The 52,827-nt window shown below is 70.1% G+C and carries 69 protein-coding genes (2 of these 69 running past the window's edge); 11 read left to right on the top strand and 58 right to left on the bottom strand.

The window, feature by feature from the left end; genetic code table 11:
* Positions 1–240, top strand: partial view of an MOSC domain-containing protein gene (locus AB0P41_RS26755; RefSeq protein ID WP_365934575.1) — the 3' portion only. Its footprint begins 441 nt before the window's first position; only the last 240 of its 681 coding nucleotides appear in the window; its start codon lies beyond the left edge, outside the window; it ends in the stop codon at positions 238–240.
* Here the strand turns inward: AB0P41_RS26755 and AB0P41_RS26760 are convergent.
* Entirely contained in the window at positions 235–2,724 is a 2,490-nt protein-coding gene (locus tag AB0P41_RS26760) for an FtsX-like permease family protein (RefSeq protein WP_365934678.1), read from the bottom strand. The two genes, AB0P41_RS26755 and AB0P41_RS26760, sit on opposite strands and share 6 nt — an antisense overlap.
* On the bottom strand, positions 2,724–3,581 hold the full coding sequence (locus AB0P41_RS26765) for an ABC transporter ATP-binding protein (protein ID WP_365934577.1): 858 nt from the start codon (positions 3,579–3,581) through the stop codon (positions 2,724–2,726). The genes AB0P41_RS26760 and AB0P41_RS26765 overlap by 1 nt, the downstream gene beginning before the upstream one ends.
* Positions 3,582–3,775: 194 nt before the next feature.
* Between AB0P41_RS26765 and AB0P41_RS26770 the strand changes: the two genes are divergently transcribed.
* Positions 3,776–4,549 (top strand): SDR family oxidoreductase, encoded by a 774-nt coding sequence (locus AB0P41_RS26770; protein ID WP_356714227.1) that lies wholly within the window; start codon positions 3,776–3,778, stop codon positions 4,547–4,549.
* Positions 4,550–4,625: 76 nt separating this feature from the next.
* Here AB0P41_RS26770 and groL read toward each other — a convergent pair whose 3' ends face one another.
* The 3 genes from groL to AB0P41_RS26785 form a co-directional block, all read right to left on the bottom strand.
* A complete protein-coding gene (gene groL / locus AB0P41_RS26775) occupies positions 4,626–6,251 on the bottom strand; it encodes a chaperonin GroEL (RefSeq protein WP_356714226.1) in 1,626 nt (541 codons plus the stop codon).
* A gap of 98 nt (positions 6,252–6,349) precedes the next feature.
* Complete coding sequence (groES, locus tag AB0P41_RS26780; protein ID WP_003966899.1) at positions 6,350–6,658, bottom strand: co-chaperone GroES; 309 nt, start codon at positions 6,656–6,658, stop codon at positions 6,350–6,352.
* Positions 6,659–6,957: 299 nt separating this feature from the next.
* Positions 6,958–7,917 (bottom strand): polysaccharide deacetylase family protein, encoded by a 960-nt coding sequence (locus tag AB0P41_RS26785; protein ID WP_365934579.1) that lies wholly within the window; start codon positions 7,915–7,917, stop codon positions 6,958–6,960.
* 90 nt (positions 7,918–8,007) lie between these two features.
* On the opposite strand from AB0P41_RS26785, the gene AB0P41_RS26790 reads away from it, so the two are divergent.
* Positions 8,008–9,231, top strand: coding sequence for a methyltransferase domain-containing protein (locus AB0P41_RS26790; protein ID WP_365934581.1), 1,224 nt, complete (start codon positions 8,008–8,010; stop codon positions 9,229–9,231).
* On the opposite strand, the gene AB0P41_RS26795 is transcribed toward AB0P41_RS26790, so the two are convergent.
* From AB0P41_RS26795 to tsaB, 7 genes are all read right to left on the bottom strand, one after another.
* A complete protein-coding gene (locus AB0P41_RS26795) occupies positions 9,218–9,853 on the bottom strand; it encodes a hypothetical protein (RefSeq protein WP_356714223.1) in 636 nt (211 codons plus the stop codon). The genes AB0P41_RS26790 and AB0P41_RS26795 overlap by 14 nt on opposite strands.
* A gap of 77 nt (positions 9,854–9,930) precedes the next feature.
* Complete coding sequence (locus tag AB0P41_RS26800) at positions 9,931–10,203, bottom strand: DUF1876 domain-containing protein (RefSeq protein WP_356714222.1); 273 nt, start codon at positions 10,201–10,203, stop codon at positions 9,931–9,933.
* Positions 10,204–10,281: 78 nt separating this feature from the next.
* The gene (locus tag AB0P41_RS26805) at positions 10,282–10,743 is read right to left on the bottom strand and encodes a VOC family protein (RefSeq protein ID WP_365934584.1); all 462 of its coding nucleotides are present in this window, start codon (positions 10,741–10,743) and stop codon (positions 10,282–10,284) included.
* 96 nt (positions 10,744–10,839) lie between these two features.
* Positions 10,840–11,109: a hypothetical protein gene (locus AB0P41_RS26810; RefSeq protein ID WP_356714220.1), complete on the bottom strand. Its 270-nt coding sequence runs from the start codon at positions 11,107–11,109 to the stop codon at positions 10,840–10,842.
* On the bottom strand, positions 11,106–12,218 hold the full coding sequence (gene tsaD / locus AB0P41_RS26815; RefSeq protein WP_356714219.1) for a tRNA (adenosine(37)-N6)-threonylcarbamoyltransferase complex transferase subunit TsaD: 1,113 nt from the start codon (positions 12,216–12,218) through the stop codon (positions 11,106–11,108). The genes AB0P41_RS26810 and tsaD overlap by 4 nt, the downstream gene beginning before the upstream one ends.
* Before the next feature lie 166 nt (positions 12,219–12,384).
* Positions 12,385–12,873, bottom strand: a complete 489-nt coding sequence (gene rimI, locus AB0P41_RS26820) for a ribosomal protein S18-alanine N-acetyltransferase (RefSeq protein WP_104788335.1) — start codon at positions 12,871–12,873, stop codon at positions 12,385–12,387.
* Complete coding sequence (gene tsaB, locus AB0P41_RS26825) at positions 12,870–13,517, bottom strand: tRNA (adenosine(37)-N6)-threonylcarbamoyltransferase complex dimerization subunit type 1 TsaB (RefSeq protein ID WP_365934587.1); 648 nt, start codon at positions 13,515–13,517, stop codon at positions 12,870–12,872. Before tsaB ends, rimI begins: the two co-directional genes overlap by 4 nt.
* Positions 13,518–13,686: 169 nt before the next feature.
* Between tsaB and AB0P41_RS26830 the strand changes: the two genes are divergently transcribed.
* Positions 13,687–14,244 (top strand): hypothetical protein, encoded by a 558-nt coding sequence (locus tag AB0P41_RS26830; protein ID WP_356714216.1) that lies wholly within the window; start codon positions 13,687–13,689, stop codon positions 14,242–14,244.
* 20 nt (positions 14,245–14,264) lie between these two features.
* Here the strand turns inward: AB0P41_RS26830 and AB0P41_RS26835 are convergent, their stop codons facing one another.
* The 11 genes from AB0P41_RS26835 to AB0P41_RS26885 form a co-directional block, all read right to left on the bottom strand.
* Positions 14,265–14,459, bottom strand: coding sequence for a hypothetical protein (locus AB0P41_RS26835; RefSeq protein ID WP_365934589.1), 195 nt, complete (start codon positions 14,457–14,459; stop codon positions 14,265–14,267).
* Between the two features lie 162 nt (positions 14,460–14,621).
* Entirely contained in the window at positions 14,622–15,164 is a 543-nt protein-coding gene (tsaE, locus tag AB0P41_RS26840) for a tRNA (adenosine(37)-N6)-threonylcarbamoyltransferase complex ATPase subunit type 1 TsaE (RefSeq protein ID WP_356714214.1), read from the bottom strand.
* A 19-nt stretch (positions 15,165–15,183) separates the two neighbouring features.
* Positions 15,184–16,410: an alpha/beta hydrolase gene (locus AB0P41_RS26845; protein ID WP_356714213.1), complete on the bottom strand. Its 1,227-nt coding sequence runs from the start codon at positions 16,408–16,410 to the stop codon at positions 15,184–15,186.
* A 58-nt stretch (positions 16,411–16,468) separates the two neighbouring features.
* Positions 16,469–17,623, bottom strand: coding sequence for an alanine racemase (gene alr, locus AB0P41_RS26850; protein WP_365934591.1), 1,155 nt, complete (start codon positions 17,621–17,623; stop codon positions 16,469–16,471).
* Positions 17,624–17,684: 61 nt separating this feature from the next.
* A complete protein-coding gene (locus AB0P41_RS26855) occupies positions 17,685–18,068 on the bottom strand; it encodes a DUF488 family protein (RefSeq protein WP_356714211.1) in 384 nt (127 codons plus the stop codon).
* Between the two features lie 37 nt (positions 18,069–18,105).
* Positions 18,106–19,551, bottom strand: coding sequence for an NAD(P)H-hydrate dehydratase (locus tag AB0P41_RS26860; protein ID WP_365934593.1), 1,446 nt, complete (start codon positions 19,549–19,551; stop codon positions 18,106–18,108).
* Between the two features lie 4 nt (positions 19,552–19,555).
* Complete coding sequence (locus AB0P41_RS26865) at positions 19,556–19,924, bottom strand: holo-ACP synthase (RefSeq protein WP_356714209.1); 369 nt, start codon at positions 19,922–19,924, stop codon at positions 19,556–19,558.
* A gap of 14 nt (positions 19,925–19,938) precedes the next feature.
* Positions 19,939–21,786 carry a glutamine--fructose-6-phosphate transaminase (isomerizing) gene (gene glmS / locus AB0P41_RS26870; protein ID WP_365934596.1) on the bottom strand — a complete coding sequence of 616 codons (1,848 nt, stop codon included), beginning with the start codon at positions 21,784–21,786 and terminating at the stop codon, positions 19,939–19,941.
* Between the two features lie 99 nt (positions 21,787–21,885).
* A complete protein-coding gene (locus AB0P41_RS26875) occupies positions 21,886–22,449 on the bottom strand; it encodes a Uma2 family endonuclease (protein WP_356714207.1) in 564 nt (187 codons plus the stop codon).
* A gap of 44 nt (positions 22,450–22,493) precedes the next feature.
* Complete coding sequence (locus tag AB0P41_RS26880; RefSeq protein WP_365934598.1) at positions 22,494–22,892, bottom strand: VapC toxin family PIN domain ribonuclease; 399 nt, start codon at positions 22,890–22,892, stop codon at positions 22,494–22,496.
* The gene (locus AB0P41_RS26885) at positions 22,889–23,110 is read right to left on the bottom strand and encodes a type II toxin-antitoxin system VapB family antitoxin (protein ID WP_365934600.1); all 222 of its coding nucleotides are present in this window, start codon (positions 23,108–23,110) and stop codon (positions 22,889–22,891) included. The genes AB0P41_RS26880 and AB0P41_RS26885 overlap by 4 nt, the downstream gene beginning before the upstream one ends.
* A 131-nt stretch (positions 23,111–23,241) precedes the next feature.
* Here AB0P41_RS26885 and coaA point away from each other — a divergent pair, with 131 nt between their 5' ends.
* From coaA to AB0P41_RS26900, 3 genes are all read left to right on the top strand, one after another.
* A complete protein-coding gene (gene coaA, locus AB0P41_RS26890) occupies positions 23,242–24,234 on the top strand; it encodes a type I pantothenate kinase (protein ID WP_356714204.1) in 993 nt (330 codons plus the stop codon).
* Positions 24,235–24,252: 18 nt separating this feature from the next.
* A complete protein-coding gene (locus tag AB0P41_RS26895; RefSeq protein ID WP_365934602.1) occupies positions 24,253–25,221 on the top strand; it encodes a DUF389 domain-containing protein in 969 nt (322 codons plus the stop codon).
* A gap of 96 nt (positions 25,222–25,317) precedes the next feature.
* Positions 25,318–26,883: a PH domain-containing protein gene (locus AB0P41_RS26900; protein ID WP_365934604.1), complete on the top strand. Its 1,566-nt coding sequence runs from the start codon at positions 25,318–25,320 to the stop codon at positions 26,881–26,883.
* Positions 26,884–26,890: 7 nt separating this feature from the next.
* On the opposite strand, the gene glmM is transcribed toward AB0P41_RS26900, so the two are convergent.
* From glmM to AB0P41_RS26920, 4 genes are all read right to left on the bottom strand, one after another.
* Positions 26,891–28,249, bottom strand: coding sequence for a phosphoglucosamine mutase (gene glmM / locus AB0P41_RS26905; protein ID WP_356714200.1), 1,359 nt, complete (start codon positions 28,247–28,249; stop codon positions 26,891–26,893).
* Between the two features lie 220 nt (positions 28,250–28,469).
* Entirely contained in the window at positions 28,470–28,997 is a 528-nt protein-coding gene (rpsI, locus tag AB0P41_RS26910; protein ID WP_356714199.1) for a 30S ribosomal protein S9, read from the bottom strand.
* Positions 28,998–29,043: 46 nt separating this feature from the next.
* Entirely contained in the window at positions 29,044–29,487 is a 444-nt protein-coding gene (gene rplM, locus AB0P41_RS26915; protein WP_073744271.1) for a 50S ribosomal protein L13, read from the bottom strand.
* Positions 29,488–29,713: 226 nt separating this feature from the next.
* Positions 29,714–31,333 carry an ATP-binding cassette domain-containing protein gene (locus AB0P41_RS26920; RefSeq protein ID WP_356714198.1) on the bottom strand — a complete coding sequence of 540 codons (1,620 nt, stop codon included), beginning with the start codon at positions 31,331–31,333 and terminating at the stop codon, positions 29,714–29,716.
* A gap of 67 nt (positions 31,334–31,400) precedes the next feature.
* On the opposite strand from AB0P41_RS26920, the gene AB0P41_RS26925 reads away from it, so the two are divergent.
* From AB0P41_RS26925 to AB0P41_RS26935, 3 genes are all read left to right on the top strand, one after another.
* A complete protein-coding gene (locus AB0P41_RS26925; protein WP_356714197.1) occupies positions 31,401–32,252 on the top strand; it encodes a hypothetical protein in 852 nt (283 codons plus the stop codon).
* 70 nt (positions 32,253–32,322) lie between these two features.
* Positions 32,323–33,453 (top strand): hypothetical protein, encoded by a 1,131-nt coding sequence (locus AB0P41_RS26930; protein ID WP_365934607.1) that lies wholly within the window; start codon positions 32,323–32,325, stop codon positions 33,451–33,453.
* Positions 33,435–34,208, top strand: a complete 774-nt coding sequence (locus AB0P41_RS26935; RefSeq protein WP_365934609.1) for a hypothetical protein — start codon at positions 33,435–33,437, stop codon at positions 34,206–34,208. The genes AB0P41_RS26930 and AB0P41_RS26935 overlap by 19 nt, the downstream gene beginning before the upstream one ends.
* On the opposite strand, the gene truA is transcribed toward AB0P41_RS26935, so the two are convergent.
* The 31 genes from truA to rpsJ all read right to left on the bottom strand — a co-directional run bounded on the left by truA (position 34,177) and on the right by rpsJ (position 51,408).
* Positions 34,177–35,031 (bottom strand): tRNA pseudouridine(38-40) synthase TruA, encoded by an 855-nt coding sequence (gene truA, locus AB0P41_RS26940; protein ID WP_356714195.1) that lies wholly within the window; start codon positions 35,029–35,031, stop codon positions 34,177–34,179. The two genes, AB0P41_RS26935 and truA, sit on opposite strands and share 32 nt — an antisense overlap.
* Before the next feature lie 78 nt (positions 35,032–35,109).
* Positions 35,110–35,613, bottom strand: coding sequence for a 50S ribosomal protein L17 (gene rplQ, locus AB0P41_RS26945; RefSeq protein WP_031096406.1), 504 nt, complete (start codon positions 35,611–35,613; stop codon positions 35,110–35,112).
* A gap of 136 nt (positions 35,614–35,749) precedes the next feature.
* On the bottom strand, positions 35,750–36,772 hold the full coding sequence (locus tag AB0P41_RS26950; RefSeq protein ID WP_003966937.1) for a DNA-directed RNA polymerase subunit alpha: 1,023 nt from the start codon (positions 36,770–36,772) through the stop codon (positions 35,750–35,752).
* Between the two features lie 137 nt (positions 36,773–36,909).
* Positions 36,910–37,314 (bottom strand): 30S ribosomal protein S11, encoded by a 405-nt coding sequence (gene rpsK / locus AB0P41_RS26955; RefSeq protein WP_003956432.1) that lies wholly within the window; start codon positions 37,312–37,314, stop codon positions 36,910–36,912.
* A gap of 105 nt (positions 37,315–37,419) precedes the next feature.
* Positions 37,420–37,800: a 30S ribosomal protein S13 gene (rpsM, locus tag AB0P41_RS26960; protein WP_014154579.1), complete on the bottom strand. Its 381-nt coding sequence runs from the start codon at positions 37,798–37,800 to the stop codon at positions 37,420–37,422.
* A 191-nt stretch (positions 37,801–37,991) separates the two neighbouring features.
* Positions 37,992–38,105 (bottom strand): 50S ribosomal protein L36, encoded by a 114-nt coding sequence (gene rpmJ / locus AB0P41_RS26965; RefSeq protein WP_003956441.1) that lies wholly within the window; start codon positions 38,103–38,105, stop codon positions 37,992–37,994.
* Positions 38,106–38,165: 60 nt separating this feature from the next.
* Positions 38,166–38,387, bottom strand: a complete 222-nt coding sequence (gene infA, locus AB0P41_RS26970; RefSeq protein WP_003956442.1) for a translation initiation factor IF-1 — start codon at positions 38,385–38,387, stop codon at positions 38,166–38,168.
* A 189-nt stretch (positions 38,388–38,576) separates the two neighbouring features.
* Complete coding sequence (gene map, locus AB0P41_RS26975; RefSeq protein ID WP_356714193.1) at positions 38,577–39,413, bottom strand: type I methionyl aminopeptidase; 837 nt, start codon at positions 39,411–39,413, stop codon at positions 38,577–38,579.
* A 124-nt stretch (positions 39,414–39,537) separates the two neighbouring features.
* Positions 39,538–40,197, bottom strand: a complete 660-nt coding sequence (locus AB0P41_RS26980; RefSeq protein ID WP_356714192.1) for an adenylate kinase — start codon at positions 40,195–40,197, stop codon at positions 39,538–39,540.
* On the bottom strand, positions 40,197–41,516 hold the full coding sequence (gene secY, locus AB0P41_RS26985; RefSeq protein ID WP_356714191.1) for a preprotein translocase subunit SecY: 1,320 nt from the start codon (positions 41,514–41,516) through the stop codon (positions 40,197–40,199). The genes AB0P41_RS26980 and secY overlap by 1 nt, the downstream gene beginning before the upstream one ends.
* Before the next feature lie 224 nt (positions 41,517–41,740).
* A complete protein-coding gene (gene rplO, locus AB0P41_RS26990) occupies positions 41,741–42,196 on the bottom strand; it encodes a 50S ribosomal protein L15 (protein ID WP_014047794.1) in 456 nt (151 codons plus the stop codon).
* A gap of 1 nt (position 42,197) precedes the next feature.
* Positions 42,198–42,380 (bottom strand): 50S ribosomal protein L30, encoded by a 183-nt coding sequence (rpmD, locus tag AB0P41_RS26995; RefSeq protein ID WP_267012760.1) that lies wholly within the window; start codon positions 42,378–42,380, stop codon positions 42,198–42,200.
* The gene (rpsE, locus tag AB0P41_RS27000; protein ID WP_356714190.1) at positions 42,380–42,979 is read right to left on the bottom strand and encodes a 30S ribosomal protein S5; all 600 of its coding nucleotides are present in this window, start codon (positions 42,977–42,979) and stop codon (positions 42,380–42,382) included. The genes rpmD and rpsE overlap by 1 nt, the downstream gene beginning before the upstream one ends.
* A 47-nt stretch (positions 42,980–43,026) precedes the next feature.
* Positions 43,027–43,410, bottom strand: coding sequence for a 50S ribosomal protein L18 (gene rplR, locus AB0P41_RS27005; RefSeq protein ID WP_033297607.1), 384 nt, complete (start codon positions 43,408–43,410; stop codon positions 43,027–43,029).
* Between the two features lie 2 nt (positions 43,411–43,412).
* A complete protein-coding gene (gene rplF / locus AB0P41_RS27010; RefSeq protein ID WP_103514100.1) occupies positions 43,413–43,952 on the bottom strand; it encodes a 50S ribosomal protein L6 in 540 nt (179 codons plus the stop codon).
* A gap of 21 nt (positions 43,953–43,973) precedes the next feature.
* The gene (gene rpsH / locus AB0P41_RS27015; protein WP_356714189.1) at positions 43,974–44,372 is read right to left on the bottom strand and encodes a 30S ribosomal protein S8; all 399 of its coding nucleotides are present in this window, start codon (positions 44,370–44,372) and stop codon (positions 43,974–43,976) included.
* 221 nt (positions 44,373–44,593) lie between these two features.
* Positions 44,594–44,779, bottom strand: coding sequence for a type Z 30S ribosomal protein S14 (locus tag AB0P41_RS27020; protein ID WP_003948630.1), 186 nt, complete (start codon positions 44,777–44,779; stop codon positions 44,594–44,596).
* 2 nt (positions 44,780–44,781) lie between these two features.
* Positions 44,782–45,339, bottom strand: coding sequence for a 50S ribosomal protein L5 (gene rplE, locus AB0P41_RS27025; protein WP_014047789.1), 558 nt, complete (start codon positions 45,337–45,339; stop codon positions 44,782–44,784).
* The gene (gene rplX / locus AB0P41_RS27030) at positions 45,339–45,662 is read right to left on the bottom strand and encodes a 50S ribosomal protein L24 (RefSeq protein WP_014047788.1); all 324 of its coding nucleotides are present in this window, start codon (positions 45,660–45,662) and stop codon (positions 45,339–45,341) included. Before rplX ends, rplE begins: the two co-directional genes overlap by 1 nt.
* 2 nt (positions 45,663–45,664) lie before the next feature.
* Entirely contained in the window at positions 45,665–46,033 is a 369-nt protein-coding gene (gene rplN, locus AB0P41_RS27035) for a 50S ribosomal protein L14 (RefSeq protein WP_003974257.1), read from the bottom strand.
* Positions 46,034–46,133: 100 nt separating this feature from the next.
* Positions 46,134–46,418, bottom strand: coding sequence for a 30S ribosomal protein S17 (gene rpsQ / locus AB0P41_RS27040; RefSeq protein ID WP_356714188.1), 285 nt, complete (start codon positions 46,416–46,418; stop codon positions 46,134–46,136).
* Positions 46,418–46,642, bottom strand: a complete 225-nt coding sequence (gene rpmC / locus AB0P41_RS27045; protein ID WP_014047786.1) for a 50S ribosomal protein L29 — start codon at positions 46,640–46,642, stop codon at positions 46,418–46,420. The genes rpsQ and rpmC overlap by 1 nt, the downstream gene beginning before the upstream one ends.
* Complete coding sequence (gene rplP, locus AB0P41_RS27050; RefSeq protein ID WP_014154587.1) at positions 46,642–47,061, bottom strand: 50S ribosomal protein L16; 420 nt, start codon at positions 47,059–47,061, stop codon at positions 46,642–46,644. The genes rpmC and rplP overlap by 1 nt, the downstream gene beginning before the upstream one ends.
* Before the next feature lie 5 nt (positions 47,062–47,066).
* Entirely contained in the window at positions 47,067–47,903 is an 837-nt protein-coding gene (gene rpsC, locus AB0P41_RS27055; RefSeq protein WP_014047784.1) for a 30S ribosomal protein S3, read from the bottom strand.
* The gene (gene rplV, locus AB0P41_RS27060; RefSeq protein WP_073733141.1) at positions 47,903–48,250 is read right to left on the bottom strand and encodes a 50S ribosomal protein L22; all 348 of its coding nucleotides are present in this window, start codon (positions 48,248–48,250) and stop codon (positions 47,903–47,905) included. Before rplV ends, rpsC begins: the two co-directional genes overlap by 1 nt.
* 42 nt (positions 48,251–48,292) lie before the next feature.
* Positions 48,293–48,574: a 30S ribosomal protein S19 gene (rpsS, locus tag AB0P41_RS27065; RefSeq protein WP_023539342.1), complete on the bottom strand. Its 282-nt coding sequence runs from the start codon at positions 48,572–48,574 to the stop codon at positions 48,293–48,295.
* A 12-nt stretch (positions 48,575–48,586) separates the two neighbouring features.
* Positions 48,587–49,423 (bottom strand): 50S ribosomal protein L2, encoded by an 837-nt coding sequence (rplB, locus tag AB0P41_RS27070; RefSeq protein WP_099173848.1) that lies wholly within the window; start codon positions 49,421–49,423, stop codon positions 48,587–48,589.
* 39 nt (positions 49,424–49,462) lie between these two features.
* Positions 49,463–49,786 carry a 50S ribosomal protein L23 gene (gene rplW, locus AB0P41_RS27075; protein ID WP_014154589.1) on the bottom strand — a complete coding sequence of 108 codons (324 nt, stop codon included), beginning with the start codon at positions 49,784–49,786 and terminating at the stop codon, positions 49,463–49,465.
* Complete coding sequence (rplD, locus tag AB0P41_RS27080) at positions 49,786–50,436, bottom strand: 50S ribosomal protein L4 (protein WP_099173849.1); 651 nt, start codon at positions 50,434–50,436, stop codon at positions 49,786–49,788. The genes rplW and rplD overlap by 1 nt, the downstream gene beginning before the upstream one ends.
* Before the next feature lie 4 nt (positions 50,437–50,440).
* Positions 50,441–51,085 carry a 50S ribosomal protein L3 gene (gene rplC, locus AB0P41_RS27085; protein WP_014154591.1) on the bottom strand — a complete coding sequence of 215 codons (645 nt, stop codon included), beginning with the start codon at positions 51,083–51,085 and terminating at the stop codon, positions 50,441–50,443.
* 14 nt (positions 51,086–51,099) lie between these two features.
* The gene (gene rpsJ, locus AB0P41_RS27090) at positions 51,100–51,408 is read right to left on the bottom strand and encodes a 30S ribosomal protein S10 (protein WP_003948644.1); all 309 of its coding nucleotides are present in this window, start codon (positions 51,406–51,408) and stop codon (positions 51,100–51,102) included.
* 504 nt (positions 51,409–51,912) lie between these two features.
* Between rpsJ and AB0P41_RS27095 the strand changes: the two genes are divergently transcribed.
* Positions 51,913–52,827, top strand: partial view of an RNA ligase family protein gene (locus AB0P41_RS27095; protein ID WP_356714186.1) — the 5' portion only. The gene runs 756 nt beyond the window's last position; only the first 915 of its 1,671 coding nucleotides appear in the window; its start codon is at positions 51,913–51,915; its stop codon lies off the right edge, out of view.

Raw genomic sequence — 52,827 nt, forward strand, 5'->3', positions numbered from 1 at the left:
GAGGGGGCCACGGGCGCGTATCTCCGGGTGATCGAGCCGGGGACGATCCGTTCCGGTGACCCGGTCGAGGTGGTGCACGTCCCCGGCCACGAGATCACCACGGCCATGGAGTTCCGGGCGACGACCACGGAGCGGGAGCTGCTGCCGCGCTTGCTCGAAGCGGGGGACGCGCTGCACACGGAGGCCCTGCGCGCTGCACGGGCGTACGTGGCGAAGCGGAGCGCCGGCAGCGCGTCATGATCCCGCCTCCCGGTCGCGCAGTGCCGCGCGGGCCGGGAGGGTCACGGCGAGGAGGCCGAGCGTCACCGCGGCCGCGGCGAACGCGGCGTACAGCAGCGGGGGCACGTACGGGGACTCGCCCGTCACGCCGCGCATCATCGGCGTCAGCGTGATCATGGCGATCACCGTGCCCAGGGTCACGCCCGCCGCCGAGACCAGCAGGCTCTCCCAGCGCAGCATGCGCAGCACCTGGCGGCGGGTGGAGCCGACGAGGCGGAGCGTGGACAGTTCACGGCGGCGGTCCAGGACCGTCATCACCAGGGTGTTGACGGCGGCGACGGCTGCGAAGCCGCCCAGGACGGCGGCCATCATGTAGTTGGACCAGGCGCCGTACGCGTGGTCCAGGTCCTGCTCGACGGCGTAGCCCGAGGCGTCGGTGACCTCGCCGAGCGCGGCGAGCGACGCGGCGTCCCCGCCGTGTACGAGCAGGGTGCTGTCGAAGCCCGACGTGACGTGGCCGGCCAGGGACGCGCGGTCCATGGTCACCGCCGCGAGGCCCAGGCCCCTGCCGTAGACCGCGACGATCTCGGGGCGGTCCTCGGTGCCGTCCGGGAGGTGGAGCGGCAGCGTGTCGCCGACCTCGACCCCCGCCGAGGCGGCGAGGGTCCTGTCGATGGCGATCCGGCCCGCGCCCACGCGGTCCAGGCTGCCGCTGCGCACGTCCAGGTCCTGCACCAGGGCGAGCCGGTCGACGGAGCCCGAGACGCCCTGGGCCGCCGCCCCGAGCAACGACGTCTCGCCGACGGCGCGGACGGGCACCAGCACCTGCGTGTCGAGCAGGCTCACGGCCGCGTCGACTCCGGGGGCGCGGGCCGCCCGGTCGGCGGCGTCGGCGGGCAGGCCCGCCGGGTCGGTGACGACGTGGTCCGCCGTGATGCCGGCGCGGAGCTGGTCGGAGGCGACCTTGCTCTCGCTCGTGTGCATGAAGACGAGCGTCGAGGCGAAGGCCATGGCCAGCACGATCGGGGTGATCGCGGAGGCCAGCCGGCGGGAGTTGGTACGGGAGTTGGCGGCGGCCAGTGTCGCCGCGGCCCCGCCGCCGCGCACCAGCAGGCCGAAGAGCGCCGCGCACAGCCGGGCCACCAGCGGGCCGAGCAGGGCGAAGGCGAGCATGAAGAGCATGATGACGCCGAGGGAGGCGCCTGCCGCGTCGTCACCGGCGGAGGAGGCCGCGACACCGGCGAGTACCGCGCCACCGCCGAGGGCGGCCAGCCCGAGGACGGTCCGGACGACGCCCGGCCGCAGCCGTTCCACCGAGGCTTCGGCGAGTGCCTGTCCCGGTTTGATCCTGGCGGGCCTGCGCCCGGCAGCCCAGCCGGCGCCGAGCGCCGTGAGCAGCCCGGCCCCGACGGCGACGGCCAGCGGGATCCACGAGACGTGGAGTTCGACCGCGTCCGGGATGACCCCGCGGTCCTTCAGCTGCCCGAACCACCAGTGCGCGAGCCCGATCCCCGGCAGGAAGCCGGCCGGACCTGCGAGCGGTGCGACGAGGAGCGCCTCCGCGGCGACCGCGCGGCGGATCTGCCGCGGGGTGGCGCCGACCGCGCGCAGCAGTGCGAACTCGCGGGTGCGCTGGCCGACGGAGAGCGCGACCGTTCCGGCGGCGGTGAAGACGGCGACCAGTGTGGCGATCCCGCCGAAGGAGCCGCCGAGCCCGGTGAGCGTCTCCTTGGCGTACGCCAGACCTCGGTCCTCGACGCCACCTCGGGCGTCTCCGGTGAGCACCTGCGCGCCGGAGCCGGCGAGGGCCTGTGTGACGGCGGCGGCGAGGGCTGCTTCGTCGGCGGGGGATGCGCCGTCCTCGGGCAGTACGGCGATGGCGTCGACCTTGCCGGGGTGCCCGGCCAGCGTGGGTGCGTCGGCGTCGGTGAAATAGGCGGTGGCGTCGTCCGTCCCGGGCCCGGCCAGTCCGGAGACCCGGAAGTCCGCGCGGCCCGCGGCTGTTTCGAGCGTGATGGTGCCGCCCACACCGGTCTTCGCGCCCCGGGCGGCGGCGGCGTCGAGCACGACCTCGCCCGCACGGGGCGCGGTGCCCGCGGACAGCGCGGTGCCCGTGAAGGTGTGCGATCCCCAGCCGTGGCCGGTGAGCGCCGCACCGCCCTGCCGCACCGGGAAGGTGGAGTCCGGCACCGCGGCCCCGGCGCCCGGCGCCCGGGCGGCCTTCGCCACGAGACCCGCGTCGACGCGGGCCTTGTCCGGCAGCGGGTAGGCGGATTCCTCGGGGCCGTCGACGGTGTCGGAGACGACCCGGGCGGACTGGTCGGCCGCCGCGACGACCGGTGCCTTCGCGTACCGCTGCGCGGGCACCGAGGCGCGGATGCCTGTCTCCAGCAGGGTTCCGCAGGCCGAGACGATCAGCGCCGCCATCATCAGCGCGACGTACGTGCCCGCGAACGACGCGGGTTTGAAGCGGACGGCCGCGCGGGCGAGTCCGGTGGGGCGCATCATGCGGCGGCCCCCGCCATCGCGCCCGTGCGGGCGGTGAGCGTCGCCATCCGCGCGGCGATCTGCTCCGCCGAACCGCGCTCCAGGCCGCCGGCGAAGGTGCCGTCGGCGAGGAACAGCACCTGGTCGGCCCACGCGGCCGCGGCCGGGTCGTGGGTGACCATGACGACGGTGGCGCCATGGGCGTACCCCCCGCCCGCCTGCGGCCCGGAGCCGGTGGGAGTGTCCACCGCGTGCCGGAGCAGGCCGAGGACCTCGGCGGCGGTGCCGGTGTCGAGGGCTCCGGTCGGTTCGTCGGCGAAGATCACGTCAGGCCCTGTGACCAGGGCGCGGGCGACGGCCACCCGCTGCTGCTGGCCGCCGGAGAGCTCGCCGGGCCGGCGCCGCGCCTTGTCGGCGAGCCCGACCCGAGCGAGCACCTCGGCCGCCCGGCGGCGGTCCTGGCGCTGCCCGGCGAGTCGCAGGGGCAGCAGGACGTTCTGCTCCACGGTCAGTGACGGCAGCAGGTTGAACGCCTGGAAGACGAAGCCGAGGCGGCTGCGGCGGAGTTCGGTGAGCCGGTTCTCGCTCATACCGGTGATCTCGGTGCCACCGAGGTACACGGATCCGGCCGACGGCTGGTCGAGCCCGGCGGCACATTGCAGGAAGGTGGACTTCCCTGACCCGGACGGTCCCATGACCGCGGTGAACGTGCCGCGTGGAAGGGCGAGGTCGACCCCCGCGAGCGCGTGCACGGCTTCGGGGCCGCGTCCGTACCGCCTGCGGACCCCGCGCAGTTCGACGGCGAGACCGGGTGTGGCGGCCGGGGCCTCCGGCCGGTCGTCCGCCTTCTGCCGTGTGCCGCTGCGTAGCCTCATGTTCCGCCCTTTCGCGATGTTCTCCGTACCGACGGGGTGGAACGTACGAGGGCGGCACCGCACCGGGCGTCATACCCGGGGGCCGACATGGGGTGCTACCTCGGTAGGGGGGTGGCCCTGCCCGGACGAGGAGCGGCCCCACCTGGAAGAAGCCGGGTCCACCGCCCGTGCGGGAGGCGGCTAACGTGCCGCCTATGACGACTGCACTGATTACGGGCGCGACGGCGGGGATCGGGGCCGCCTTCGCGCGGCGGCTCGCGGGTGACGGGCACAATCTGGTGCTGGTGGCCCGTGACACGGAACGGCTGCGGGCCCAGGCCACGGAGCTCCACGACGGGCACGGCATCGAGGCCGAGGTGCTGACCGCCGATCTGTCCACGGACAGCGGGATCGAGGCGGTCGCGGCGCGGCTGACGGACCGGGTGAGCCCTGTCGACCTGCTGGTCAACAACGCGGGCTTCGGCAACAAGGGCCGCTACCTGGATGTCCCGGTGGCCGACGAGCTGACGATGCTGAAGGTCCACTGCGAGGCGGTGCTGCGGCTGACCTCGGCCGCCGCCGGCTCGATGCGGGAGCGCGGTCGCGGCGGGGTGGTCAACGTGGCCTCCGTCGCGGCGTTCCTGCCGCGCGGGACGTACGGGGCGTCGAAGGCCTGGGTCGTCCAGTTCACCCAGGGCGCGGCGAAGGACCTGGCGGGTTCGGGGGTGCGGCTGATGGCGCTGTGCCCGGGCTTCGTACGGACCGAGTTCCACGAGCGTGCCGGGATGGGGACGGGCAACATCCCGGACTGGATGTGGCTCGACGCGGACAAGCTGGTGGCCGCGGCCCTGGAGGACCTGGCCCGGGGCAGGTCGGTGTCGATCCCGGACCCGCGCTACAAGGCGCTGATGGGTCTGGTGAAGCTGACGCCCCGCAGTCTCCTCGGCGGGGTCACCTCCCGCGCGGGCCGGAGTTACGGACCTCAGTAGGCGAGCACGGAGAACGCACCGAGGCCCGGTGCCCCCGCGACGGGGGTACCGGGCCTCGCTGTCCTGCGGAGCCGTACTAGTGGCTGTGGCCGTGGCCGCCGTGACCGGCGTCGGCCTCTTCCTCGGCCGGCTTCTCGACGACCAGGGTCTCGGTCGTGAGCAGCAGCGACGCGATGGACGCGGCGTTCTCCAGGGCGGAGCGGGTGACCTTGACCGGGTCGATGACGCCGGCCTTCACCAGGTCGCCGTACTCGCCGGTCGCGGCGTTGAAGCCCTGACCCTTGTCGAGCTCGGAGACCTTCGAGGTGATGACGTAGCCCTCGAGGCCCGCGTTCTCCGCGATCCAGCGGAGCGGCTCGACGGCGGCGCGGCGCACGACCGCGACACCCGTGGCCTCGTCGCCGGTCTTGCCGAGGTTGCCCTCGAGGACCTTGACGGCGTGGACCAGAGCGGAGCCACCACCGGAGACGATGCCCTCCTCGACCGCGGCGCGGGTCGCGGAGATGGCGTCCTCCAGACGGTGCTTCTTCTCCTTGAGCTCCACCTCGGTGGCCGCACCGACGCGGATCACGCACACGCCGCCGGCCAGCTTCGCGAGGCGCTCCTGGAGCTTCTCGCGGTCCCAGTCGGAGTCCGTGGACTCGATCTCGGCCTTGATCTGGTTGACGCGGCCCTTGACGTCGTCGGAGTTGCCCCCGCCGTCGACGATGGTCGTGTCGTCCTTGGAGACGGTGACGCGGCGGGCGGTGCCCAGCACGTCCAGACCGGCCTGGTCGAGCTTGAGGCCGACCTCCTCGGCGATGACGGTCGCACCGGTGAGGGTGGCGATGTCGCCGAGCATGGCCTTGCGGCGGTCACCGAAGCCCGGGGCCTTCACCGCGACGGCGTTGAAGGTGCCACGGATCTTGTTGACGACGAGGGTGGAGAGCGCCTCGCCCTCGACGTCCTCGGCGATGATCAGGAGCGGCTTGGAGGCGCCGGCCTGGATGACCTTCTCCAGCAGCGGGAGCAGCTCCTGGATGGAGCCGATCTTGCCCTGGTGGATCAGGATGTACGGGTCGTCGAGGACGGCCTCCATACGCTCCTGGTCGGTCACCATGTACGGGGACAGGTAGCCCTTGTCGAAGGCCATGCCCTCGGTGAACTCGAGGTCCAGACCGAAGGTGTTGGACTCCTCGACGGTGATGACACCGTCCTTGCCGACCTTGTCCATCGCGTCCGCGATGAGCTCGCCGACCTGCGGGTCCTGCGCGGAGAGCGCGGCCACGGCGGCGATGTCGGCCTTGTCGTCGATCGGGCGGGCGGTCGCGAGGAGGTCCTCGGACACGGCCTTCACGGCGGCGTCGATGCCCTTCTTCAGGGCGGCCGGGGACGCGCCCGCGGCGACGTTGCGGAGGCCTTCGCGGACGAGGGCCTGGGCGAGCACGGTGGCGGTGGTGGTGCCGTCACCCGCTACGTCGTTGGTCTTGGTCGCCACCTCCTTCACCAGCTGGGCACCGAGGTTCTCGTACGGGTCGTCGAGCTCGACCTCGCGCGCGATGGTGACACCGTCGTTGGTGATGGTGGGGGCGCCGAACTTCTTGTCGATGACGACGTTGCGGCCCTTCGGACCGATCGTCACCTTCACCGTGTCGGCAAGCTTGTTGACGCCGCGCTCAAGGGCGCGACGGGCGTCCTCGTCGAACTTCAGGATCTTCGCCATGGGCTGATCTTCCCTCTCAAACGAACTGCGCCCCTCGCCACCCGGCTAGTTATCTCGCAGGGGGCCAGGGGCGCAGAACAGAAGCAAACGTGGGTGAACTACTTCTCGACGATCGCGAGAACGTCGCGGGCCGAGAGGACGAGGTACTCCTCGCCGTTGTACTTCACCTCGGTGCCGCCGTACTTGCTGTACAGAACGACATCGCCGGTCTTGACGTCGAGCGGAAGGCGCTCGCCGTTCTCGAAGCGGCCCGGGCCCACGGCCAGGACGACGCCCTCCTGGGGCTTCTCCTTGGCGGTGTCGGGAATAACCAGGCCGGAAGCCGTGGTCTGCTCGGCGTCGAGCGGCTGGACCACAATGCGGTCCTCAAGCGGCTTGATCGCAACCTTGGAGCTGGTGGTCGACACGATCCGGTCTCCCCCTTCGGAGATCTCACGGGGTTTAACAGTCTGTGGGGTGGCGACCAGACCGATCCGTCGTCGCGGGTGCCGGACCTGCCCTGTCGCGCGGTTGTGCTGGCACTCTCCATCGGGGAGTGCCAGCACTGACACTATGACCGCGATTAGCACTCGGTCAAGCGGAGTGCCAATTCACCACCCTCGCGTGGCGCCGTGGGACCGGCGCACGCCCGGACAACGCGGGAGATCTCCACAGGGTTCCGTACGGCGGACGACCGTCCGTCGGACGTGGTGCGGACGACCGCCCGTCAGACGTAATCCTCCAGTCTGGCCACGGCGTATCCCTTGTCGGTGACCGTCTTCATGACGTTGCGGATCATGTCGGCCATGGAGCCGTTCCAGTCCTCACGGCCCCGGAAGTGGGTGAGGATGATGTCGCCGGGGCGCAGGTCCTGGTCCCACTCGCGCCACTCCATGTGATCGGGGAACGCCTCGGCGGCCCACAGGGGCACGGCCTTGATGCCGCAGGACTTGGCGACGCGCAGGGTGTCGCCGTTGTAGTTGCCGTACGGCGGCCGGAAGAGGGTGGGCCGCTTCCCCAGGTGCTTCTCGATCTTGTCCTGGGAGCCGCAGATCTCCCGGCGCTGCTCCTCCCGGGAGAGACCCGGGAGATAGCGGTGGTTGAGCGTGTGGTTGCTGAGGGTGACGCCCCGGGCCTGCATGTCCTTGAAGTAGCCGTAGTCGTCGCTGACTTCGTAGTCGCTGAGGAAGGCGCTGTACGGGATCTTCAGCTCCGACATCATCCGCAGCAGTTCGGGGTCCTTCTCCGCGCCGTCGTCCATCGTCAGGAAGACGACCCGTTCCTCGGTCGGCACGGTGGTGAAGACCGGCGGCAGATCCTCCCCGCCCTCGACCTCGAAGCCCTTGCGGGTGGTGATGTGCGGCTTCTCGGCCGGTGGCGCCGGTGCGACGAGCGGGACCTTGGCCAGGCCCCACTTCCTCGCGACGGCGGTACGGGCGGCGACCGACTGCTTCAGCCGCTCGGCCTCGGCCTCGGCCTTCGCCTTCGCCTCGGCCGCGGCGGGGCCGGCCTGCGCGGCGGCGGCTCCCGGCTGCCCGGCCACCGGCTTCTGCCGCTCGGCGGCCCCTTCGTCCGCACCGTCGCCGCACCCGGAGGCGGCGGCACCGACCAGCAGGGCGACCAGGACCGCGCAGACCGGTCTGTGCCGCTTGGGGGCTTTCTTGTCGTTTTGTCGTACTAGCTGCATGGCGCCGCATCCTGCCATCGGGCCACCGGCCGCCTCCGGCGACACCTCCGGGCGGCCCGCCGGGTCCCCCGGCTGGCTCACAATGGACCGGTGAACGCCCTCCCCCCTGCCGATCAGGCCGACCCGGCCGGCCCGCTCGCCGCCTTCGCCGCCCTCCGCACCTCCGAGGGCGCGGCTCTCCTCGACGAGCTGCGCGACCACGACCCCGCCCGGGAGCTGGCGACGGCGACCCGGCTGCGCCGCACCCACCCCGCCGCCCTCGTGTCGGCGGCGCTCGGGCAGGCCCGGCTGCGTCAGCGCGCGGTGGCGAAGTTCGGGCCGGCGGACGCGTACCGCATGTTCTTCACCCCGGACGGCGTGGAGCAGGCGACCCGCACCTCGGTCGCCGGCTACCGGGCCGGGCGGTTCGCGGAGCTCGGCGTACGGAGCGTGGCCGACCTCTGCTGCGGCATCGGCGGGGACGCGATCGCCCTGGCCAGGGCCGGCATCTCGGTCCTGGCGGTGGACCGCGACCCGCTCACCGCCCAGGTCGCCCGTGCGAACGCCGAGGCGCTCGGCCTCCAGGACCTCGTCGAGGTGCGGTGCGCCGATGTCACGGACGTCGACACCTCCCCGTACGACGCGGTCTTCGTCGACCCCGCCAGACGCGGCGGGCGCGGCAGGATCTTCGACCCGGAGGCCTATTCACCGCCGCTCTCCTGGGCGGCCGGAGCCGCGCTGAAGGCCCCTCGCGCCGCGCTGAAGATCGCCCCCGGCGTCCCTCACGAGGCGATCGAACCGGCGGCCGAGGCCGAGTGGATCTCGGACGGCGGCGATGTGAAGGAGGCCGTGCTCTGGTTCGGCGAGGGCTTCGCACCCGGCACCTTCCGGGCCACGCTGCTCCCGTCCCGCACGACCCTCGCCTCCCACGGCCCGCTCCCCGCCCCACCGGTCGGTCCCGTCGGCCGCTATCTGTACGAGCCGGACGGCGCCGTCATCCGTGCCCATCTGGTGGCCGAGATCGTGGAACGGTGCGACGGCAGGCTGATCGACGAGACGATCGCGTACGTCACGAGCGACCGGCCGTACGAGTCCGACGCCACGGCCGCGTACGAGATCACCGATCAGCTGCCCTTCAACATGAAGAAGCTGAAGGCCCTGCTGAGGGAGCGCCGGGTGGGCGTACTGACCGTGAAGAAGCGCGGCTCGGCCGTCGAACCGGAGGAGCTGCGCCGGAAGATGAAGCTCCAGGGGCCGCACGCGGCCACCGTCTTCCTGACGCGGGTGGCCGGGGCGCCGACGATGCTGATCGGGCAGCCGGTCAGCCGGTCCTGACCAGCGGTTCGGCCGGCATCCGCAGCACCCAGCGACGGTGGGCGAACGCCTTCACGAGGCCGGTCAGTCCCGTCACCCAGGCCAGGAAGCCGAGCCCCATCAGCCAGGCCACCAGGCCGTACGTCTCCTCGCCCGCCCTGGCGGTCGCCGGGACGGCCACACAGCCGAACAGCCCCGCCGCGCAGAGCGTGAACGACATCAGCAGCCAGGCGAGGCTCGCCCGAGGGCGGCGCAGGAGCCTGTCCCCCTCCGGGTCGCGGTCCAGCGCGCCCCACTGTGTGAGCAGGCGGTGGACCCGCAGGTCCCTGGCCACACCCACAGCCATGAGGACGGCCGCGGGGACCAGCACCGCGGCGCCGACGGCGAGGCAGATGACTGCCGGGACCGCACCGAGGGCGTCGTAAGCGTCCTCGAACATCAGGAACGCCGCGCCCGCCAGGGACCAGCCGAGCGCGGCGGTCCCCGCCCACATCCACAGGATTCCGAGCCGCCCGGCTCCGATGAACATCGTCACCAGCTCGCCGAGGACGACCGCCCGGTCCCTCAGCAGGGCGTCACGGTCGGGCCACGTACGGATCTCCACGGGCGGAGGAGGCGGCGGGAGCGGCGAACGACTGGGCATGGCCCAGAGGTTACCGAGCGCGCACCCGCCCGAGGACGGCGGGACCAGACGCTGGATCAGGCCGGGGCGGGCCCGGGTCAGGTCAGCGGGTACGACGTGCGGCCGGACGCCTCGTCGATCTCGTCGTGCGCCTTGGTGAGCAGCTTCATCGCCAGTTCGTTGAGCGCACGGGCGCCGGCGATCTCCTCGCCGACCCTCGGCTGCTCCGCGTCGGAGGGGTGACGGCTGGCGTAACCGTGGGCCCGCACCTCGGTTCCGTCGCCCAGCCGCACCATCGCGGCCGCACGGGTCCGGTGGGTGTCCTCCTCGAACTCCAGCTCGATGTGCCAGCCGACCGTGGTCTCCATCATGTCGGTCACCTCCCGGGGATCCTGCTTCCAGGGTGCGCCCGATCCCCCGCCCGCGCACGGCGTGCGGCGCCGCACTCCTCAGGCGTCCCGCAGGGCCTGGACGTCCAGCTTCCGCATGCCCATCATCGCCTTCATCACGCGGTCGGCCTTGGCCCGGTCGGGATCGGCGAGCAGCTCGGGCAGCGCGCGCGGGACGATCTGCCAGGACAGGCCGTACCTGTCCTTCAGCCACCCGCACATGCTCTCCTCACCGCCCTCGGTGAGCTTCGCCCACAGGGTGTCGACCTCCTCCTGGTCCGCGCAGTCCACGCTGAGCGAGACGGCCTCGCTGAAGGTGAACTCGGGGCCGCCGTTGAGGCCGAGGTACTCCTGGCCGGCGAGCACGAAGTCGACGGTCAGCACCGAGCCCGCCTGCGGGGACCCCTCGTTCCAGTAGGTGACGTCCTCGATGCGGGAGTCCCCGCCGAACACCGAGACGTAGAACTCCGCCGCTTCCTGGGCCTGGTTGTCGAACCACAGACAGGGCCTGATCTTCTGCATGGTCTCTCTCCTCACACGGAACGTCGTCGTTCGCTGTGCAAGGTAGACCGGCTCCGCGCCGGAAACTCATCGGAACACCCGCCGTGCGGGAGTCCGTCAGCCGGCCGCCGGGCCCAGGGACTCGAACCGCCACCGGTGCACCGGGCGGCTGATCAGCCCGGCCTCCGGCTCGGGCAGTTCGGGCAGCTCGTCGTCGTATCCCGCGTCCCACCACGTCAGCACCAGGACCCGGTCCTGCGGGGCCCGCAGCAGCTCGCTGCGCAGCGGCTGCCGGGCCAGCCCGGCCGCGCGGGCCCGGGCCCACTCCAGCAGCTCCGCGCCTCGGCCCTCGGCGGCGCGGGCCTCCCACATCAGGGCGACGGTCATGAGTAGAGGTTGTCCTTGCTGACCTCGTGCACGTGGTCGTGGTCGTGGCTGTGGCTGTGTCCGTGGACGCCCGGCACATGGGTCTCCGTGACCGGCAGCGAGGAGTCCGCCGAGAGGTCCAGGTCCGACACCGGGCGGTTGCGCGCGACCATCTCCGCGCCCAGCGCGGCGACCATGGCGCCGTTGTCCGTGCAGAGCCCCGGCCTGGGGACCCGCAGCCGGATGCCCGCCTTCTCGCACCGCTCCTCGGCGAGTGCCCGCAGCCGCGAGTTGGCCGCCACGCCGCCGCCGATCATCAGGTGGTCGACGCCCTCGTCCTTGCACGCCCGGACGGCCTTGCGGGTGAGGACGTCCACGACGGCCTCCTGGAAGGACGCCGCGACGTCCCGTACGGGCACGTCCTCGCCGGCCGCGCGCTTCGCCTCGATCCAGCGCGCCACGGACGTCTTGAGCCCGGAGAAGGAGAAGTCGTACGCGGGATCGCGCGAGCCGGTCAGTCCGCGGGGGAACGCGATCGCCTTCGGGTCACCCTCCCTGGCCAGCCGGTCGATGACCGGGCCGCCGGGGAAGCCGAGGTCCAGCACCCGGGCGATCTTGTCGAAGGCCTCGCCCGCCGCGTCGTCGATGGTCGCGCCCAGCGGCCGTACGTCGCTGGTGATGTCCGGGGCCAGCAGCAGCGAGGAGTGCCCGCCGCTCACCAGCAGCGCCATCGTCGGCTCGGGCAGGGGGCCGTGTTCCAGCTGGTCGACGCAGATGTGGGAGGCCAGGTGGTTCACCCCGTAGAGCGGCTTGTTCAGCGCGTACGCGTACGCCTTGGCGGCCGACACACCGACGAGCAGCGCCCCGGCGAGCCCGGGGCCGGCCGTGACGGCGATGCCGTCGAGGTCGCGGGCGCTGATCCCGGCGTCCTTCAGGGCGCGCTCGATGGTGGGGACCATCGATTCCAGGTGGGCGCGCGAGGCGATCTCCGGGACGACACCGCCGAAGCGGGCGTGCGTCTCGACGCTGGACGCCACGGCGTCGGCGAGGAGCGTCGTGCCGCGCACGATGCCGACACCGGTCTCGTCGCAGGAGGTCTCGATACCGAGTACGAGCGGTTCGTCAGCCATCAGTTAGGGCCTTTCGTTCGGATCAGGCCGGATCAGGGAGCGGGGTCTGGTGCCGTGCATCGCAAGGCGGAGGATTGAGGCAACGCGGAGCGTTGTCGATTGACGACAACGCCGCGAGGTGCGGTGCCAGGCCTCGCGAGCCCGGCATGGTCCGAACGAGAGGCCCTTAGGTCTCTGTTCCTTGTACGGTCAGGCGCATGACGAGTGCGTCGATGTTGCCCGGCTGGTAGTAGCCACGGCGGAAGCCGATGGGTTCGAAGCCGAAGCGTTCGTAGAGTTTCTGCGCGCGGGTGTTGTCGACACGGACCTCCAGGAGCACGGCGGTGCACTCGAAGGCCGTGGCGTGCCGGAGCAGGTCGGTGAGGAGTTCGGACCCGAGGCCGCCGCCCCACTGGCCGCGGCTGACCGCGATCGTCTGGACGTCGGCGAGGTCACCGGCCGAGGCGAGGCCCGCGTAGCCGACGATCCGGCCGTCGACGGGGTCCTCGGCGACGACGTAGCGGTGGGTGGCCCGGGGGCCGCGCGCGCGGGCCAGCTCGGACCAGAACATGCCGGCGGACCAGGCGTCGTCGGGGAACAGCTCGTGTTCCAGCTCCAGCACCGGCTCGATGTCCCACCAGCGCATCTCGCGGAGCACAGCGGTCGCGGTGGTCACTTGGGGGTGACCACCTTGTAGTTCTTCGGGACCTGGGCGTCGGGCCTGCGCAGGTAGAGCGGCTGCGGCGGCAGCAGTGCGGCGCCGGAGGCCAGCCGCTCGGCGGCCAGGGCGGCGAGCGCGGCGGCCGAGACGTGTTCCGGGCCGCGGGCGTCGGGGAACGCGTCGGGGTAGAGCAGCGCGCCCGCGCCGACGACGGGGAGTCCGGCGAGCCGCTCCGCGATGTCGGCGGGCCGGTCGACGGCGGGCTCGCCGTCCCGGGTGCGGAAGTCCTCGTACCGCGCCCAGTAGACCTCCTTGCGGCGCGCGTCGGTCGTCACGGCGAACGGGCCTTCGAGGCCGTCCAGGCCGGCGGCGTACGCGAGCGCGTCCAGCGTGCAGAGCCCGTGCACCGGCACGGAGAGGGCGGAGCCGAAGGTCGCGGCGGTGACCAGGCCGACGCGCAGCCCCGTGTAGGGGCCGGGTCCGACGCCGACAGCCACGTCGGTCACGGCGTCGAGCTTCACCCCTGCCTCTGCGAGGACCCGGTCGACGGCGGGCAGCAGCAGCTCCCCGTGCCTCCGGGCATCGACCTGGCCTGACGCGGCCACGACGGAGGACCCGTCGTGGAGGGCGACGGTGACGGCGGGGGTTGCGGTATCCATGGCGAGCAGCAGCACACAAACAGCCTACGGCTCCGCCGACCCGGTCACGGCAGCCCGTACAACGTCCCGGTCTGCCCTGCCGCTGCTGGTACCGTCGCCGGGTATACGCGTGTACGACGTAAATGCTTGTACGACATGCGACGGACGGCATGTGAAAGGGGACCTCACGGTGGCAAGGGGCAGCTCGGGAATCGTGGCCGGGCTCACCGCCGCGGCGTTGGCCGCGGTCTGTTTCCTCGCCTACCAGGCGTCGGCCAACGCACCCGACTCGGTCGCCGCGCCCTCGGACAAGCCCTCCGCGACGACGGCCGCCCCTTCGGCGAAGCCCAAGCCGACGAAGGACCCGCTCACGGTCCCCGCGGACTCCGACACCGGGACGCGCGTCGTGTACGCGCTGAAGGACCGCCGGGTGTGGATCGTGGACGACAAGGAGAAGGCCCTCCGGACGTTCACCGTCATGCCGAGCTCCGTGAGCCCGTTGCCCGGCGTCTACGCGGTGACCTCGCGCTCAGGCAGCATCACGGGCTCGGACGGCGTACCGATCGAGCACGTGGTGCGTTTCGCGAACGTCGACGACGTCTCCGTGGGCTTCAGTGCCGCACAGGACAACTCGATGGAGAGCCCCGACCCCACGATGAAGACCGGCGGCGTGCGGATGAAGCGGGCCGACGGCAACGCGCTGTGGACCTTCGCCACGGTCGGTGTGAAGGTCGTCGTCGTCCCCTGAGGGCCGCTTCGAGGGGTGCCTCAAGCGGCGTCGCGCCCCAGGTCCTCGGCTTCGTCCTCGTCGGCGTGTTCGTCGCGGGGCGGCGTCGACACCGCCGTCGCGGCGGCGCAGGAGGCCAGCAGGTCCTTCATCGACACCGCGGACACCGCCGGCGTCTCCGCCGGCGTCTCCGCCTGCGGCGGCTGTGGCTGCACTTCACGCTCGGGTCCCGGCATGGATGCCTCCTCGGGCTTCGGTGAGAGGCGTGGTTAGGTAGACCTAACCAGTCCCTGTATCCCATGTGACCACGAGGGGCGTCCCCGGCGCAACATTTTACCGACGTCCTGTCGGAAAGCGTCGGGAAAACGAGCGCCGGGGCACGGAGCCGGCTCAGCCCGTCAGCGCTCCCGCAGCGCCGCCAGCTCCGCGTCCAGCCCCGACCAGCGCGCGCCGATGCCCGTCAGGGTCACCGCGCGCCGCTCGTCGTCCGTGTCGCCGACCGCGCGGTCGATCACCACCCGCAGCCGGTCCTCGGACAGTTCCTCGACCTTGCCGTCGCCCCACTCCACGACGATCACCGACTCCGGCAGCGACACGTCCAGGTCCAGGTCCTCCATCTCGTCGAGACCGCCGCCCAGGCGGTACGCGTCGACATGGACCAGGGCGGGGCCCTCGCCCAGCGGCGGATGGACCCGGGCGATCACGAAGGTCGGCGAGGTGACGGCGCCGCGGACCCCGAGGCCCTCGCCGAGCCCGCGGGTCAGAGTGGTCTTGCCCGCGCCGAGCTCGCCGCTGAGCATCACCAGGTCGCCGGGGGCCAGCACACCGGCGATCCGGCGGCCCAGCTCCTTCATCTCTTCGGGGGACTCGACGGCGACGTCCAGGGTGACGGTGCCCGGTTCGGCGGTGCCGGCCAGGGGGCCGTTGTGCGCTGCTTCCATGGAGACCAACGGTAGAGGATCAGACCTCCTCCGCCGGAACGGCTCCGATCCGCACCAGCAGGTCCGCGAGCCGGTCGGTCACCGTCTCGGGGTGTTCCAGCATCACCAGATGACCGGCGTCCGGCACGATGACCAGCTCCGCGTCCGGAAGCTCGTCCGCGATGGCCTCGCTGTGCGAGCTCGGCGTCACGAGGTCCTTGTCACCGGCCAGGATCAGCACGGGAAGCCCCTGGAAGGCCGGCAGTGCCTCGCTCTTGTCGTGCTCCGTGAAGGCCGGGTAGAACTCGGCGACCACGTCGATCGGGGTGGACTCGATGAGCCGCTCCGCGAACCGCGCGACCGCCGGGTCCACGTCCCGCGACCCGAACGAGTACCGCTTGATCAGTCCCGCGAACAGGTCGGCGGTCGCCCGCCGTCCGCGCTCCACCAGCTCCGCCTGCGAGCCGAGCGCCTTCAGGACCCCGGGCAGGACCCTGCGTACCGCGTTGACACCCGCCACCGGCAGCCCGAAGTTCACCTCACCGAGCTTGCCGCTCGACGTCCCCACGAACGCGACCGCGGCCACCCGGTCGCGGATCAGCTCCGGATACCGGTCGGCGAGCGCCATCATCGTCATGCCGCCCATGGAGTGCCCGACCAGCACCAGCGGGCCCTCGGGAGCCGCCGCGTCGATGACCGCCCTGAGGTCACGGCCGAGCTGGTCGATGCCGACCGCCACGCCCTCGCCCTGCGCCCTGCCACGCTCGGACCGGCCGTGGCTGCGCTGGTCCCAGTAGACCGCTCGGACCAGACCGCGCAGCGCCGCCCGCTGGAAGTGCCAGGAGTCCTGGCCGAGGCAGTAGCCGTGGCTGAAGACGACGGTCAGGGGCGCGGGGTCCTTGCTGCCGAAGAGCCTGCGCCGGCGCGGACCGGAGCCCGCGGGGGCGCTCGGCCCGGCGCCCGCGCCCGCACGGCCCGTCGCCCCGTCCGGCTCGGTCTCGTCCACCTCGTAGTACAGCTCGGTGCCGTCGTCCGCGACCGCCCGGCCGGGCTGCCCGCGCAGCGAGCCGTACGGACCGGCGGCGTCCAGTGCGAGGCGGGCCTTCTTGCGCATGCCCCGGCCGACGGTGAGCCGCTCGACGGCGACACCCGCGGCCGCGCCCGCGGCGATGACGCCTATCGCCGCCCCGGCGACGCCCGCCCGGCGCCAGCCGGCCGCTGCGACGGCCGCCGTCGCCACCACGTCCTCGGCGCTGGTCTCGCTCACCGTGCCGTGCTCCTTCGTCGTCGGTCGTCGATGTGGTCAGGTCCGCCGGGCCGTGGTGTCAGTCCCGGCTCGCGTCCTCGTGGAGATGGACGCGGGGGACGCGTGAGCCGATGCGTGTGACGATCTCGTACGCGATCGTGTCCGCCGCCCGCGCCCAGTCCTCGGCGCTCGGCTCGCCCCGGTCGCCCGGGCCGAACAGCACCGCTTCCGCGCCCGCTTCGAGGACGTCGCCCCCGAGGTCGACCACGAACTGGTCCATCGCCACCCGGCCCGCGATCCTGCGTACGGCGCCTCCGACGAGGACGGGGCCCCGCCCGGAGGCGTGGCGCGGGATGCCGTCCGCGTAACCGACCGGCACCAGCGCGAGCGTCGTCTCGGCGGAGGTCGTGTAGTGGTGCCCGTAGCTGATGCCGTGGCCCGGGGGGACCTGCTTGACCAGCGCGACGGAGGCGGCGAGCGTCATGACGGGCCGCAGCCCGAAGTCGGCGGGGGTGCCCAGCTCGGGGCTGGGCGAGATGCCGTACATCGCGATACCGGTGCGCACGAGATCGAAGTGGGACCCGGGCACCGTCAGCGTCGCCGGGGAGTTGGCGATGTGCCGCACCTCGGGCCGGACACCCTCCTTCTCGGCGTACGCCACCATGTCGGTGAAGACGTTCAGCTGGGCGGCGATCGACGGGTGGCCGGGCTCGTCGGCGCAGGCGAAGTGCGACCAGAGGCCGGTGACGCGCAGGACGCCCGCGGCCTCGGCGGCGCGGGCGGCGGAGACGAGTTCCGGCCAGTCGGCGGGCTGGCAGCCGTTACGCCCCAGGCCCGTGTCGGCCTTGAGCTGGACCCGGGCCGGGATCCCCGCCTCCGTGGCGGCGGCGACGACCTCGTCGAGCGCCCACATCCCGCTCACCGAGACGTCGATGTCGGCCTCGACCGCCTCGCGCCAGGGACCGCCGGGCGTCCACAGCCAGCACATCACCCGGCCGCCGATCCCGGCCGCGCGCAGCGCCAGCGCCTCCTGCGGGGTGGCGGTGCCCAGCCAGGCCGCGCCGGCCTCCAGCGCCGCCCTGGCGCAGGGCAGCGCACCGTGCCCGTACGCGTCGGACTTCACCACGGCCATGAGCTGCGCCCCGGACGCCCGCGCGCGCAGTGCCCGCACGTTGGCGCGCAACGCGGCGAGGTCGATCTCGGCACGGGCTCTCAGGGTCGCTGTCTCGTTCATCGCGCCCAGTGTCTCAGAGCCGTACGCCTGTGCCCTCGACCGTCCGTGCCCGGTGAGGCGGTCAGCGGTGGTCCAGGGCGTGCTCCAGATGCTCGACGAGGACCGGGACATGGCCGGCCGGGACGTCCTTCACCGCCGTGACGAGGGTGACGGCGCCGCCCCGGCGCAGCAGCGCGAGCAGCTGCTGGACGGCCTCGGTGTGCGCGGGGTCGCCCAGCTCGGTGCGGTAACGGTCCACGAACTCGTCGTACCGGGTGCCCGGGTCCTCGTGGTACCAGCTGCGGAGTTCCTTCGAAGGCGTCACGTCCTTGGCCCACAGGTCGACCGCCGCGTGCTCCTTGGAGATCCCGCGCGGCCAGAGCCGGTCGACGAGCACACGCGTGCCGTCGTCCTCCTCCGGCGGGTCGTAGACCCTGCGTACGCGGATGTTGCTGCCGCTTGCCACGACCGACCACCTTCCGTTCCTGTGGTTCCAGCCTGGATCAGGCCCGCACGTCCCGCCAGGCAGCCGGTAGCGCGTCCGCGACGTCCTGGGCGGTGACCGGCGCTCCGTCGGAGGTCCGGCGGGCCGCGAGCCCGTGCAGATGGGCGCCCACCGACGCGGCGTCGCGCGGGGCGAGGCCCGCGGCCAGCAGCGAACCGGTCAGCCCGGAGAGCACATCGCCGCTGCCTGCCGTTGCCAGCCAGGACGTGCCGGTCGGATTGACCCGCACGGGCGTGTCCCCGGGCTCCGCGACGAGGGTCGTCGAGCCCTTCAGCAGCACCGTGGCGCGGAAGCGCGCGGCCAGCTCCCGTACGGCGGCGAGCCGTCCCGCCTCGACCTCCTCGCGCTCCACGCCGAGCAGCGCGGCGGCCTCACCGGCGTGCGGGGTGAGGACGGTGGCGGCGGTCCGCTCCCGCACGGCCCCGGCGTCCATCAGCCGCAGCCCGTCCGCGTCGACCAGCACGGGGACGTCCGCGGCCAGCACGTCGGACACCGCGGTGGCGGCCTGCGCGCCGTCACCGAGCCCGGGGCCCACCACCCACGCCTGGACGCGCCCGGCCTTCGACGGCGGCCCGGGGTGCACCAGCGTCTCCGGGAAACGGGCGATCACCGCGTCCGCGCCGGGGCCCGCGTACCGCACGGCCCCGGCGCCGCCGCGCAGCGCCCCGGCGACGGCGAGCACGGCCGCGCCCGGGTACCGCTCCGAGCCGGCGGCCACCCCGACGACCCCGCGCCGGTACTTGTCGCTCTCGGCGTCGGGCACGGGCAGCAGGGCGGCCACATCGGCGTACTGGAGCGCCTCCAGGTCGGGGCGCGCGGGCAGTTCCGCCGCCAGCCCGATGTCCACCAGCCGGAGGGCGCCCGCGTGTTCGGCGGCCGGGTCGATGAGCAGCCCCGGCTTGTACGTACCGAAGGTGACCGTCGCGTCCGCCCGCACGGCCGCGCCGAGCACCTGGCCGGTGTCCGCCTCGACCCCGCTCGGCAGGTCCACCGCCAGCACGGGCGCGTGGCCGCCGGTGACCGCGCGGACCAGCTCGGCGGCCTCGGGGCGCAGACCGCCCCGCCCGCCGATCCCGGTGATCCCGTCGACGACGAGGTCGACGGGGGGCAGCCCTTCGGGGCTGTCCAGTACCTGCCCGCCCGCGGCCAGCAGGGCGGCGAGTGCGGCCCGGTGGACCTTGTCGGGCGAGGTCAGCAGGGCGCGTACGCCGGCTCCGCGCCGGGCCAGCCGGGCCCCCGCGTACAGCGTGTCGCCGCCGTTGTCGCCGCTGCCGACGAGGAGCAGCACCCGGGAGCCGTACACCCGCCCGTTGCGCCGGAGCAGGTCACCGCAGGCCACCGCGAGCCCGGCGGCGGCGCGCTGCATCAGCGCGCCTTCCGGCAGCCGTGCCATCAGCGCCTGCTCGGCGGTCCGTACGGTCTCGACGCTGTACGCATGTCGCATGTGCTCAACCCTCCGCGATCACCACGGCCGACGCCACCCCCGCGTCGTGGCTCAGCGATACGTGCCAGCTGCGCACGCCGAGTTCGGCCGCCCGGGCCGCGACGGTGCCGGTGACCTCCAGCCGGGGCCGTCCGCTGTCCTCGACGCAGACCTCGGCGTCGGTCCAGAGCAGCCCGCCCGGTGCTCCGAGCGCCTTGGCCAGGGCCTCCTTCGCGGCGAACCTGGCCGCCAGCGAGGCGGTCCCCCGCCGCTCCCCGCCGGGCAGCAGCAGCTCCCGCTCCAGGAAGAGGCGCCCGGCCAGCTGCGGCGTGCGCTCCAGCGCCGCTCCGAAGCGTTCGATCTCCGCCACATCGATCCCGACCCCAATGATCACGCGCTCTCACTCACTCATTCGACTGTCACGGACTTCGCCAGATTGCGCGGCTGGTCCACCTCGTTGCCCCGGGCGGTCGCCAGCTCGCAGGCGAAGACCTGCAACGGCACCGTGGCGACCAGCGGCTGAAGCAGCGTAGGCGTAGCAGGGATCCTGATGAGGTGGTCGGCGTACGGGACGACCTCCTCGTCCCCCTCCTCCGCGATGACGACGGTACGGGCGCCACGGGCCCTGATCTCCTGGATGTTCGACACGATCTTGTCGTGCAGCACCGAACGGCCGCGCGGGGACGGCACGATCACGACGACGGGCAGGCCCTCCTCGATCAGGGCGATCGGCCCGTGCTTGAGCTCCCCGGCGGCGAAGCCCTCGGCGTGCATGTACGCGAGCTCCTTGAGCTTCAGCGCGCCTTCCATGGCCACCGGGTAACCCACGTGCCGGCCCACGAAGAGCACGGTGTCGTGGCCGGCCAGCGAGCGGGCCAGTTCGCGCACCGGCTCCATGGTCCCGAGCACGCGTTCGACGGCGCCGGAGATCTCGGAGAGCTGGCGCACGACGGTGCGGATCTCGTCGCCCCACTTGGTGCCGCGCACCTGTCCCAGGTAGAGGGCGACGAGGTAGCAGGCGACGAGCTGGGTCAGGAAAGCCTTGGTGGAGGCGACGGCGACCTCCGGCCCCGCGTGCGTGTAGAGGACGGCGTCCGACTCCCTGGGGATGGTCGAGCCGTTGGTGTTGCAGATGGCGAGGACTCTCGCTCCCTGTTCACGGGCGTGCCTGACCGCCATCAGCGTGTCCATCGTCTCGCCGGACTGCGAGATGGCGACGACGAGGGTGCGCTGGTCCAGGATCGGGTCGCGGTAGCGGAACTCGCTGGCCAGCTCCGTCTCGCAGGGCAGCCTGGTCCAGTGCTCGATGGCGTACTTGGCGATCATCCCGGCGTGGAAGGCGGTCCCGCAGGCGACGACGACGACCTTGTCGACCTCGCGCAGCACACCCTGCGGAATGCGTACCTCGTCCAGGTGGAGGGCGCCCGAGCCGTCGATCCGGCCGAGCAGGGTGTCGGCGACGGCCTTGGGCTGGTCGGCGATCTCCTTGAGCATGAATGAGGCGTAGCCGCCCTTCTCGGCGGCCGACGCGTCCCAGTCCACGTGGTATTCGCGTACGTCGGCGGGCAGGCCGTCGAAACCGGTGACCGTCACCCCGTCCCGCCCCAGCTCGACGACCTGGTCCTGGCCGAGCTCGATCGCGTCCCGGGTGTGGGCGATGAAGGCGGCCACGTCGGAGGCGAGGAACATCTCCCCCTCCCCCACTCCGACGACCAGCGGCGAGTTCCGCCGCGCCCCGACGACCACGCCGGGCTCGTCCGCGTGCACGGCGACCAGCGTGAACGCGCCCTCCAGCTGCCGGCACACCTGCCGCATGGCCTCCGCCAGGTCACCGCCGGACGAGTACGCCTCGGCGAGCAGATGGGCGACCACCTCGGTGTCGGTCTCGGAGGTCAGGTCATGGCCACGCCCCGTCAACTCCTCCCGCAACGCGGCGAAGTTCTCGATGATCCCGTTGTGCACGACGGCGACCCGGCCCGCGTTGTCGAGGTGCGGGTGCGCGTTGGCATCGGTGGGCCCGCCGTGCGTGGCCCAACGGGTGTGCCCGAGCCCGGTGTTCCCGGCCGGCAGCGGCCGGTCCTTGAGCTCCTTCTCCAGATTGAGGAGCTTCCCCGCCTTCTTGGCGGAGGCCAGCCCCCCGTCCGCGAGGACGGCGACCCCGGCGGAGTCGTACCCCCGGTACTCCAGCCGCTTCAGCCCCGCGACAACGACATCCTGCGCCGACTGCGCCCCGACATAACCCACGATTCCGCACATATCGGCACCATAAGGCCCGCACCGCCCCTCTGCCCGGCTTCCGACATGCCCGAGCGGCCCGGCTGCGGAGGCACGTCCGTCGGCCTCACCGGACGGCGACTACTGCCGGGAGAGCCCCGCCGGATCGATCGCCAGCGGGAAAGGGGCGTCCAGGTGGGTGGTCGCACCCGCGAGCGCCGTGGTCCGCTCCACGTAGCGACCGTCCTGCAGCTCGTAGATGACGAGCATGGGAGCGGGGTCGAATTCCAGGCGCCAGAAGTGCGGGATGGACGCCTCGGCGTACAGCATGGGCTTGACCTTTCGGTCCATGGTGCTGTTGCCGGGGGAGACGAGTTCGACAACAAGCTGGACCGCTTCCACGTCAACGGTGACGGGGTCGTCGGCGGTCGCACCTGCATCGGCCACGACCAGGTCGGGTACGACCAGCCCGGACGGCAGGACGACGTTGACGCCTTCCAGGATCTCCACCGGCGCGCCGACGGCCAGGGCGGCCGCATCCAGGGCGACGTGAAGGCGGAACGAGGCCCGCTGGTGGCGGACGCCGGGGGCGGGGGACATCACGAGGGATTCCCCCAGCAGCTCGTAGCGGGTGGTGCGGTCTTCGGGCAGAGCCAGGACGTCGGCGACGGTCCAGGGCCCGGTGTGGTCGGCGGCAACGCTCATTCCCCTCACCTCCTCGTCCGACCGGCAGTCGCGACGCGACCGCGTCAGCCGGTGCACGGCCAGCATACGGGCGCTCCCTCCTGCCGACACCAGACAATCACTGCCACGAGCGAGACCTCGGCCAGACGTACGTTCAGGCCACAAGGACCGGCTCCGGGCGGCGCGCGAGCTCGAACCACAGCAGCTTGCCGCTCCGGCCGAAGACGTCGTCGCCGAGCGGACAGCCGCCCCAGTATCGGCACCGGGACATCGGGATACAGGTCGGTGAACATCTCCACGATCTCGTCGTACTCGCCCCCGGGCCGGGCGCCGAAGAGGAACTCGGCGCGCTGCGGATGGCAGGAACCGACCGCGCCGGCACAGATGGTGTCGTACCAGGCGGTCTGCAACGTGGTGTCACTGAGCATCCGGACAAGCCCGGACGTGTCGAGCAGGTAGATCACCGATGGTCCTTCTCCGCACGGTGGCGGCGGTCGGCGTCCTCCACGGCGCCCCAGCGCTGGGCCCGCTCGAAATGCCGACTGATGCGCGCGGCACGGTCCTGCTGGTCCGCGTAGTACCGGAGCGCCAGATTGACGGCTTCCTTCTTGGTCCTGGCCTTGGACAGCGCCATGGTGCGTTCCAGCGCGTCATCGTCCATGTCGATCTGGGTGACGGACATCCGGCCTGCCCTTCAAGTGATGTGGGTCATGTACAAAAAATTGCAGGCCATCCACATTCAGGGCGCCGTCCGCGAGCTCACGTGACCGACCCCACCCTCCACTCCGTTCGAACTCCCGCAACAATGAGTAGGTGATCACCTCACCCGCACGGAGCCCCCGCCGCACCGAGCACGCGCCGACGCCCTACGTCGATCTGACCCGGGCCGAGTGGAGCGCGCTGCGCGACAGGACTCCGCTGCCGCTGACCGCCGAGGAGGTCGAGAAGCTGAGAGGGCTCGGTGACGTCATCGACCTCGACGAGGTCCGGGACGTCTATCTGCCGCTCTCCCGTCTGCTCAACCTCTACGTCCAGGCCACCTCGGGCCTGCGCGGCGCCCTGAACACCTTCCTGGGGGACGCGGGCAACGGGCACGGGGAGCAGCGCGGTACCCCGTTCGTCATAGGGGTCGCCGGAAGTGTCGCCGTGGGGAAGTCCACCACCGCCCGCATCCTCCAGGCGCTGCTGGCGCGCTGGCCGGAGCACCCCCGGGTGGAGCTGGTGACCACCGACGGGTTCCTGCTGCCGATGAAGGAGCTGGAGTCACGGGGGCTGATGTCGCGCAAGGGGTTCCCCGAGTCGTACGACCGCCGGGCGCTGACCCGGTTCGTCGCCGACATCAAGGCCGGCAAGGACGAGGTGACGGCCCCCGTCTACTCGCACCTGATCTACGACATCGTGCCGGGCGAGCGGCTGACCGTACGCCGCCCCGACATCCTGATCGTCGAGGGGCTCAACGTGCTCCAGCCCGCGCTGCCCGGCAAGGACGGCCGGACCAGGGTCGGGCTCGCCGACTACTTCGACTTCAGCGTGTACGTGGACGCGAGGGCCGAGGACATCGAGGCCTGGTACCTCAACCGCTTCCGCAGGCTGCGCGAGACGGCGTTCCAGAACCCGTTCTCGTACTTCCGCAAGTACACGCAGGTCTCCGAGGAGGAGGCGCTGGACTACGCGCGCACGATGTGGCGGACCATCAACAAGCCCAATCTGCTGGAGAACGTGGCGCCGACGCGCGGCCGTGCCACTCTGGTGCTGCGCAAGGGGCCGGACCACAAGGTCCAGCGTCTGTCACTGCGCAAGCTCTGATCCCGGAAAGGGTGCACCGTGCTGCATCTGCGCCTCATCGTGCCCGCCGACCGCACAGACGAGGTCCTCGGGCTGGTCGAACGGACCGTGGGCACCGCCCATGTCGCGGTGCTCGCGGGCGCCGCGCGGAGTCCGGTGGGTGATGTGGTCCTGTGCGACGTGGCGCGGGAGGCCGGTGACGAACTCATCGGCGCGCTGCGGAAGATGGGCATCGACGACTGCGGTTCCATCACGGTCGAGAACATGGACCTCACCCTCTCCAGGCGTGCCGACGAGGCCGAACGCGCGGCTCCCGGCGAGGGCGCGGACGCGGTGCTCTGGGAAGAGCTGAGCGAGGTGACCCACGAGGAGTCGACGTTCAGCGCCACCTATGTGGCCTTCCTCGCCGTCGCGACGATGCTCGCGGCCTGCGGTGTGATGCTCGACAACGCGATCCTGATCGTGGGGGCGATGGCGGTCGGCCCGGAGTTCGGGCCGCTGGCCGGGATCTCCACGGCGCTGGTGCAGCGCGCGCCCCGGCTGGTGGCGCGCTCGCTGTGGGCGCTGATCGGCGGCTTCGCCGCGGCGATGGTGCTGACGGCCGGGTTCGCCTGGCTGATGGACGCGTTCGGGCTGTTCAACGCGGACATGGTCACGGCGGACCGGCCCAACACGGGCTTCATCTGGCATCCGGACTGGATGTCGTTCGTGGTGGCGCTCCTGGCCGGCGTCGCGGGGACGCTCTCGCTGACGTCGGCGAAGTCCGGTGCGCTGATCGGCGTGGCGATCTCGGTGACCACCGTGCCGGCCGCCGCCAACGCCGCGGTCGCCTTCAGTTATCAGGACCTCCAGCAGACCTGGGGGTCCTCGGGGCAGTTGCTGGCCAACCTCGGCGGCATCGTGCTCGCCGGGACCCTGACCCTGCTGATCCAGAAGGCGCTGTGGAACACACAGCGCCGGACGACACCGGTGGACCGCGGGACACCTAGCACTTCGGGGCGGGTGTGACCGCGCGGGTGGTGCCTGCCCGGCAGCTTCGGGGCCCCTGAAACTGCCGCACACCGCACAAGCGGAGACCGCACGGCCGGTGGCACGATTCCGCACATGACCGATTCCCCGGAAGTGATCTGCCGCCCCTCGCGGAGCCGCGCCGGGTGGTTCCTCGTCGGGCTCGGTGCTGCCGGGGCGGCCCTGGCAGCGGTGCGCGCGGTGTACGGGGGCGGGCTCCTGGACGTATGGGCGGCCGTGGGGGCGCTGCTCGCGCTGCTGGGCCTCGTCTGCCTGTACGCGGCGACCGTCCGGGTGAGCGCTGACTCCTACGGCCTGCGCTCCCGCACCCTGCTGCGCCGCCGGAACATGCCGTGGCGGGATGTCGCGGATCTGCGGGCGTACGTCCAGTACGGGCGGAACCAGGAGATCTACCGGGTCAGCGTGCTGCTGCGCGACGGACGCACGCCGCGGCTGCCCCTGCCGCTGAGCGGGTCCTCCGACGACCGCCCGGACTTCGACGCGAAGCTGGACGCGCTCCGCGCGCTGCACCGCCGCCACGGAGACCCGGAGTCGGACCACCTTCCCGTCCTCTCGTACCGCACCGGCGGGCGCGGCTCGACGGTGTCACTCGTCCTGTGCGGGCTGCTGCTCGCGGGTGCGGTCCTGGCCGCGCTGTTCGTCCCGGTCGTCGAGGAGGAGAAGGCGGCGTGGGCAGCGGCCACTCCGTGCGCCGCGGGCACGCCCGCCGCTGAACGCGGCGAGTGCCTGACCACGCGACGTGCGGTGATCGAGCGGGCCGAGGTCGGCAAGGCGAAGCGGGCCAGTCAGCTGTTCTTCGCCGACAACAGGCCGCTGGACCACATCGAGGTGTCCAGGGAGGGCGCCCGTGGCTTCCGTGCCGGCGACAGCGTTGAACTGACCCTGTGGCGGCACCAGGTGAGAGAGGTCACCGGCGAACTCCACGTGTGGCGCGAGCACTTCACGGGCGCCGGTGAAGTGGCCGTCATCGCGGCCCTGTGCGCCCTGGGCGCGGGCTATCCCGGCGCCCGGTTCCTGCTGCGCCGACGCGGGCGCCGGCTGCCCGACGACGAGGTCCTCCCGTCGGCCCTGCCGTTCGCCGTCGCGCTCGCCGGTACGGCCCTGTGGCTGCTGCCGCTCTGCTACCGGCACCCCACGGGCCTGCCTTCCTCGCCCATGGAGATCGCCTGGGCGGCCTCGGGGACCGTGGTCACGCTGGGACTCCTCACCTGGGCCTGGCGCACCACACGCGTCCGTACGCCCCAGGAGGCCGAAGGCAACACGGCCGCAGAAGAGCTCGCCGGAGGGAAGGGGGAGGTGTTCCTGGCCGCCCGCTTCCTCGAACACACCGACTACAACCCGAACGGCTTCGGCACCCACATCGTCCTGGGGGACGGCCCGCCCTCGGTGACCCCCGGCCGGGGCAGGTTCGCGGCGAGACCGATTCCGGTGGAGCGGCTCACCGTCGGAAACCTGCGCCGCGTCCGGGGCAGCGACGGTGACACCGTCCCCCGGAGCTGGCACATCGCCGAGATCGACGACGCGGGCCGCCCGGTCCGCCTGGCGGCCGCCCCCGCCGACCTGGTGCGCATCACCGCCGAGCTGGAGCGGGCCCGACGCAGGAAGGACCCGGCCACCGGGCCGGGTCCTTCCAGGAGTTGAGCGCGTGTCAGCCGAGCGCGGACTTCACCACGTCGGCCAGCTGCCCCGCCACGGCGCGCGCCTGCTCCAGGTCGGCCGCCTCGACCATGACCCGTACGAGCGGTTCGGTGCCCGACTTGCGCAGGAGTACGCGACCGGTGTCGCCCAGCGCGTGCTCGGCCTGGGACACCGCGGCGGCGACCTCGGGCGAGGTGTCCACGCGGGACTTGTCGACGTCCGGCACGTTGATGAGGACCTGCGGGAGGCGCTGCATCACACCCGCAAGGTCGGCGAGCGTACGTCCGGTGGCGGCGACCCTGGCCGCGAGCATCAGCCCGGTCAGCGTGCCGTCACCCGTCGTCGCGTGGTCCAGGACGATGACGTGCCCGGACTGCTCGCCGCCCAGCGCGAAGCCCTCGGCCTTCATCGACTCCAGGACGTAACGGTCGCCGACGGCGGTCTGGACGAGCTGGATGCCTTCCCGCTCCATCGCCATCTTGAAGCCGAGGTTGGACATGACCGTCCCGACGACGGTGTCCTTGCGCAGCCGGCCGGCGTCGCGCATGGCGAGGGCGAGCACCGCCAGGATCTGGTCGCCGTCGACCTCCGCGCCGGTCGCGTCCACGGCCAGGCAGCGGTCCGCGTCGCCGTCGTGCGCGATGCCGAGGTCCGCGCCGTGCTCGACCACGGCGGCCCGCAGCAGCTCCAGGTGGGTGGAGCCGCAGCCGTCGTTGATGTTCAGGCCGTCCGGCTCGGCGCCGATGGTGACGACCTCGGCCCCGGCCCGTGCGAACGCCTCGGGCGAGACACGGGCGGCGGCGCCGTGCGCCTCGTCGAGGACGACCTTCAGTCCGTCGAGCCGGTTCGGGAGGACGCCGATGAGGTGGGCGACGTAACGGTCGAAGCCCTCGGTGTAGTCGGTGACGCGGCCCACGCCGGCGCCGGTCGGACGGCTCCACGGCTCACCGGTGCGGTGCTGCTCGTACACCGTCTCGATGCGGTCCTCCAGCTCGTCGGCGAGCTTGTGCCCACCGCGCGCGAAGAACTTGATGCCGTTGTCCGGCATCGCGTTGTGGCTGGCCGAGAGCATGACGCCGATGTCCGCGCCCAGCGCGCCGGTGAGGTACGCCACGGCGGGGGTGGGCAGCACCCCGACACGCAGCACGTCCACGCCGGCGCTGGCCAGACCCGCCACGACGGCGGCCTCCAGGAACTCTCCGGACGCACGGGGGTCGCGGCCCACCAGCGCGGTGGCCCGATGCCCCTCGAAGGTGCCCGCTTCGGCCAGTACGTGCGCCGCCGCGACCGAGAGCCCGAGCGCGAGCTCGGCCGTCAGGTCCGCGTTGGCGACGCCGCGCACGCCGTCCGTGCCGAAGAGTCGTCCCACTGGTGTCCTCCGAGATGCTCCGAAACCGCAAAAACCAAAGTAATCAAAACAGGGCGAAGCGAGGCAAGGCACAACAAAGAAGGGTGCGCCTGAGGCCGCTGACCCTATGAATGTGCAAACGTCTTATGCCGTTATACGCCCGCGCGGGTTGATAGACGAACGCCCCAGCAGCACGAGGTGTGCCGCCGGGGCGAACGTGTGACGCGGACGAGCAGGCGATTTAGCGCTTGCTGTACTGCGGGGCCTTACGGGCCTTCTTGAGACCGGCCTTCTTGCGCTCGACCGCACGGTCGTCGCGGGAGAGGAAGCCGGCCTTCTTCAGCGTGGCGCGGTTGTTGTCCGCGTCCGCCTCGTTCAGCGCGCGGGCCACGCCGAGGCGCAGGGCGCCGGCCTGACCGGAGACGCCGCCACCCGAGATGCGGGCGATGACGTCGTAGCGGCCGTCGAGCTCGAGCACCTTGAAGGGCTCGTTGACTTCCTGCTGGTGCACCTTGTTGGGGAAGTAGTCCTCAAGGGTACGACCGTTGATCTTCCACTTGCCGGTGCCCGGGACGATCCGGACGCGGGCGATGGCGTTCTTGCGGCGGCCCAGGCCGGCCGCGGGCTGCGGGTCGCCGAAGCGGCCCGCGAGCGACTCGGAGGTGTACTCACCCTCGACGGGGACCTCCGACTCGAAGGTGGTCACCTCGGCGAAGGTCTCTTCGCCCTCGGTGCCCTCGACGGGCGTCTCTGCAGTGGTCTCGGCCACGATTCTCCTCAGATCTTTCTTTAACGTCTTAGGGGGGAGGCCGGAACTACTGCGCGACCTGGGTGATCTCGAACGGGACCGGCTGCTGCGCAGCGTGCGGGTGCTGGTCGCCCGCGTAGACCTTGAGCTTCGAGATCATCTGACGACCCAGGGTGTTCTTGGGGATCATGCCCTTGATGGCCTTCTCGATGGCCTTCTCGGGGTTCTTCGCGAGGAGCTCGTCGTAACGCACCGAACGGAGACCGCCCGGGAAGCCCGAGTGGCGGTACGCCATCTTCTGGGTCTTCTTGTTGCCGGAGAGGTGGACCTTCTCGGCGTTGATGATGATGACGAAGTCGCCCATGTCCATGTGGGGGGCGTAGATCGCCTTGTGCTTGCCTCGGAGGAGGTTCGCGGCCGTGGTGGCCAGACGGCCGAGGACGATGTCCTCAGCGTCGATGATGTGCCACTGGCGAGTGACATCGCCGGGCTTGGGGCTGTACGTACGCACTTCGTAGCCTTCGCTTCTTCAGTGGATGAGGTCCAGACACATGGCACCCCTGAAGCGATCATGCAGCTGGGGCCCACAAATGCCGGGAAACGCCCGTATGCGAGCCACTGGTAACTGCTCCAGAGAACCTACGTAAGGGCTCTTCGCGTGAGAACGACAGAGCCGATACGTATAACAACCCCTGACAGTACCCGCCCCACCTGGGACGGGTCAAAACGCCCCTGCCCTACCGCTGCCGCTGGACCCTGCGCTCGTCCCAGACCGGCTCCGTGGACTCCCGGACCACCCCGTCCGAGCCGAAGACCAGATAGCGGTCGAAGGACTTCGCGAACCAGCGGTCGTGGGTGACGGCCATGACCGTCCCGTCGTACACCTCCAGACCGTCCTGGAGGGCCTCGGCCGACTCCAGGTCCAGGTTGTCCGTCGGCTCGTCCAGCAGCAGCGCGGTCGTGCCCGCCAGCTCCAGGAGCAGGATCTGGAAGCGCGCCTGCTGCCCGCCGGACAGCCTCTCGAAGGCCTGGTCGCCCTGGCGCTCCAGCTCGTAGCGGCGCAGCACCGACATGGCGCCGCCGCGGTCCTTGGCGTGCTCGGTCCAGAGGATCTCGACGAGCGTCTTGCCCAGCAGCTCCGGATGGGCGTGCGTCTGCGCGAAGTGGCCGGGCACGACCCGCGCCCCGAGCTTCCACTCCCCGGTGTGCGCGACCGGCTCCCCGGCCAGCAGCCGCAGGAAGTGCGACTTCCCCGACCCGTTGGAACCGAGGACCGCGACCCGCTCCCCGTAGTAGATCTCCAGGTCGAACGGCTTCATCAGACCGGTCAGCTCCAGGTTGGCGCACGTCACCGCCCGCACCCCGGTCCGCCCGCCGCGCAGCCGCATCCGGATGTCCTGCTCGCGGGGCGGCTCCGGCGGCGGCCCCGCCTCCTCGAACTTCTTGAAGCGGGTCTGCATCGCGTGGTAGCGGTTCGCCATGTCGGGGCTGTTCGCCGCCTGCTGCCGCATCCGCAGGACGAGCGCCTTCAGCCGGGCGTGCTCCTCCTCCCAGCGCCGAAGGAGCTCCTCGAAGCGCGCGAAGCGCTCCTTGCGGGCCTGGTGGTACGTCCCGAATCCGCCGCCGTGCACCCAGACGTCCGAGCCGGCGGGGCTGGGCTCCACGCTCACGATCTTCTCGGCGGCCCGGGAGAGCAGCTCCCGGTCGTGGGAGACGAAGAGGACCGTCTTACGGGTCTCCTTGAGCTTCTCCTCCAGCCACCGCTTGCCCGGCACGTCGAGATAGTTGTCCGGCTCGTCCAGGAGCAGCACCTCGTCCGGGCCCCTGAGCAGCGCCTCCAGGACCAGCCGCTTCTGCTCGCCCCCGCTGAGCGTGCGCACCTCGCGCCACTGCGCCTTCTCGTACGGGACGCCGAGCGCGGCCGTGGTGCACATGTCCCACAGCGTCTCGGCCTCGTACCCCCGCGCCTCCGCCCAGTCGCTGAGGGCCTGCGCGTACGCCATCTGCGCGGCCTCGTCGTCGACCGTGAGGATGCGCTCCTCGGCCGCGTCGACCGCCTTCGCGGCCTCCCTGATCCGGGGCTGGGCCACCGAGACCAGCAGGTCACGGACGGTCCGCTCGTCCCGTACGGAGCCCACGAACTGGGCCATCACGCCCAGCCCGCCGCTCACCGAGACCGAGCCGCCGTGCGGCTGGAGCTCTCCGGCGAGCAGCTTCAGGAGCGTCGTCTTGCCCGCCCCGTTCGCGCCGACCAGGGCGACGACGGCGCCGTCGGCCACCCGGAACGAAGCGTCGCCGAGCAGCACCCGTCCGTCCGGTAGGTAGTACTCCAGATGGCCCGCTTCAAGATGTCCCATGCACAGCATTGTCACGGCATCCGAACCGTTGACCCAACCGGATTACACAGGCTCTAGGATTCGCGGCATGAGCTTTGGGCAAGGGGGGCCCTCCTGGGGGCCGGGAGAGAGCCGGACTCCGGACTGGGCGGCACTGGCCGACCAGTCCGCTGCACGCGGCAGGCGCAAGAAGTGGCTGATGATCGGCGGCGGCGCGCTGGCCACCGCCGCGGTGGCCGCGATCGTGGCCACGGCCGTCATCACGACCGACGGAGGCGGCGCCTCCGGGTCGGACAAGAACGCGAGCGAGCTGCCGGCCCCCGCCGAGCTGCCCTCGGAGAGCTCCGCGCCGGAGCCCTCCTTCTCCTCGGTTGCACCGCCGCCCCCGCCGGACCCGAAGGACTACATAGCCGACGAGAAGAAGGACAAGGCCCCGGTCGACGTCAACGCCTTCTTCCCCGGCAGGACGCTGACCATGGGCGACCGGGTCTACGCCAAGGGCGCCACCGCACGTACGGCGAACTGCGCCGCGACGACCCAGGGCGCGCTCGGCTCGATCCTGGAGAGCAACGGCTGCGACCAGGTCATCCGCGCGACGTACAGCAAGGGCGGGGTGGCCGTCACCGTCGGACTCGCCGTCTTCGGCACCGAGGCGGAGGCCAGGAAGGCGGCCCAGCAGGCGTCCGGCGGAGTCGCCTCGCTCAGCGGTTCGGGAGTCCCCACCTTCTGCCGCGGCGGAGCCGTCTGCCGGCGCACCGCCAACTCCTACGGCCGTTACGCCTACTTCACGATCGGCGGCTACACCAGCGGGAAGAACGTCACCACCTCGTCCAAGGACGCGTACAAGGTGGGTGACGACCTGACCGACTTCACCTTCCGCCAGATCCGTCACCGCGGCGAGGTCCAGGCTTCGGCGGCCGCGGGGGCCCCCGTCGTCTGACCGGCCGTGCCGTGCCTCCTCCCCCCACGCACCAGTCCCCGTCCCTCCCCTCGACCGAGGACCCGCAGCCGTGCGTCTGACCACCCTCTTCACCCTCCCGCGCGTCCTGCGCCACAGCGACGCGATAGGCGCCGGTCTGCCCCCGGACGAGGCCGTGGTCCTCGACGCCCCGGACCCCTCGCTGCGGGTGGCCCTGGCCGCCGCGGCGGCGGGTGACCACGCCCCGGCCGCCGAACTGCTCGCCCTGACCCGCGAGCACGCCCAGTGGGAGCGCAGGGACACCTGCGTCACCCGCCTCGCACGGGCCTCGCTGCACCACCCGGGCTGGCTGGACAGCTGGCTGGAGGAGTCCCCGGAGGACCCCGACGCCGTACTGGTCAAGGCCGACCAGTACATCTGCCAGGCCTGGCAGATACGGACGGGGGCCCGCGCGAAGCACGTCGAGGCCGACCAGTTCCGGGCGTTCCACGCGGTGCTGCGTGACTCGGTGCCGGTGATCTCCGCCGCCGCCGAGCTCAACCCCGACGACCCCGTGCCCTGGCGCGTCGCGCTGACCCAGGCCCGGGGCATCCAGGCGCCCAGGGACGTCTTCGACAGCTATCTCGCCGAGGCGAACGCGCGCGACCCGCACCACGAGGGCTGCCACGTCCAGGCGCTCCAGTACCTCTGCGACAAGTGGTACGGCTCGCACGAGGAGATGTTCGCCTTCGCCGAGCGTGCGGCCGGCCAGGCCCCTCCCGGCTCCCGGCTCCACGCGCTGCCGCTCCAGGCCGTCGTCGAATACCTGATCGCCGACGAGGAGGCGGACGGCCCCGACCACACCGCCCGCGCCGAAGCCGCGGTGACCCGCGCCCAGGCGCTGTCCGACAGCTACGCCCCGGGAGACCGGGAGGCCGCCGGCTTCCGCAATCACCTGGCCCTGGTCCTGTGGTCGATGAACCGCTACGAGGAGGCCCTCACGGCCTTCCGCTCCATCGGGGTGCACGCCACGACCTTCCCGTGGACCTATTTCGGCGAGCCCCGGGCCGAATTCCTGGAGGCCCGCTCGGACACCCGCGTCGAGCTGGCGATGAAGGTCCCCTTCTTCCGCCCCTCCCCGAGCCCCCCGCCACCGGCACGCCCGAATGGGAGCGCGAGCTGGCACCACGGTCGGTCGCCATCGCCTCCACCGGCCCCACCGAGGTGGCGCAGGCCGCCCTGATCTGCGGCCACAGCCTGCGGACGGCCCCGGCCGGCAGCCGTCACACGTACGTCGAGATCGTCCAGGACCCCGTACGCGGCACACGCGCGGCCCTCCTCCCGGAGGAGCCGCTCACCTCGGCGGCCGACAACTTCACCACGGCCGAGGAGTGGCCCGCCCTGGTCCTGCACCGCACCCCGGAACGCAGCAGCTTCACCCTGCTCCACCGGGGCAAGAAGGTGGCGGCCCACACCTGGGAGACGGCCGCACCCGCCACCGACCACACCGAGGCGGGCGCGACGGCAGCCGCGCTGGCCCGTGTGTACAAGCTGGCCGACCCGCGCCCCCTGGCGCACATCCTGCGGGCCACCGGCGACCCCGCCCGCCACCAGGGGGAGCTGGTCGCCGCTCTCGGCCTGCCACCGCTGCCCACCGGATACGGCGGGCAGCAGGAGATCCTCGCGGCGCTCCCCGGGGCCCGGGTGCTGGCCCGGCGCGGCTTCCTCGCGGGGATGCGGGACACCATGACCACCAAGGACGGTGTCCACCCGGAGGCCCCCGCCCCGGACGAACCGCACCCGGCCCGCTGGTGGGTCCTGCGCACGGCCGGACTGCTCTTCTTCGGCGCGGCGGCGGTCTATGCCTGGTGGACACCCGACATCGGCTGGTTCCGCTCCACCGCGTCCACGGCCGTAGCCCTGTACTTCGCGGCCAAGCTGCTCCGCGCCCGGCGCCGCAGACCGGTCAGCAGCAGCCTGCCCCCGGAAGCGTCCTGACGTTGCGGGCCTCCAGGGCCCTGGCCGCCAGCAGCTCATCGGCCGGATAGGCCACTTCCTCCAGCGTCAGTCCGTGCGGCCGCACCACGTGCACCGCCGGGTCACGCACCTTCGCCGCCAGCACCTCGGCAGGCCACCCGGCCGGCCTGCGCCCGTCCCCGACGAACAGCGCCGCCCCGATCAGCGCCCGCACCATGTTGTGGCAGAACGCGTCGGCCTGCACGGTCGCCGTCAGCACACCGGACTCCGCGTCCCGCACCCAGTGCAGCTTCTGGAGCGTACGGATGGTCGTCGCGCCCTCACGCTTCTTGCAGTACGCGGCGAAGTCGTGCTCCCCCACCATCAGGGCGGCCGCCTCGTTCATCGCGTCCAGATCCAGCGGCCGGTCGTGCCAGAGCACATGGCCGCGCAGCAACGGGTCCACCCCGCCCGGCCTGTCCCCCACGCGATACGCGTAACGCCGCCACAGCGCGGAGAAGCGCGCGTTGAAACCGGCCGGGGCCTCGGCCGCCCGCCAGATCCGTACGTCCAGCGGCAGGCGCCCCGCCATCCGTCGCAGCAGTTTCTCCTCGTGCTCGGCCCACACCTCGGCCGGCAGGTCGACGTGTGCCACCTGCCCGCGCGCGTGCACCCCGGCGTCGGTGCGCCCGGCCACCGTCAGGTCGTACGTCACCGACGACCGCGTCACGGTGCGCAGCGCGTCCTCGATCTCGCCCTGCACCGTGCGCCTGCTGGTCTGCTTCGCCCAGCCGGAGAAGTCCTTCCCGTCGTAGGAAAGGTCCAGCCGTACCCGTACAAAGCCGGGCTCTGCCTCGTCACTCACCCGCAGATCCTCTCAAAACCGAACGGGCCCGCACCGCCCCGAAGGGTGGTGCGGGCCCGTACCTGGGTCTCAGAACGCTCAGGCGTCCTTGGACTCCTCAGCGGCGTCGGCCGGCTTGGCGTCCTCGACGGTCTCGGCCGGAGCCTCGTCCTTCTTGAGGGCGTCTTCCTTGACGGCGCGCTTCGTGGCGGCCTCGGCCTCACCGGTGGCGGCCTGCGCCACGGTCAGGGCCTCGACCAGCTCGATGACGGCCATCGGGGCGTTGTCGCCGCGACGGTTGCCGATCTTGGTGATGCGGGTGTAACCACCGGGGCGGTTCTCGTACCGCGGGGCGATCTCGGTGAAGAGCGTGTGCACGATGCCCTTGTCCGTGATCGACTGCAGCACCAGGCGACGGTTGTGGATGTCGCCCTTCTTCGCCTTGGTGATGAAACGCTCGGCGACCGGACGCAGGCGGCGGGCCTTGGCCTCGGTCGTGGTGATGCGGCCGTGCTCGAACAGCGACTTCGCGAGGTTGATGAGAAGAAGCTTCTCGTGCGCAGCGCTGCCGCCCAGACGGGCACCCTTGGCGGGCTGAGGCATGGTTTTTCTCCTTGTGTGCTGCACCGGCCGTATCAGGTACCGGTGTCAGTTCCCGCGAGGCGGCCGCCCCGCGGAAGTCCTTACTGGTCCGGCGGGGGCACCCTCGTCATCGGGGTACCCCGCGCCGGGAGGCGACTCAGTACTGCTCGGTCTCCACGAAACCGGCGTCCGCGTCGTCGTCCGCGCCGAAGGCGTCGGCCGCGGCGGTCGGGTCGAAGCCGGGAGGCGAGTCCTTGAGCGCGAGGCCCATACCGGCCAGCTTCGCCTTGACCTCGTCGATCGACTTGGCGCCGAAGTTGCGGATGTCGAGCAGGTCCGCCTCGGAGCGGGCGACGAGCTCACCCACGGAGTGGATGCCCTCGCGCTTGAGGCAGTTGTACGACCGAACGGTGAGCTCCAGCTCCTCGATCGGCAGGGCGAGATCGGCGGCGAGCGCGGCGTCCGTCGGGGACGGGCCCATGTCGATGCCCTCGGCGTCGATGTTGAGCTCGCGCGCCAGACCGAACAGCTCGACCAGGGTCTTACCGGCCGACGCCATGGCGTCACGGGGACGCATGGCCTGCTTGGTCTCGACGTCGACGATCAGCTTGTCGAAGTCGGTGCGCTGCTCGACACGGGTCGCCTCGACCTTGTACGTGACCTTGAGCACCGGCGAGTAGATGGAGTCGACCGGGATACGGCCGATCTCCTGGCCCACCTGCTTGTTCTGGACGGCGGAGACGTAGCCGCGACCGCGCTCGACGGTCAGCTCCATCTCCAGCTTGCCCTTGCCGTTGAGCGTCGCCAGGACCAGGTCCGGGTTGTGGACCTCGACACCGGCCGGCGGTGCGATGTCAGCAGCGGTGACCAGGCCGGGACCCTGCTTGCGCAGGTACATCACGACCGGCTCGTCGTGCTCCGAGGAGACGACCAGCTGCTTGATGTTGAGGATGAGGTCGGTCACGTCCTCCTTGACGCCCGGCACGGTGGTGAACTCGTGCAGGACACCGTCGATCCGGATGCTGGTGACAGCGGCACCGGGGATCGAGGAGAGGAGGGTACGACGCAGGGAGTTGCCGAGGGTGTAACCGAAGCCCGGCTCCAGCGGCTCGATCACGAACCGGGAGCGGAATTCGTCGACGACCTCTTCGGTCAGCGACGGACGCTGAGCGATAAGCATGTGGTGATCCTTCAGTCGTGGGCACCCACTATTTGATGCCCGACAGATGAAACAAGGATACGGGCGGCACGCCCCCGAAGGGACATACCGCCCGGATCCGACGCTACTGACGCACGGCCGTCACCGGCCGTAGCGGATCAGACGCGGCGACGCTTCGGCGGACGGCAGCCGTTGTGCGGCGTCGGGGTGACGTCCTGAATCGAACCGACCTCGAGGCCCGTGGCCTGGAGGGAGCGGATCGCGGTCTCGCGGCCGGAGCCCGGACCCTTCACGAAGACGTCGACCTTGCGCATGCCGTGCTCCTGCGCGCGGCGGGCGGCCGACTCGGCGGCCATCTGCGCGGCGAAGGGGGTGGACTTGCGCGAGCCCTTGAAGCCGACGTGGCCGGCGGAGGCCCAGGAGATCACGTTGCCCGAGGGGTCCGTGATCGAGACGATGGTGTTGTTGAACGTGCTCTTGATGTGGGCGTGCCCGTGAGCGACGTTCTTCTTTTCCTTGCGACGCACCTTCTTGGCTGCGCCCTGACGACCCTTGGGGGGCATGTCTTGACTCCAGATGGAGAGGGGAGGTGATCGGTCCTACAGCGAAGACCGCTGGTTTCCGCGAACGCCCGGTGACCCGGACACCCGCAGTGCGTCCGCTGAGGACTACTTCTTGCCCGGCTTCTTCTTACCGGCGATGGCGCGACGCGGGCCCTTGCGGGTACGCGCGTTCGTGCTGGTGCGCTGACCGTGGACCGGCAGACCGCGACGGTGCCGGATGCCCTGGTAGCAGCCGATCTCGATCTTGCGGCGGATGTCGCCCTGGATCTCGCGGCGAAGGTCACCCTCGGTGCGGAGGTTGGCGTCGACGTACTCGCGGATCTTGACCAGGTCCTCTTCGGCCAGGTCACGAACGCGGGTGTTCGGGTTCACGCCGGCTGCGGCGAGGATCTCCTTGGACCGGGTGCGCCCGATACCGAAGACGTAGGTGAGGGCAACCTCCACGCGCTTTTCGCGCGGGATGTCAACACCTGAAACGCGTGCCATTCAATGGCTCCAGTTGTTATTTCGGGGGTCTTCCGCAGAACCACTCCCGACCGCCGACCTCTCACCGAGAGGTGGTACGCCCGAGTCCCCGGCCCCCGCCGGAGGTGTCGTCAGCCGTGGCTTGGACGGGTTCTGCGTATGTACGTTTACGTGCGTCGCGCGAAGTACTGCGAGATGCAGGGGGTCGTGCGTCAGCCCTGGCGCTGCTTGTGGCGCAGGTTGTCGCAGATGACCATGACCCGGCCGTGACGGCGGATCACCTTGCACTTGTCGCAGATCTTCTTGACGCTCGGCTTGACCTTCATGGGATGTCAGGTTCTCCGGGTCAGTGCCCTCACCACGCCGAAGCGGGGTGGCGGCAAGATCTACTTGTACCGGTAGACGATCCGGCCACGCGTCAGGTCGTACGGAGACAGCTCCACGACGACCCGGTCATCCGGGAGGATGCGGATGTAGTGCATCCGCATCTTGCCGCTGATGTGCGCGAGGACTTTGTGACCGTTCTGGAGTTCCACCTTGAACATGGCGTTCGGGAGGGACTCGATCACGGTGCCCTCAATTTCGATGGCACCTTGCTTCTTGGCCACGCTTCGCCTTTCGAATCGGCTACCTTGATCGACTCACGCCCGCCGCATGAAGACACACGGATGCACGAGAGCCGACGAGTCAGTCTACGTCAGCGGACTCCAAAAGACGAATCCGTCAAGTTTGCCCACTTCCTCTGATCCTTAGACACGGATCAGCCGGACAGTCCTGGTGGGCGTCAGGCCGGAACCTCAGGCCAGCGGGTCCGGTGCCGCCTCGACCCCGTACTGGGCGAGCTTCGCCCGGCCGCAGTCCGGGGAGGTCAGGACCAGCGGGCCCTGTTCCGTGAGGGCGATCGAGTGCTCCCAGTGCGAGGACCAGGTGCCGTCGGTCGTCAGGACCGTCCACTCGTCGTCGAGGACCTTCGTCTGCGCGGTGCCCAGCGAGACCATCGGCTCGATGGCCAGGCAGACGCCGGGGACCAGCTTGATGCCCTTGCCGCGCTTGCGCGAGACGTAGTTCAGCAGGTGCGGGTCCATGTGCATCTCGGTGCCGATGCCGTGGCCGCCGTAGTCCTCGATGATCCCGTACTTGCCGGTCGCCGGACGGGGCTGGCGGCGGATGTAGGACTCGATGGCCTTCGAGATGTCGACGAGCCGGTTGTTCACCTTCATCGCGGCGATCCCGGCCCACATCGACTCCTCGGTCACCCGGGAGAGCTCGACGAGCTCCGGAGCGTGACCGGTGCCCACGAAGGCCGTGTAGGCGGCGTCGCCGTGCCAACCGTCGATGATCGCGCCGGCGTCGATCGAGATGATGTCGCCGTCCTTCAGGACGGTCCTGTCGTCCGGGATGCCGTGGACGACGACCTCGTTGACCGAGGTGCAGATCGTCGCGGGGAATCCGCCGTAACCCAGGAAGTTCGACTTCGCGCCGTGGTCGGCGATCACCTTGCGGGCGACCTCGTCCAGGTCCTTCGTCGTGGCGCCGGGGACGGCCGCCTCACGGGTGGCGGCGTGAATGGCAGCGACCACGAGGCCCGCCTCGCGCATCTTCGCGATCTGCTCGGGGGTCTTGATCTGCACCATTGCGCGGCGCCTCTCTGCGTACGAAGGGAAAGGGTGGAAGCCGTACTCCACGATACGGCGCCAAAACAGTCGGCCGCGACGCCCGAGGGCGCCGCGGCCGGCTGTGTGGTGCTACGGGGGCGTGTCAGCCCTCGTCGGACTTCTTGAGGGCCTCCATGGCCCGCTCGGTCACCTCGGTGACCTTGCCGAGCGCGGAGATCGTCACGACCAGGCCCTGCGACCGGTAGTAGTCGATGATCGGCTCGGTCTGCGTGTGGTAGACCTCGAGACGCGTACGGACCGTCTCCTCCGTGTCGTCGTCCCGCTGGTACAGCTCGCCGCCGCAGGCGTCGCAGACGCCCTCGGTCTTCGGCGGGTTGTACGTCACGTGGAAGACGTGCGCGCTGTCGTTACGGCAGATACGGCGGCCGGCGATGCGCTTGACCACCTCGTCCTCGGGGACCTCGAGGTCAAGAACCGCGTCGAGCTTGACGCCCTCACTGTGGAGCATCTCGTCGAGCGCCGCGGCCTGCCCCACGTTGCGGGGAAAGCCGTCCAGGAGGAAGCCGTTCTCGGCGTCCGACTGGGACATGCGGTCCTTGGCCATCGCGATGGTGACTTCGTCCGGCACCAGCTGTCCCGCGTCCATGAAGGCGCGGGCCTGCTTGCCAAGGTCGGTGCCCTGGCTGATGTTGGCGCGGAAGAGGTCGCCCGTGGAGATGTGCGGAATCGACAGATTCTTGGCAAGGAACGCGGCCTGCGTTCCCTTGCCGGCACCGGGCGGCCCGACGAGGACGATTCGCATCAGCGGAGGAACCCTTCGTAATTGCGCTGCTGGAGCTGACTCTCGATCTGCTTCACGGTCTCCAGACCCACACCCACGATGATCAGGATGCTCGTCCCGCCGAACGGGAAGTTCTGGTTAGCGCCACCGAAGCCTGCCAACGCCATCGTCGGCACCAGAGCGATCAGACCCAGGTACAGCGAGCCCGGCCAAGTGATCCGGTTGAGCACGTAGCTCAGATACTCGGCGGTAGGTCGACCTGCCCGGATACCCGGGATGAAGCCACCATACTTCTTCATGTTGTCCGCGACTTCCTCGGGGTTGAACGAGATCGCCACATAGAAGAATGCGAAGAACACGATCAGAAGGAAGTACGTCGCGATGTAGTACGGGTGGTCGCCCTTGACGAAGTGATCCTGAATCCAGGTCGCCCAGCCCGCGGTGGAGTTGGAGAACTGAACGATTAGAGCAGGAATGTAGAGCAGCGAAGAAGCGAAGATGACGGGAATCACACCCGCCTGGTTCACCTTCAGCGGGATGTAAGTGGACGTACCACCGTAGGACCGGCGCCCGATCATCCGCTTCGCGTACTGCACCGGAACCCGGCGCTGGGCCTGTTCGACGAAGACGACGAGGCCGACCATCACGAAGCCGATGAGGATGACGGTGATGAACTCGATCCAGCCGTCGGCGAGCTTGCCGCTCTCCTTGATGGCCCAGAGGGCGCCGGGGAAGCTCGCGGCGATCGAGATGAACATCAGGATCGACATGCCGTTGCCGATGCCGCGGTCGGTGATGAGCTCACCGAGCCACATGACGGCGGCGGTACCGGCGGTCATGGTGATGACCATGACGACGGTCGTGAAGATCGACTGGTTCGGGACGACCTGGTCGGCGACGGAGCAGCCGCTGAAGAGCGCGCCGCTGCGAGCGGTGGCCACCAGGCCGGTGCCCTGGAGGATGGCCAGCGCGACGGTCAGATAACGCGTGTACTGCGTGATCTTGGCCGTGCCCGACTGCCCCTCCTTCTTGAGGGCTTCGAGTCGGGGGATGACCACGGTCAGCAGTTGGAGAATGATGCTGGCCGTGATGTACGGCATGATGCCGAGCGCGAAGATCGTGATCTGCAGCAGTGCACCACCGCTGAACATGTTCACCAGACCGAACAGGCTGTTGTTGCCCTGACTGGCCTGGTCAACACAGGTCTGGACGTTCTCGTAGCTCACCCCCGGTACGGGAATGTGCGCACCGAGACGGTAGAGCACGATGATGCCGAGCGTGAAGAGCAGCTTCTTGCGCAGGTCGGGCGTCTTGAACGCCCGGGCGAACGCGGTGAGCACGGTGCCTCCTGCGACCCCCGCGCAAAAGCGTGAGGTGACGGTCTTGAGGATCGACGATTACGTAACAGCCAAAGGACCCCGGGCTCTTGCCCAGGACTTACCACAGCAACAGTGCACGCCACCTTACCGGCGTACATGCCCCCCTAGGAACGACCAACCGGGGATGCCCCAAATGAGAGGCATCCCCGGTCGGGTGTTCAGGCCACAGCCCTGTCCGAGTTGTCTCAGACGAGTTCGGTGACGGTGCCGCCGGCGGCGGCGATCTTCTCCTTGGCGGAGCCGGAGACGGCGTCAACCGAAACCTGCAGCGCCACGGAGATCTCGCCCTGTCCGAGGACCTTGACGAGGTGGTTGTTGCGCACAGCGCCCTTGGCGACCAGATCGGCCACCGTGACCTCTCCACCCTCGGGGTAGAGCGTCGCGAGCTTGTCCAGGTTCACGACCTGGTACTCCGTGCGGAACGGGTTCTTGAAGCCCTTGAGCTTCGGGAGACGCATGTGGAGGGGCATCTGCCCACCCTCGAAGCGCTCCGGAACCTGGTAACGAGCCTTCGTACCCTTGGTACCACGGCCTGCGGTCTTACCCTTGGACGCCTCACCACGACCCACACGGGTCTTGGCGGTCTTGGCGCCCGGGGCAGGCCGGAGGTTGTGGGCCTTCAGCGGGCTGTTCTCCGCCATGTCAGTCAACCTCCTCGACCGTCACGAGGTGGCGGACGGTCTGAGCCATTCCGCGGAACTCGGGGCGGTCCTCCTTGACAACCACGTCGTTCAGGCGCTTGAGCCCGAGCGAACGCAGGGTGTCGCGGTGGTTCTGCTTGCTGCCGATGTACGACTTCGTCTGCGTGATCTTGAGGCGAGCCATTACGCACCCGCTCCCGCACGCGCACGGAGCAGAGCCGCGGGGGCGACGTCCTCGAGGGGCAGACCGCGGCGGGCCGCGATCTCCTCGGGACGCTGCAGGCCCTGAAGGGCCGCCACGGTCGCGTGCACGATGTTGATCGGGTTCGAAGAACCGAGCGACTTCGACAGGATGTCGTGAACGCCGGCGCACTCCAGGACGGCGCGCACCGGGCCACCGGCGATAACACCGGTACCGGGGGAAGCAGGCCTCAGCAGGACGACGCCCGCAGCCTTCTCACCCTGGATCGGGTGCGGGATGGTGCCCTGGATACGCGGGACCTTGAAGAAGCTCTTCTTGGCCTCTTCGACGCCCTTGGCGATGGCCGCGGGAACTTCCTTGGCCTTGCCGTATCCGACACCGACGGTGCCGTCACCATCGCCCACCACGACCAGCGCGGTGAAGCTGAAGCGACGACCACCCTTCACTACCTTGGCGACGCGGTTGATCGCGACGACACGCTCGACGTACGCGGTCTTCTCGGCCGCAGCACCGTCACGGCCCTTCCGGTCCCGCCGCTCGCCGCCACCGGCACCGCTTCCGCGGCGCTGGGGTCCAGCCATTGGATTTACCTCTCTCTGTTACGTCCGCTGTGCGTTGGAACCGGGGCTTAGAACTTCAGCCCGGCTTCACGGGCGGCGTCAGCCAGAGCGGCAATCCGCCCGGCGTACTGGTTACCACCGCGGTCAAACACGACGGCCTCGACGCCTGCGGCCTTGGCACGCTCGGCGACAAGCGCGCCGACCTGCTTGGCCTGGGCGCTCTTGTCACCCTCCGCACCGCGGATCGACGTGTCCAGGGTCGACGCCGACGCGAGCGTGTGGCCCGCGATGTCGTCGATGACCTGGGCGACGATGTGACGGTTGGAACGCGTCACGACCAAGCGCGGACGCTCCGGCGAACCGGAGATGTGCTTGCGGACGCGGATATGGCGCCGCTTGAGAGCGGCACGCTTGTACGCGTCGCCCTTGGCGATCTTCACACCGTATGCCATGGCTACTTACCAGCCTTTCCGACCTTGCGCCGGATGACCTCGCCGGCGTACTTGACGCCCTTGGCCTTGTACGGGTCGGGCTTCCGCAGCTTGCGGATGTTGGCGGCTACCTCGCCGACCTTCTGCTTGTCGATGCCCTCGACGCTGAGCTTCGTGGGCGACTCGACCTTGAAGGTGATGCCTTCCGGAGCCTCGATGAGGATCGGGTGGCTGTAGCCCAGGGCGAACTCCAGGTTGGAGCCCTTCGCCTGGACGCGGTAACCGACACCACTGATCTCGAGCGCCTTGCTGTATCCCTGGGTCACACCGGTGATCATGTTCGCCACCAGCGTGCGGGACAGGCCGTGAAGGGCCTTGTTCTGACGCTCGTCGTTCGGGCGGACGACGCTGAGCACGCCGTCCTCACCCTTGGTGACCTCGATCGGCGCGGCGACGGTGTGCGAGAGGGAACCCTTGGGGCCCTTCACCGCGACCGTGCGGCCATCGATGGTGACGTCCACACCGGCGGGAACCTGGATGGGGAGCTTGCCGATTCGCGACATGAGCTTTCCTTCCTTTCCCGACTACCAGACGTAGGCGAGGACTTCCCCACCTACGCCCTTCTTGCCTGCCTGCTGGCCGGTCAGGAGACCGTGGGACGTGGAGATGATCGCCACGCCCAGGCCGCCGAGAACCTTCGGCAGGTTGGTGGACTTTGCGTACACACGCAGACCCGGCTTCGAGATGCGCTTGATGCCGGCAATCGAACGCTCGCGGTTCGGCCCGAACTTCAGCTCGAGAACGAGGCTCTTACCGACCTCGGCGTCCTCGACCTTCCAGCCGGTGATGAAGCCCTCCTGCTGGAGGATCTCCGCGATGTGCGACTTGATCTTGCTGTGCGGCATCGAAACATCGTCGTGATACGCCGAGTTCGCGTTACGCAGACGCGTGAGCATGTCTGCGATGGGATCAGTCATGGTCATGAGTTGGCCTTCGGCCTCTCTCGCCGGGGTTTCCTGTATGCGCCATCCCTCTCCCCACTCAGTGGCGGGACGGGTGCGGTGCGGGGACCTACGGCGTAGTAAGTCGGTCAGGGCGGCAGGCGCCCAACCCTTCAAGCCTACGGCATGAAGAGCGGGGCTCCTGCCGACCGGATACTTACCGAGAGCTTTCTGGTCCTACGACGCCCGAGGGCGAAGGAGGGTTACCAGGAGCTCTTGGTCACGCCCGGCAGCTCGCCACGGTGAGCCATCTCACGAAGGCACACGCGGCACAGGCCGAACTTGCGGTAGACGGAGTGGGGCCGGCCGCAGCGCTGGCAGCGGGTGTAACCGCGCACGCCGAACTTCGGCTTACGGGCGGCCTTAGCGATCAGAGCCTTCTTCGCCACGGTCAGTTCTCCTTGAACGGGAAGCCGAGGTGACGAAGCAGGGCACGACCCTCGTCGTCGTTGGTCGCCGTGGTGACCACGGTGATGTCCATGCCCCGGACCCGGTCGATCTTGTCCTGGTCGATCTCGTGGAACATGACCTGCTCCGTGAGACCGAAGGTGTAGTTGCCACGGCCGTCGAACTGCTTCGGCGACAGACCACGGAAGTCACGGATACGCGGAAGCGCGAGCGACAGCGTACGGTCCAGGAACTCCCACATGCGGTCACCACGGAGGGTGACGTGGCAGCCGATCGGCTGCCCCTCGCGCAGCTTGAACTGCGCGATCGACTTGCGGGCCTTCGTGACGGCGGGCTTCTGGCCGGTGATCGTGGTGAGGTCCCTGACGGCACCGTCGATCAGCTTGGAGTCGCGGGCGGCGTCGCCCACACCCATGTTGACCACGATCTTGACCAGACCGGGGACCTGCATGACGTTCTCGTACGAGAACTCCTCACGCAGCTTGCCGGCGATTTCCTCGCGGTAGCGCGTCTTGAGACGCGGCGCAGTGGTGGTCGTCATCAGATGTCCTCACCGGTCCGCTTGGCAACGCGGATCTTCTTGCCCTCGTCGTCAAAGCGGTAGCCGACGCGGGTGACGACCTTGTTGCCGTCCTTCTCCACAACCAGCTGTACGTTGCTGACGTGAATCGGGGCCTCGGTGGTGACAATGCCACCCGTCTGCGAACCGCGAGCCGTCTGACCGGCCTTGGTGTGCTTCTTGACCCGGTTGACACCCTCGACGAGGACACGGTCCTGAGCGGGGAAGGCAACGATGACCTTGCCCTGCTTGCCCTTGTCCTTACCGGTGATGACCTGAACCAGGTCGCCCTTCTTGATCTTCATGCTTACAGCACCTCCGGCGCGAGCGAGATGATCTTCATGAACTTCTTCTCGCGCAGCTCACGGCCCACCGGGCCGAAGATACGGGTGCCGCGGGGGTCGCCGTCGTTCTTGAGAATGACAGCGGCGTTCTCGTCGAAGCGGATGTACGAGCCATCCGGGCGACGACGCTCCTTGACGGTGCGAACGATGACCGCCTTGACGACGTCACCCTTCTTCACGTTGCCACCGGGGATCGCGTCCTTGACGGTGGCGACGATGACGTCACCGATGCCCGCGTAGCGGCGACCCGAGCCACCGAGAACACGGATGGTGAGAATTTCCTTCGCACCCGTGTTGTCGGCGACGCGCAGTCGCGACTCCTGCTGGATCACGTCTATCTCCTGATCGTCTGCCGGTTCCCGGCGGGGGCACCGGTGAAGGTGCCCCCGCCGAGCCTGGCGGAACTTGCCTGCGGGGGATGCCCCTCAGGAATTACTTGGCCTTCTCGAGGATCTCGACGATGCGCCAGCGCTTCGTGGCGGACAGCGGACGCGTCTCCATGATGACAACGCGGTCGCCGACGCCGGCGGAGTTCTGCTCGTCGTGGGCCTTGAGCTTGTTCGTACGGCGGATGACCTTGCCGTACAGCGCGTGCTTGACGCGGTCCTCGACAGCGACGACGACGGTCTTGTCCATCTTGTCGCTGACGACCAGACCCTCACGGGTCTTGCGGAAACCGCGGTCAGTGTTGGTCTCAGTCACAGTCTTCTCGCTCATCAGACGCTCTCCACCGTCTCGATGCCCAGCTCGCGCTCGCGCATCAGGGTGTAGATCCGGGCGATGTCCTTACGGACGGACTTGAGCCGACCGTGGTTCTCGAGCTGGCCCGTCGCCGCCTGGAAGCGGAGGTTGAACAGCTCTTCCTTGGCCTCGCGGAGCTTGTTGAGGAGCTCCTCGTTGCCCAGCTCGCGCAGCTCGGACGCCTTGGTACCGGCCGACATCACGACTCACCTGCCTCGCGCCGAACGATCCGGCACTTCATCGGAAGCTTGTGAGCAGCGCGGGTGAGCGCCTCACGAGCAATCTTCTCGTTCGGGTAGGACAGCTCGAACATCACCCGACCGGGCTTGACGTTCGCGATCCACCACTCGGGAGAACCCTTACCGGAACCCATGCGGGTCTCGGCAGGCTTCTTCGTCAGGGGGCGGTCCGGGTAGATGTTGATCCAGACCTTGCCGCCACGCTTGATGTGGCGGGTCATCGCGATACGAGCTGCCTCGATCTGGCGGTTCGTCACGTACGCCGGGGACAGCGCCTGGATGCCGTACTCGCCGAACGCAACCTGCGTGCCACCCTTGGACATACCGCTGCGCTTCGGGTGGTGCTGCTTGCGGTGCTTGACCCTACGGGGGATCAGCATTTCGGTCAGGCCTCCGTTCCGGTGCTCTCAGCCGGAGCAGCGGCGGCGGGAGCGTCGGCCTTGGGGGCCTCCGCTGCCGGCGCGGACTGCTGCGGCTTGCGGCCGCGACCGCCACGCTCGCCACCACGGCCACCACGGCCGGCCGGGCGGTCAGCGCCGCCACGGGCCGGACGGTTGCCGGCGCGAGCCGCTGCGTTCTCGGCGCGGACCTCGGCGATGTTCTTGACGTCGCCCTTGTAGATCCAGACCTTCACACCGATGCGGCCGAAGGTCGTCTTGGCCTCGAAGAAGCCGTAGTCGACGTTCGCACGGAGCGTGTGCAGGGGCACGCGGCCCTCGCGGTAGAACTCCGAGCGGGACATCTCGGCGCCGCCGAGGCGGCCACCGCACTGGATCTTGATGCCCTTGGCGCCGGCCTTCATCGTGCTCTGCATGCTCTTACGCATGGCACGACGGAAGGAGACGCGGGAGGAGAGCTGCTCGGCGACGGCCTGGGCCACCAGCTGAGCGTCCACCTCGGGGTTCTTGACCTCGAGGATGTTCAGCTGGACCTGCTTGCCGGTCAGCTTCTCCAGCTCGCCACGGATGCGGTCGGCCTCGGCGCCGCGGCGGCCGATGACGATGCCCGGGCGGGCGGTGTGGATGTCAACGCGGACGCGGTCGCGGGTGCGCTCGATCTCGACCTTCGAGATGCCGGCCCGCTCCATGCCCTTCGTCATCATGCGACGAATGGCGACGTCTTCCTTGACGTAGTCCTTGTACAGCTTGTCGGCGTACCAACGGGACTTGAAGTCCGTGGTAATGCCGAGCCGGAACCCGTGCGGGTTTACCTTCTGGCCCATTACCGGGTTCCTTCCTTGCTGCTGACGACCACGGTGATGTGGCTGGTCCGCTTACGGATCCGGTAGGCACGGCCCTGAGCACGCGGACGGAACCGCTTCAGGGTCGGGCCCTCGTCCACGAACGCCTCGCTGATGACCAGCGAAGAGGCGTCAGGGTGGTCGTAGTTGTGTGCAGCGTTGGCGATGGCGCTGTCAAGCACCTTGCCAACCGGCACGCTCGCGGCCTGCGGGGCGAAACGCAGGACCGCCTGAGCCTCCGTGGCATCCATGCCACGGATGAGGTCCACCACGCGGCGGGCCTTCATGGGCGTGACGCGGATGTACCGCGCCTGGGCCCTGGCTTCCATGGTTGTCCCTTCGGTGTGAGTCATAGTCGTTTCCACCCCGCGCTAGCGGCGCTTCGACTTCCGGTCGTCCTTGACGTGGCCGCGGAAGGTGCGAGTCGGCGAGAACTCGCCGAGCTTGTGGCCGACCATCGACTCGGTGACGAACACCGGGACATGGATCTTGCCGTTGTGCACCGCGATGGTGTGGCCCAGCATTGCCGGGATGATCATCGAGCGACGGGACCAGGTCTTGATGACGTTCTTGGTGCCTGCCTCGTTCTGTACGTCCACCTTCTTGATGAGGTGGCCGTCGACGAAGGGCCCCTTCTTGAGACTGCGCGGCATCTAAACCCGCTCCTAGCGCTTCTTGTTCGTCTTGCGGCGGCGGACGATGTACTTGCTCGATGCCTTCTTCGGCGAGCGAGTACGACCCTCCTTCTGACCCCACGGCGAGACCGGGTGACGACCACCGGAGGTCTTGCCTTCACCACCACCGTGCGGGTGGTCAACCGGGTTCATCGCGACACCGCGGACGGTCGGGCGGACGCCCTTCCAGCGCATGCGGCCGGCCTTGCCCCAGTTGATGTTCGACTGCTCGGCGTTGCCGACCTCGCCGATGGTGGCGCGGCAGCGGGCGTCGACCAGCCGGATCTCGCCGGACGGCATACGAAGGTGGGCCATCGTGCCCTCCTTCGCCAGCAGCTGCACGGAGGCACCCGCGGAACGGGCGAACTTCGCGCCGCCGCCGGGCCGCAGCTCGATGGCGTGGATGGTCGTACCGACCGGGATGTTGCGCAGCGCCAGGTTGTTGCCCGGCTTGATGTCGGCGCCCGGACCGTTCTCGACGCGGTCACCCTGCGACAGACCACGGGGGGCGACGATGTAACGCTTCTCGCCGTCCGCGTAGTGCAGCAGCGCGATGCGCGCGGTGCGGTTGGGGTCGTACTCGATGTGCGCGACCTTGGCCGGCACGCCGTCCTTGTCGTGACGACGGAAGTCGATCACGCGGTAGGCGCGCTTGTGGCCACCACCCTGGTGGCGAACGGTCACACGACCGGCGTTGTTACGGCCGCCCTTGCTGTGCAGGGGGCGGACCAGCGACTTCTCCGGCGTGGACCGCGTGATCTCGACAAAGTCGGCGACGCTGGAGCCACGACGGCCCGGGGTCGTCGGCTTGTACTTGCGGATACCCATTTCTCAGTCCTCGTCCGATTCCGGACGACTCGACCTCCGTCAGGAGGTCGGGCCGCCGAAGATGTCGATACGGTCGCCCTCGGCGAGGGTCACGATGGCGCGCTTCGTGTCGGCGCGCTTGCCGAAACCGGTCTTGGTGCGCTTGCGCTTACCCTGCCGGTTGATCGTGTTGACCCCGGTGACCTTGACCGAGAAGACCGCTTCCACGGCCTGCTTGATCTGGGTCTTGTTGGAGCCGGGCGCGACGATGAACGTGTACTTGTTCTCGTCGAGCAGCGCGTAGCTCTTCTCGGAAACGACCGGCTTGACGAGAACGTCGCGCGGGTCCGAGTAGGTCTTGCTGGTAACGGTCGCCTCACTCATCAGGCGGCGCTCCCTTCGGTCTCAGCGGTCTGGGGGCCAGACACGAAGGACTCGAAAGCGGCCTGGGTGAAGACCACGTCGTCAGAGACGATCACGTCGTACGTGTTCAGCTGGCCCGGCTCCAGGATGTGCACCTGGGGCAGGTTGCGCGCGGACAGCCACGCGGCCTCGTCGGCGCGGTCGACGACCAGGAGCAGGTTGCTGCGCTCCGAGATCTTGCCGAGCAGCGTCTTGGCGGCCTTGGTGGAGATCCCACCCTCGACCACGCCGGTGACGACGTGGATGCGGGAGTGACGCGCCCGGTCCGAGAGGGCACCGCGCAGGGCGGCTGCCTTCATCTTCTTCGGGGTGCGCTGCGAGTAGTCACGCGGCTGCGGGCCGTGGACGACGCCACCACCGGCGAACTGCGGCGCGCGGGTCGAACCCTGGCGCGCGCGGCCGGTGCCCTTCTGGCGGTACGGCTTGCGCCCACCACCGCGGACCTCGCCACGGGACTTGGTCTTGTGCGTGCCCTGACGGGCAGCTGCCAGCTGTGCGACGACGACCTGGTGGATCAGCGGAACGCTGGTCTTCGCGTCGAAGATCTCCGCGGGGAGCTCGACGGTACCGGCCTTGTCGCCTGCCGGCGAAAGGATGTCAATGGTGCTCATTACCTCAAGCCCCCTTGGCCGCGGTACGGACCAGGACGAGGCCGCCGTTCGGACCGGGGACCGCGCCCTTGATGAGGAGCAGACCCTTCTCCGCGTCAACCGCGTGGATGGTCAGGTTCTGGGTGGTGACGCGCTCGTTACCCATCCGACCGGCCATGCGCATGCCCTTGAAGACACGCCCAGGGGTGGCACAGCCACCGATCGAACCGGGGGAACGGTGCTTGCGCTGGACGCCGTGGCCGGCGCCGAGGCCCTTGAAGTTGTGACGCTTCATGACACCGGCGAAGCCCTTGCCCTTGCTCTTGCCCGTGACGTCGACCTTGACGCCGGACTCGAACACCTCGGCAGTGACCTCCTGGCCCAGCGTGTACTCGCTGGCGTCAGGGGTGCGGAGCTCCACCAGGTGGCGGCGCGGGGTGACGTCGGCCTTGGCGAAGTGACCCTTGAGGGGCTTGTTCACCTTGCGCGGGTCGATCTCGCCGAAGGCGATCTGCACCGACTCGTAGCCGTCGCTGTCGTTCGTACGGACCTGCGTCACGACGCACGGACCGGCCTTGACGACGGTAACCGGGACGACCCGGTTGTTCTCGTCCCAGACCTGGGTCATGCCGAGCTTCTCGCCCAGGACGCCCTTGATGTTCTTGCTCATCTCGGCCCGTCCCCTCAGAGCTTGATCTCGATGTCGACGCCAGCCGGCAGGTCGAGGCGCATCAGCGAGTCAACCGTCTTCGGCGTGGGGTCGAGAATGTCGATGAGGCGCTTGTGCGTGCGCATCTCGAAGTGCTCGCGAGAGTCCTTGTACTTGTGCGGCGACTTGATGACGCAGTACACGTTCTTCTCAGTGGGCAGCGGCACCGGGCCTGCGACCGACGCACCAGTGCGGGTCACCGTCTCGACGATCTTCTTCGCCGAGGAGTCGATGACCTCGTGGTCGTAGGCCTTGAGCCGGATGCGGATCTTCTGTCCCGCCATGGCTACTAGTAGTCCTGTCTCTCAATAACGCTCTGGAACCCGTGGTTCTCGTAACTCCGCCTCCGACCCACGCGGTCGGGCGTGTCGCATCCCCTCTACGAAGATCTCCCGAAGGATTTCCCAACCAAGGGGGTGCGGGCCGAAACCGCGCTGCCGGGGGCGAAACCCCACCGGGTGCCTGGTCAGCGCCCCACTGACGCTTCCCGAAAGATTCCCGTACGTCCGACCCAGGGGTCGACGAGTACTGTGGGACTCGCTTCCGGTCCTCCCGGCGGGAGGCGCGCAGCATTGACACTCAACCGAGCAACCTGGCTAGTGTGCCACACGGGCTGCGGCGCTGGCCAATCGGGGCGGGGATCTTACCCCCTGCGGGGGACCGGTCAAACGCGGGCACGACCCACGACTGCCGGTTCGTGCGCCGCTGCCGCGATATTCGGTCGAGGACCGTACGCCACCTCCCCTACTGTGACCGGCCGGGACGGCGACTCACCGGGGGCACGGAACATGCGTACGCACTATCCACGGACCCCCCATCTCCCCTGGTCGCCCGGGGCCACCTCGGACGACGTACGCCTCGCCGACCTCGCCGGGCTGACCGGCTCCCAGGTCGTGGTCACCGAGAAGCTGGACGGCGAGAACACCACGCTGTACGCCGACGGGCTGCACGCCCGCTCCCTCGACTCCGCGCACCACCCCTCCCGCGGCTGGGTCAAGGCGCTCCAGGGCCGCATCGGCCCGCGCATCCCGGCGGGGTGGCGGATCTGCGGCGAGAACATGTTCGCCCGCCACTCGATCCCGTACGAGGACCTGGCGAGCCACTTCTACGGCTTCTCCGTCTGGGACGGCGGGGTCTGCCTGGACTGGGACCGGACCGTGGACTTCCTGCGGGACCTCGGGATCCCGACGCCGGCGGTGCTGTGGCGTGGTGTGTTCGACGCACGGGCCGAGAAGGCGCTGCGTGCGCTCAGGCCGGACACGGGACGCCAGGAGGGGTACGTCGTCCGGCCTGCCGGAAGCTTTCCCGCCGCGGCGTTCGCACGGCGGGTGGCGAAGTGGGTACGGCCCGGCCACGTGACGACGGACACGCACTGGATGCACGCGGAGGTGGTGGAGAACGGGCTGGGCCCGGCCGCCGCCCTGTGGGCCGTGCGTTCGGGCGCTCCCGTGGACCCGGCGGCACTCGCCCTCGCCGCGGGCGCCGGTCCCGGCGACGCACCGGCCGCCCTCGCGACGGCCGACGCCCTGGACGCACGGGAGCGCACCGGCGACGACCGGCTGGCCGGGGTGCTCGCCGCCCTGCTGCACCGCACCCGCCGGGCCGCGCTCGCACCCGCGCTCGCCGGACCGCTCGGGATGCGGCTCGCCCGGCGGACGGCGGACCTGGTCGGCCTCTACCCCTCTCTGCACCGTCCCTACCCG

The organism is Streptomyces sp. NPDC079167 (assembly GCF_040686735.1).
Classification (GTDB): Bacteria; Actinomycetota; Actinomycetes; order Streptomycetales; family Streptomycetaceae; genus Streptomyces.

Excerpts from the sequence above, each read along its gene's own strand:
- AB0P41_RS26980 (WP_356714192.1), bottom strand. The coding sequence starts at position 40,197 with ATGCGAATCGTCCTCGTCGGGCCGCCCGGTGCCGGCAAGGGAACGCAG.
- tsaD (WP_356714219.1), bottom strand. The coding sequence starts at position 12,218 with ATGGCTGACGAACCGCTCGTACTCGGTATCGAGACCTCCTGCGACGAG.
- AB0P41_RS26950 (WP_003966937.1), bottom strand. The coding sequence starts at position 36,772 with ATGCTTATCGCTCAGCGTCCGTCGCTGACCGAAGAGGTCGTCGACGAA.
- AB0P41_RS26795 (WP_356714223.1), bottom strand. The coding sequence starts at position 9,853 with ATGCCCAGTCGTTCGCCGCTCCCGCCGCCTCCTCCGCCCGTGGAGATC.
- AB0P41_RS26770 (WP_356714227.1), top strand. The coding sequence starts at position 3,776 with ATGACGACTGCACTGATTACGGGCGCGACGGCGGGGATCGGGGCCGCC.
- rplP (WP_014154587.1), bottom strand. The coding sequence starts at position 47,061 with ATGCTGATCCCCCGTAGGGTCAAGCACCGCAAGCAGCACCACCCGAAG.
- map (WP_356714193.1), bottom strand. The coding sequence starts at position 39,413 with ATGGTGCAGATCAAGACCCCCGAGCAGATCGCGAAGATGCGCGAGGCG.
- rpsE (WP_356714190.1), bottom strand. The coding sequence starts at position 42,979 with ATGGCTGGACCCCAGCGCCGCGGAAGCGGTGCCGGTGGCGGCGAGCGG.
- rplW (WP_014154589.1), bottom strand. The coding sequence starts at position 49,786 with ATGAGTGAGGCGACCGTTACCAGCAAGACCTACTCGGACCCGCGCGAC.
- rpsM (WP_014154579.1), bottom strand. The coding sequence starts at position 37,800 with ATGGCACGCGTTTCAGGTGTTGACATCCCGCGCGAAAAGCGCGTGGAG.
- rpmC (WP_014047786.1), bottom strand. The coding sequence starts at position 46,642 with ATGTCGGCCGGTACCAAGGCGTCCGAGCTGCGCGAGCTGGGCAACGAG.
- AB0P41_RS26920 (WP_356714198.1), bottom strand. The coding sequence starts at position 31,333 with ATGGGACATCTTGAAGCGGGCCATCTGGAGTACTACCTACCGGACGGA.
- glmS (WP_365934596.1), bottom strand. The coding sequence starts at position 21,786 with ATGTGCGGAATCGTGGGTTATGTCGGGGCGCAGTCGGCGCAGGATGTC.
- AB0P41_RS26785 (WP_365934579.1), bottom strand. The coding sequence starts at position 7,917 with ATGCAGCTAGTACGACAAAACGACAAGAAAGCCCCCAAGCGGCACAGA.
- tsaB (WP_365934587.1), bottom strand. The coding sequence starts at position 13,517 with ATGGATACCGCAACCCCCGCCGTCACCGTCGCCCTCCACGACGGGTCC.
- rpsH (WP_356714189.1), bottom strand. The coding sequence starts at position 44,372 with ATGACCATGACTGATCCCATCGCAGACATGCTCACGCGTCTGCGTAAC.
- AB0P41_RS26765 (WP_365934577.1), bottom strand. The coding sequence starts at position 3,581 with ATGAGGCTACGCAGCGGCACACGGCAGAAGGCGGACGACCGGCCGGAG.
- rpsS (WP_023539342.1), bottom strand. The coding sequence starts at position 48,574 with ATGCCGCGCAGTCTCAAGAAGGGGCCCTTCGTCGACGGCCACCTCATC.
- AB0P41_RS26860 (WP_365934593.1), bottom strand. The coding sequence starts at position 19,551 with ATGCGACATGCGTACAGCGTCGAGACCGTACGGACCGCCGAGCAGGCG.
- AB0P41_RS26875 (WP_356714207.1), bottom strand. The coding sequence starts at position 22,449 with ATGAGCGTTGCCGCCGACCACACCGGGCCCTGGACCGTCGCCGACGTC.
- rpmD (WP_267012760.1), bottom strand. The coding sequence starts at position 42,380 with ATGGCTCGCCTCAAGATCACGCAGACGAAGTCGTACATCGGCAGCAAG.
- rplE (WP_014047789.1), bottom strand. The coding sequence starts at position 45,339 with ATGACGACCACCACTGCGCCGCGTCTCAAGACGCGCTACCGCGAGGAA.
- rpsJ (WP_003948644.1), bottom strand. The coding sequence starts at position 51,408 with ATGGCGGGACAGAAGATCCGCATCCGGCTCAAGGCCTACGACCACGAG.
- groL (WP_356714226.1), bottom strand. The coding sequence starts at position 6,251 with ATGGCGAAGATCCTGAAGTTCGACGAGGACGCCCGTCGCGCCCTTGAG.
- rplO (WP_014047794.1), bottom strand. The coding sequence starts at position 42,196 with ATGGCGGAGAACAGCCCGCTGAAGGCCCACAACCTCCGGCCTGCCCCG.
- rpmJ (WP_003956441.1), bottom strand. The coding sequence starts at position 38,105 with ATGAAGGTCAAGCCGAGCGTCAAGAAGATCTGCGACAAGTGCAAGGTG.
- rplD (WP_099173849.1), bottom strand. The coding sequence starts at position 50,436 with ATGAGCACCATTGACATCCTTTCGCCGGCAGGCGACAAGGCCGGTACC.
- rpsC (WP_014047784.1), bottom strand. The coding sequence starts at position 47,903 with ATGGGCCAGAAGGTAAACCCGCACGGGTTCCGGCTCGGCATTACCACG.
- rplV (WP_073733141.1), bottom strand. The coding sequence starts at position 48,250 with ATGGAAGCCAGGGCCCAGGCGCGGTACATCCGCGTCACGCCCATGAAG.
- rplF (WP_103514100.1), bottom strand. The coding sequence starts at position 43,952 with ATGTCGCGAATCGGCAAGCTCCCCATCCAGGTTCCCGCCGGTGTGGAC.
- tsaE (WP_356714214.1), bottom strand. The coding sequence starts at position 15,164 with ATGGAAGCAGCGCACAACGGCCCCCTGGCCGGCACCGCCGAACCGGGC.
- rplX (WP_014047788.1), bottom strand. The coding sequence starts at position 45,662 with ATGAAGATCAAGAAGGGCGACCTGGTTCAGGTCATCACCGGTAAGGAC.
- rplR (WP_033297607.1), bottom strand. The coding sequence starts at position 43,410 with ATGGCATACGGTGTGAAGATCGCCAAGGGCGACGCGTACAAGCGTGCC.
- rpsK (WP_003956432.1), bottom strand. The coding sequence starts at position 37,314 with ATGCCCCCCAAGGGTCGTCAGGGCGCAGCCAAGAAGGTGCGTCGCAAG.
- rplB (WP_099173848.1), bottom strand. The coding sequence starts at position 49,423 with ATGGGTATCCGCAAGTACAAGCCGACGACCCCGGGCCGTCGTGGCTCC.
- AB0P41_RS26800 (WP_356714222.1), bottom strand. The coding sequence starts at position 10,203 with ATGATGGAGACCACGGTCGGCTGGCACATCGAGCTGGAGTTCGAGGAG.
- AB0P41_RS26900 (WP_365934604.1), top strand. The coding sequence starts at position 25,318 with ATGACCGATTCCCCGGAAGTGATCTGCCGCCCCTCGCGGAGCCGCGCC.
- AB0P41_RS26810 (WP_356714220.1), bottom strand. The coding sequence starts at position 11,109 with ATGACCGTCGCCCTGATGTGGGAGGCCCGCGCCGCCGAGGGCCGAGGC.
- AB0P41_RS26760 (WP_365934678.1), bottom strand. The coding sequence starts at position 2,724 with ATGCGCCCCACCGGACTCGCCCGCGCGGCCGTCCGCTTCAAACCCGCG.
- AB0P41_RS26805 (WP_365934584.1), bottom strand. The coding sequence starts at position 10,743 with ATGCAGAAGATCAGGCCCTGTCTGTGGTTCGACAACCAGGCCCAGGAA.
- AB0P41_RS26835 (WP_365934589.1), bottom strand. The coding sequence starts at position 14,459 with ATGCCGGGACCCGAGCGTGAAGTGCAGCCACAGCCGCCGCAGGCGGAG.
- rplQ (WP_031096406.1), bottom strand. The coding sequence starts at position 35,613 with ATGCCTCAGCCCGCCAAGGGTGCCCGTCTGGGCGGCAGCGCTGCGCAC.
- rplC (WP_014154591.1), bottom strand. The coding sequence starts at position 51,085 with ATGAGCAAGAACATCAAGGGCGTCCTGGGCGAGAAGCTCGGCATGACC.
- rpsQ (WP_356714188.1), bottom strand. The coding sequence starts at position 46,418 with ATGAGCGAGAAGACTGTGACTGAGACCAACACTGACCGCGGTTTCCGC.
- AB0P41_RS26885 (WP_365934600.1), bottom strand. The coding sequence starts at position 23,110 with ATGTCCGTCACCCAGATCGACATGGACGATGACGCGCTGGAACGCACC.
- AB0P41_RS26925 (WP_356714197.1), top strand. The coding sequence starts at position 31,401 with ATGAGCTTTGGGCAAGGGGGGCCCTCCTGGGGGCCGGGAGAGAGCCGG.
- alr (WP_365934591.1), bottom strand. The coding sequence starts at position 17,623 with ATGAACGAGACAGCGACCCTGAGAGCCCGTGCCGAGATCGACCTCGCC.